A 49,365-nucleotide genomic window follows, 5' to 3' on the forward strand; every position below is an offset into this window, starting at 1 on the left:
TCGATCTCTCCCCACGCCCGGTGACCTACATCGATCACCTTGGCACACGAGGAGAGACCGACACGAGATAGATCAAAAAACACCAGCTACCTAGAGGTGTCGGGCGGTACCGCTGGTGGGAATGAGGGAAGGATCTTGTATGTGACAGGGAATGGTCACTTCCCTGTCACATCGGCCTGGCGTGCGACGGACGCTCAGTCGTCCTCTGTCCTCTGACATCGAATCTTGGGCCTGTGCCATCGAAGCTTGAGTGGCTCACGGCGCCGATGTGTTCGTGCATCGCAAATTCGACAAATGTCCAGAAACGCGATTAAAGATCACTAGGCTGCGACGATGGACCGCGTAACCAACGTGCCCGAGAGCTTCGCCCAGTCCGCAGATCGGGACCAGGTGAATAACTACGACAGCTTCGCCGAGGCGTACTCGACGGAGAACGAGAACAGCCTTGCGAACGCGTACTACGAGCGGCCCGCGATGTTGGCCCTCGCCGGCGACGTGGCTGGCCGTCGGATCCTGGACGCCGGCTGCGGCTCGGGCCCCCTGTCGGCTGCACTACGCGACTGCGGTGCGGTCGTCACCGGCATCGACTCCAGCGCCGCGATGCTGGCGTTGGCCAGGCGGCGGCTGGGTGGCGACGCGGACCTGCACGTGGTCGACCTGAGCGACCCTCTGCCGTTCCCCGACGGTGCGTTCGACGACGTGGTCGCATCCCTGGTGCTGCACTACCTGGAGGACTGGGGGCCGACGCTGGCCGAGTTGCGGCGAGTGCTCAGACCCGGCGGCCGGCTGATCGCGTCGGTGGACCACCCTTTCGTGGCCTACACGTTCCAGGATCCTCGGCCCGACTACTTTGCGACCACCAGCTATACCTTCGATTGGAGGCTCAACGGGCAGTCCACCCCGATGAGGCTCTGGCGCAAGCCGTTGCACGCGATGACCGATGCCTTCACCACCGCCGGTTTCCGCCTGGCCATCATCAGCGAGCCGCAGCCCGACCCGGCCGCCCGTGAGCTGTTCCCTGAGGGCTTCCATAACCTTTCGAGCAACCCCACCTTCCTGTTTTTCGTCCTCGAGGTACCGCCGTCAGATGCCAGCTCGGACGGCTGAGCCCCACTACACCAACGAGCGAGCATCTCACTCAGACATCGCTGTCACACGCCCAAGGTTCGGAGGACCATCGCGGCGAGTGAGTCTCACCCGAGCAGAGCTTCCCGATCGGCGTGCGCCTCGCTCAAGCGGTGGGTGACCTTTACTCGAGCGGCAGGGCGTGCCGTCCGGCGACCTGGCGGATCTCCTCCAGCGGGTACGGCGTCTTCCTGCTCTCACTCTGCAGATCGTGGTAGAAGTCGTTCAGCACGGTGGCCAGCGGGCTGTGCCGCGACAGCAGGGCCGCGACCCCGCCGGGCACACCGGCTGGCCGCTCTCCCGCCGCCCATTCCCGCACCAGCTTGCGACGTCCCGGCCAGTCGGCGCCGTGAAAGGCGCCGGCCAGCCAGTTCACCAGGTACGTCAGCGTGTAGGTGCGGTCATAGGTGAGGTGCTGGCGATAGAAGGCCCGTTCCTCCTCTGACAGGTCGAACCGGGTCGACACGGCCAGCCCGAAGTCGGTCAGGTAGAAGCGGCGCCCGTCGGTGAGGATGTTTTCGAAATGCGCGTCGAAGTGCAGGAGGCCGCCCGCGTTCATGAAGGACACGGCCTCACGCAGCCCCTGGTCCGCCAGGGCGCAGGCGCGGTCGGCGTCGCCCGCGCGCACCCGCTCGTCCAGCCACTGGTGCAGGTTGTAGGGAAAGTACTCCAGGAAGAGCGTCAGGCTCGCTGGAGCTTCTGCCAGCGCTTCGATGCGGCGGCGCACGCCGGGCGCGCCCTCCCAGAAGGTGACCGCCCGATCGATGTCGGCCAGCTCTCCGTACAGCGGGGCGGGCTCGGCGTTGGGTAGCACCCGCCAGTGATACAGCAGCGGGAAGCCGGGGAACCGGCCGGTCAGCACCCACTCGGTGGTCATCGTGTGCGCGGCCAGCTCGCGCCAGGCGCCGAAGCAGGGCGAGCCGATGCCGTACTGGCAGAAGGGCGGCAGCCCGAACAGGTCGGCCGTCGAGTGCGGGTGGCGCAGTTCGGGCTCGGTGAGGGGCACGCGTTTGACGAAGACCGAGGTGCCGCCGACCTCGAGCCGCGCGGACGCCCCGCCGATGCCGGTGCCGAGGGGCACGGCCTCGCGCTCCAGCAGCTCGGCCAGGTCCCGGTCGTCGTAGCGGGCCATGGCCGTGGAAACATCGCAGTGGGTGGTCAGCCTCGTGTCCAACATCGTGATCACTTTACTGGCCGATGATGGATGCGCTGCGGCCTGGAAGATCTCTGGCTCTCGCAAATGTGCCGCAGAAAGCGGTGGCGATGGTGATCACGCGGCGACTACAGTGCCTCGGTGCGAGCGGTGATGTTGGGCGGCGCTCCTGGCGTCGGCAAGACGACTGTGGCCAGGAGACTCCTGGACCTGGTACAGGCCGGGCAGCAACTGGTCCTGTGGCTCGACGTCGACAGCCTGTGGCAGCACCAGCCCTGGCGCGTCGATGAGCGGATGACGACCATGGTGCGGGCGAATCTGCGTGCCGTGGCCGAGCACGCCGCCACGGCCGAAGTGGACATCCTCGTGATCACCTGGGTGTTCCAGTCCGCAGAGATGCACCGACTGGTCGCCGGACTGCTTCCATCCGGTACGCCGGCCATTTCCGTTCAACTGCACGCCAGCCGTGAGACGTGGCACCAACGCTTCGAGTCGGACCCTGAGCGTCCGGGCCTGACCGACTTCTACAGGAGCAGGTACACACAGGCTCAAACAACCGTGGTTGATCACGTAGTTGACACCGACGGCCTCACCCCCTTCGAGGTGGCTCGGCGCGTGGCCGAAGTGACCGGAGTCCTCCAACCCGGACCTTCTTAGCTCAGGCCGCAGCCGGATCGGCATGACGAGAGGATTCGACACTCCCGCGCGGACAAACACCCTCGACAGATCAGGCGGACTCTCCACCAAGCGCAGGTCCAGACGTCGTCACCTGACACTGAACCGCGGACCCTACGCCTCGGCCGCCGGATCGGCCATCGTGCCCAGGCCCTCGCGGCACGCCCATCGGCCTCACTCCTCCTCATCAGGGCCACCGTTCGGATCACGCAGCTCGCGCAACCCACCGCCCAACTCCGGGCGATTGAAGGGGTAGAACCCGTGGAAGTTGATGTGCTCGAACAGCAGAGGTGAGAGCCGGCCACGGATCTCCGGGCCGACGCCCAGCCCGCCGGCCTCCAGGCGCTTCACCGCCGCGTCGATATACAGTGAATTCCACCAGGTGATGGCATTGAGACCCAAGCCGAGCGCGCCCACCTGGTCCTCCATACCGCGTTCATAACCGCGCACCAACCGGCCCAGGTTGCCGAAGAACACCCGCCTGGCCAGCGTGTGCCGGGACTCGCCGACGTTCAGCTGCGCCCCGATCATCCTGCGGTAGTCCTCCACATGCAGAACCTGCAGCAGATGGAGCGACTTGAAGATGCGGCCGTAGTGGGCGAAGGCGTTACCCAGCCCGGTCAGACGGCCGTCGGCGGTCATCATCTTGATCAGGTCGTAGGCGCGGACCTGGTTGGTCGACAGGGATCCGGCGACCCGGGCCATATCGTCCCAGTGCTGGACGATCGCGGGAATCGACACCCGGCGCAGCCCCAGGCTGTTGAAGGCGCCCCACCCGTTGGTGGCGCGCGACCCGGTGGTCAGGCCGCCCTCCAGCATGGCCGTGTCGATCCACCACAGCTGGGTGTCGGAGATGTCGGCGTGCCGGGGCGCGAACTGGTAGCCGCACATGGCGAACATGCCATAGACCAGGTCGCTGTAGCTGCCCGTGTCGGTCACGACCACCTCGGGCTGCTCGGCGGCGTCCAGGCGGTGGATGGCGTCCAGGATGTACAGCGAGTCGCGCAGCGTTCCGGGCACCACCAGCCCGCCTAAGCCCATCACCTTGTCCGAGACGACGTTCAACCAGGTAGCACCCCTTGGCCTTTTTCCGACACCAAAGTAAAGAGGTGACGGACGGGCATATAACGACCGAACGGGGACGACGAACCGCATCCCGTCCACCGACGCCACCAGTCCGCCGCCCCAGTCGGCGGTGATGTCGATCTCGGCCTGTTTGTCCACCAGCCGCCCGGACGCCGCGGCGATGCCCTCGCCGTGGAAATAGCCCTTCTCCGCGCCGATCAGCCGGGCCGCGGTCAGGGCGGGAACCCCGGCCTTGATCACCGGGATCAGGCCGACGTTGCACGAGCGGGCCACCGTCAGCGCGGCCAGGGTGATGTCGAGATCGTCGCGGCGCACGTGCGAGCCGGTGATGTGGGTGAAGTAGTCGAACATGCCGGTGCGGGCGTGCACCTCCAGCAGCAGCTCGGGGTAGTCGATGCGGGGCAGCATCGCGGCCACCGCGTCGTGCACCGCCGTGAACCCTTCCGGCTCCGGCGCCGCCTGTAGCCGGGACAGGTGCAGCTTGCCGCCCTTGATGGACACCGCCGCGTTCGCCGACAGCCCGGCGGCGACCTGCCGGTAGGCGCCGTCCAGCAGCTCGGCCAGCTCACGCAGGTGCACGGCCGGATCGGCGTCCAGCCCGAGCGCGGTCAGCACCGCCGCCCGCTCGCGCACCCACAGCCGTTCCTCGATCAGCCGGGCCCGCGGGTTGCCCCACTTGTCGGCTCCGACCGCGTAGACGTCGCGCCGCCGCAGGGCCGCGTGTAGGGCCTCCAGAATGCAGAAGGTGTAAGCGGGCCTATCGATCAAAGGCGGGTCCAGCTTCGGGTTGCCGAACACCAGGCGCCGCCAGGAGCCGGTCACCAGATTCTCGAATCCCTTGATGTGCTCGCGGCCGGGCTTGCGCGCGGCCATCAGGCGAGGCAGCGCATGCAGCGCGGCCAGGATCGGCGAGCCCGCCGCGGTGCACCCCCACGGGATCACCGAGGCCAGCATGTCGACGAACGGCCGGACCGTGCCGAAGCGGTCGAGGAGTTCCACCCGCCATTCCAGGTCGCCGTCGTCCTCGGTGCTGGGCAGCGGCAGCAGCTCCAGCACCGTCTCCACCGCGGCCGCCAGCTGCTGCCGGGAGACCACCTGCTCGATGTGGTCGAGCACCTCCGGCACAGTGAGCACGTGCTGCTCGCCGTCTGGGCTGTCGCCTTCGGGGCCGTCGCCTTCCTCGGCTGGGCCGCAGGGCGGCGCCTGGAGCAGGATCGTCCACGCCCGGGCCAGCCGGGAGGCGGCCACCCGCAGCCGGGGCAGGTTGCGCAGCTTCTCCTTGTCGGCCGCCCGGCCGGCCCGGGCCAGCAGCACCGTCGACATCAGCAGGTCGAACAGCAGCAGCGCGTCATCGACCGCAGTGCCCTCCAACTGCCGCACCGTGGCCAGCAGGGTGGCCAGGCGGCGGTCAGCCTCCAGCTGTTCGATCCGGAACGCCTTGGCCGTCATCCCGAAGCGGGCCAGCTCGGCCAGCTTCACCGGCGCCACCACGGTGCAGTCCACCGCCCCGGTGCCCAGCCCGAGCACGTACGCGGCGCGATCCAGCGCCTGCTCCATCCCGGTGCCTGACAGCTTGGTCACCGCCGTGCGCATCCACTCCAGGGTGGAGACCTTCTTGCCGTCCGGCACCTGCAGGGTCGCCACCAGCTCGACCCGCATCGGCGGAGGCGCGGCCTCGGCCAGGCTGCGGTTGATGGCCTCCAGCTCAGCCCGGCGCACCTCGGTGACCAGCCGGGACAAGGTGGTGATGCCCGGCAGTAGCACCCGGTTGTTGATCAGCCACAGCACCGCCCGGTCGAACAGCTCCCGGCGCGAGTCCCGGCTCTTGCGCACCCGGGAGGCAATGAACGTCGCCACTTCCTCCTCGGCGGACGAGAACTCGCGATAACCCAGCATGGTCCGGATCTTCGAGGCATGCTCGTACGGCGTCTGCGGGCGGTCGCCGTACAACTTCGCCACCGAGACGTCGGCGATCCCCAGCTGCTCGGCCACGTACTCCACCACCACCTGCGGCACGTCGGCCGGCCCAGAGTCGGTCAGGAACGTGCCGAGCATGCGCACCGTACCCCACTGGATGGACCAGCCCAGGCGATTGTGCAAGCGCCGTTTGTCCCGCGCTTCCTCCAACGCGGCGGCGTCCAGGAAGAAGAACTTCTCCAGCTCTTCCGGCGTCGGGTCCACCACGAACCGGCCATACCGGTCAACTTGCGCGGTGGACAAATACTCCTGTGCCACGCTCCGTCACACTACGCGCGCCCTAGATCACTAACAGTCGGTACGCCCAAATCGAGGCCGGCACTCGGAGGCTTAGCGGGAATTTCCGGCCGGATATGACCAGGACCCCGGTCCATCCAGGCGATGCGCAGGCCGCTGCCCGCGGTCAGCCGTTCCAGCCACTCCAGCCGCTCGTGGGTGGGATTCCACGGCATGACCAGCGTCCACGAGCGGACCGGCAGGACCGGCAGTGTCTCGGCGACGAAACGCCGCCAGGACTCCTCGACGTCGGCCACCTGCCGCGCGGTGAGCGGCCGGCAAAAGCGTTTGACCTGGTAGATGTCGAAGCCATCCGGACCGGCGATGCGGATGTCCACGCCGCGGTCCCCGCGCGAGGGGGTGATCCGGTTGCCGTGCGGGTTCCTCAGCAGCAGCATCGCCGCGACAAACTCCTCCACCGTCTCGCCCGGTAAGCGCTCCCAATTCACCGGTGTCATAGACCCCAGCCAACCATCCGCTACCGACAGTCACGCGGCGGTCTTCTGGCGCGGGTGGCGTCCATATGGCCGTCTTGACGCGGCCGGAAGGGGGGTGGTGCAAAGGGGCAGCTTGACGCCGGGCAGTCGCCTCAATAATTATTGACTCAATTATGACTGAGATGTTTGATGTGGAGCGGCGGGCCGCCGCTCACGCCGCGCTCGGAGACCCGATCCGGCTCGCGATGGTCGACGACCTGCTCCTGGGAGACCGCTCACCCGGCGAGCTCGGCGAGGCGTTCGGCCTGTCGTCCAACCTGCTGGCCCACCACCTCAAGGTGCTGCAGGAGGCCGGGCTGATCGTGCGGGCCCGCTCGGAGGCCGATCGGCGGCGCAGCTACGTCCACCTGGTACCCGCCGCGCTGGCCGGCCTCGTCCCCGCACCGGCGCTGCCGGCGATGGCACCGGCGCAGCGGGTGGTGTTCGTGTGCACCCACAACTCCGCCCGCTCCCAGCTGGCCGCCGCGCTGTGGCAGCGGCGCAGCCACCTGCCCGCCACCTCGGCCGGCACCACGCCCGCCCCCCGCGTGCACCCCCGCGCCCTGTCCGCCGCCCGCCGCCACCACCTGCACCTGAACCCGGCCGCCACCGCGCACATCACCGACACCATCCGCGCCGGCGACCTGGTGGTGGCGGTCTGCGACAACGCCTACGAAGACCTGCCCGCCCGGCCACCGTTGCACTGGTCGGTGCCCGACCCCGTGCCCGCCGACACCGACGATGCCTTCGAACGCGCCTACACCGACCTGTCGGGCCGCGTCGACCGGCTCGCCACCGCCCTGGCCCCCGCCACCACGCCCGCCGCCAGCGGCGACACCGCCACCGCCACCGGCAGCGACTGCGCCGCCAGCACCGCCGAGCACCACCGTCTGCCCGAGGACACGCCATGACGCAGCCCGCCTATCACCGCTCCGACCTGACCATCGACCAGCAGCACGCCCTGCTGACCGCCGCCCGTACGCTGGCGGGCGAGTTCGACGGCACCTTCGGTACCGAGACCATCGACCGGTTCCTGCACACCAGCTACGACCAGTTCGCCGGCCGCGCCACAGTCGCGAACTACCTGCCCCTGATCGCCGAGCGCTTCGCCCGCCAGCGCCTGCACGCCCTGGCCCGCGTCGAAGGCAAAGATCACTCCGGCACCCCGATCGTGCTGTTCTTGTGCGTGCACAACGCCGGACGCTCCCAGATGGCGCTCGGCTTCTTCACCCACCTCGCCGCAGGCCGGGCGATCGGCTGGTCCGGCGGCTCGGAGCCGGGCGAGCAGATCAATCCCTCCGCGATCGAGGCGATGCGCGAACGCGGCATCGACATCACCAGCGAATACCCCAAACCGTGGACGCACGAGATCGCCCAGGCCGCCGACGTCATCATCACCATGGGCTGCGGCGACGCCTGCCCCGTCTTCCCCGGCAAACGCTACGAGGACTGGGCCCTGGACGACCCGGCCGGCCAGTCGGTAGAAGCCGTCCGGCCCATCCGCGACGAGATCGAACGCCGGGTACGCGCCCTGCTGGCCGAACTCGGCGTCCCCGCGGGGAGTGGCGCGTGACCGCTCTGGCCCGGCGGGCGCTGGCCGAAGCCGTCGGCACCGGCCTGCTGGTCACCTCGGTCATCGGCTCCGGCATCATGGCCCAGCGCCTGTCCCCCGGCGACGTCGGCCTGCAACTGCTGGAGAACTCCACCGCGACCGCGTTCGCGCTGACCACGCTCATCCTCATCATGGGCCCGGTCTCCGGCGCCCACTTCAACCCCGTCGTCTCGCTGGCCGACTGGCTGCTGTCCCGCCGCACCGGCGACGGCCTGGACGGCCGCGCCCTGCTGGCCTACCTGCCCGCCCAGATCGCCGGAGCGCTCGGCGGCGCGGTGCTGGCCCACCTGATGTTCGAGCTGCCCGCCATCACCGCCTCCACCCACCAGCGCACCGGCACCGGGCTGTGGCTGGGCGAGATCGTCGCCACCGCCGGCCTCATCGCCCTGATCTTCGCCCTGGCCCGCACCGGCCGCGCCGCGCTGGCCCCGCCCGCCGTCGGCGCCTACATCGGCGCCGCCTACTGGTTCACCTCCAGCACCAGCTTCGCCAACCCTGCCGTCACCCTCGGCCGTACCGTCACCGACACCTTCGCCGGCATCGCCCCCGCCTCCGCGCCCGCCTTCATCGCCGCCCAGCTGGCTGGCGCCGCGCTCGGCCTGGCCCTGATCCGGCTGCTGTATCCGCAACCGATCCCGCAACCGGCGGCCGGGCCCGAGCACCTGTCCGCCGACCCCGCAACGCCAACCCGGGCATGACACCTGGGCATGACATCTGGACATGATGAAGGCCCCGTCGTCCGCGAGGACGGCTGGGGCCTTCAACGTGGGCGTACCGGTGTGTGTGTCGCCTCTCGGCGAAAGGCGCAACGCGGCTCCAGCCGAACGGTAGTCCGCGAGGGCGATAGGTGAGGCCCGGGGACACTGGGCACACCGGCCACGAGGCATGTAACCACCGGCCGGCCGCCGATGTTCCCAGGGGGAGAGTCTGAACGGCGGCTCAGGTTCCGGCGACGGTGCTGCGGCGTTCGATCATCAGCACGTTCCGCCAGACGCCGTGGTGGCACCCGATGCGTTCGCGGGTGCCGACCACGCGGAAGCCGAGTGCCTGATGCAGCGCCAGGCTGGCGGCGTTCTCGCCGAAGACGCCGGACTGGATCGTCCAGACGCCGGCGTCCTCGCTGGCGACGATGAACGCGCTCAGCAAGGCCCGGCCGATGCCATGGGCCTGGCAGCCGGGGTGGACGTAGATGCTGTGCTCGACCACCCCGGCATAGACGCACCGGGACGAGACGGGGGAGGCGGCCACCCAGCCCACGACCTGCCCGGTGCCGGTGTCGGCGGCCACGTAGCGCAGGTGCGGCAGCCTGGCCGCGGTGAAGCCCTCCCAGCTCGGCGCGACGGTCTCGAAGCTGGCCTGCCCGGTGTCCAGTCCCGCCTGATAGATGGCCAGCACCTGGGCCGCATCCGACTCGCGCATCGGCCGGATCTCCAGACCTGGGCCAACGGCGGGCTTGACGGCCTGGACGATCGCCGAGTGCACCCCGTCACCGTGATCGGCCGTCAGCGTGATCTTCGCGCCGACGAACCCGGCCGCCAGCAGCAGCGCGCGGTAGTCCGCCATCGACAGCGCGCCGGCCACGCAGCCGATGCGCTGCTCGGCTGACCGCCGCCGCTCCTCGCCCGCCTCGCCGCCTGCACCGCCGTCGGTTACGCCGTCGGTCACGCCGTCGGTCACGCCGTCGGTCACGACGTCGGTCACGACGTCGCTGACGCCGAACCGGCCGCCCGGCCGCAGCACCCGGAACGCCTCGGCCAGCACCGCCGCCTTGTCATCGGACAGGTTGATCACGCAGTTGGAGATGACCGCGTCCACCGACTGATCCAGCAAGGGAATCCGCTCGATGCCGCCCTGCAGGAACTCGGCGTTGGTGATGCCCGCCTGCGCGGCGTTGCGGCGGGCCAGCGCCAGCATGTCGGGGCTGGCATCCAACCCGTACGCCTTGCCGTACGGGCCGACCCGGCGCGCCGACAGCAGCACGTCGATCCCGCCGCCCGACCCCAGATCCAGCACCGTCTCCCCGCGGCGCAGCTCCGCCACCGCGACCGGATTGCCGCAGCCCAGGCTGGCCCGCACCGCGGCCTCCGGCAGCCCGTCAGTGTCGTCGTAGCCCGCCGCGCCGAAGCAGCCCTGCTCGAAGGCGTCCTGCCCGCAGTCCGCGGCCCGGGCCAGAGCGGAGTAGTGATCGATGATCTCTTCGTGCGCCATGACGACGCTCCTTCACTCGCAGGTGGGCGCGGCCGGCGCCGGGTTGCCCATGACGACGTCGGCGGCGGTCGGGAAACAGCCCACACAGTTCTCGTTGATCCGATACAGGCTCGAGGTGCCCTGCTTCTCGACCAGCACGAACCGCACCTCGGCCAGGATCTTCAAGTGGTGCGAGACGGTCGACTGGCCCACCCCGGACGCGGACACGATCTCGCCCACGCTCATCGGCGCGCGCCGCCTCGCCAGCAGCGACACGATCTGGATGCGGGTGGCATCGGCCAGCGCCTTGAACCAGCTCGCGTACTCTTCGGCCTCCGCACGCGGCAGCGGCCCCTTCTCCTCATTCATCGTTAATCGACGATAGTCGATACAGATCGAGAGCGGAAGTCCGCGCCATCAGGACGATCTTCATCTGTGAGTACCTCGCGGACGAGGAACTTCGCCGGGAGATCAACGAGGGTCTGAACGTGGTGGAGAACTTCAATTCCGCCAGCAAGGACCTGTTCTACGGCAAGGCCGGCGACCTGACCGGCGACGACCGCGAGCACGCCGAGGTCTCGGCGCTGGCGCTGCACCTGCTGGCCGCCGCGATCACCTACCTCAATACGCACCTGATCCAGATGGTGTTGCGCGATCCTGTCTGGAAGAAGCGGCTGAGCCCGGCCGACCGGCGGGGGCTGACCGCGCTGTTCTGGTCGCATCTGAACCTGTACGGCCGCTTCGAGCTCGACATGACGCGGCACCTGGACCTGGACGCAGTTCCCGCCGTTCTGCGTGGGTCACCCGCCTGACGCGCTCGCATGCTGCCGCCCGAGGTTGGGGTAGAGGTCGGCGATGGCCGCCAGCACGCGTGCCCGGGCCGTGGCTGCAGGGGTGACGCCGGTGAGCACATAGGCGGCGAGCCCTTCGGCCAGCGCCACCAGCGCCAGTGCCGTGTCGCGGGGGTCGAGGGCGGCGGGGATGCGGCCAGCCTGCTGTTCGCGGGTAATGAGGTCGGCCATCTGGCGATGGAAGTCGGCGTACAGGACGCGTAGCCGGGCGGCGATGGCCTCTTCGGCGAAGGCGAAGGCGTGAAAGGACTGCCGCACCCGCATGTGCGCCTCGGTGGCGGCGTCGTAGGGGATGAGCTCGCCCAGCACCGTGGTGAGCACCAGGCGCGGCTCGGCGGCCTCCAGGTCGGGGCCGACCCGCTGGCGGATGCGGGCGCTGGACAGCTCATTGCCGCGCTCGAAGGCGGCTTCCAGGAGTTCCCGCTTGGCCGGGAAGTAGTGCTGTACGCGACCGGGTGAGATGCCGGCCTGGGCGCCCACCTCGGTCAGCGAGACGGCGGCCAGGCCGCGATCGGCGACGATGGCCAGCACCGCATCAGCAATCTCCGCACGCCGCTGCGCATGGTGCGCTCCCGGTCCCCGGCCCATGGCCCCTCCCAAGCTTTCCGATGTGTCCACATCGGATTATATGCTGCAGTAGGGCTAAGGCAATGTGATCACATCGCGATGTGAGAAGGGAGGGCGGGACGGGTGCCGGTCGTGTTGGCGCTGTTGTGTGCCGCGCAATTCATGGTGGTGCTGGACGTGTCGGTGGTGAACGTCGCGCTGCCGTCCATCCAGGCCGCACTCGGCTTCGACGCCCGTCACCTGGCGTGGGTGGGCAATGCGTATGCGCTGGCCTTCGGTGGGCTGCTGCTGCTCGGCGGGCGGCTGGCCGACCTGTACGGGCACCGGCGCGTCCTCGCCGCCGGCCTGGCCCTGTTCACTGTCGCGAGTCTGGCTGGCGGGCTGGCGGCCGCGCCCGGCGCTTTGATCGCCGCCCGGGCCGGCCAGGGGTGGGGGCGGCGGTGCTGGCGCCGGCCACGCTCACGATTTTGACGTCTTCCTTTCCCGAGGGGCCGCGCCGCACCCGCGCGATCGCCGTGTGGACGGCCGTCAGCCTGGCCGGCGGAACGGCGGGCAACCTGATCGGCGGGGCGCTGACCGAGCACCTGTCGTGGCGGGCGATCCTGCTGATCAACGTGCCGATCGGGCTGGCCTGCCTGGCCGCCAGCCGTCTGCTGACCACCGGTCCTGATCTGGGCGGCGAGCGGCGGCTGGACGTGCTCGGCGCGGTACTGGCCACCGCAGGGCTGGCCGCGTTGGCCTACGGTCTGTCCGGTACGCCCGTCGTGGCGCTCGCCGGGCTCGTGTTGCTGGGGTTGTTCGCGCTGGTGGAGGTGCATCTGGCGCGAGCGCCGCTGATCCCGCCGCGCCTGGTGCGGCCGCGGCCGATCTGGCTGGGCAATATCGCGATGCTGCTGGCCGGGGCGTGCCTGAACCCGATGTGGTACTTCCTGACCCTGTCCCTGCAGCACGTGCTCGGCTACGGGCCGCTGCAGACGGGGCTGGCGTTCCTGCCCCACACCCTGCTGACCATGCTGGTCGGCCTGCAGGTCACGCCGTGGCTGATGCGGCGCGCCGACCATCGCGTGCTCATCGGCGTCGGGGCACTGACCGGCGCCGCCGGCTTCGCCTGGCAGGCCACGCTAGGGCCAGGCCAGTCCTATGCGACGGCCATCCTCGGCCCGGCCGTGCTGATCTCGCTCGGCGCGGGCCTGCTGAACACGCCGCTGACCGTCACGGTCACCTCCGGCGTGGCCGCCGCCGATGCGGGAGCGGCCTCCGGGCTGATGAACACCGCCAAGCAGATCGGCGGCGTCCTCGGCCTGGCCGCCCTGGTCACGCTGACGGCGACGCAGAGCGGCGAACCCGCCGGCCCGGCACCGGCGCACGTTCTGGCGGCCGGCTACGGGCAGGCGTTCGCCGCCATCGCCGTGGTGCTGGCCGCCGTCGCCCTCCTGGCGGCCGCGCTACCGAAACGGCGCGACGCCGCCCCAGCCGCACCCGGCGCCCCCGGCGAGCCCGCGGATCGGCAACCCGCCGACTGAACGGGCCGCCCCTCTCCGCCGGCGGGTCAGGCAGCAGTCAGCCGCAGCAGCGGCCGGAATCGCTGGAAGGTGGTGGAGGTCAAGCCCAGCCAGGCGTGCGCCTGTCGCCAGCGCGGGTTGTCCTCCAGTTGCGGTGGCCGATTCCCGATCGCCTCCTCGTGTGCGTCCGCCGACGTCCACAGGGCGTAGTTGAACACCTGGGAGCCGTCCAGGCTGACATAGAAACTGGCGCGGATCAGCCCGCGGGCGGGCGGCGTGTGGGCGCTGCCCTCGAACACCGCCTCCACCAGCGCGTGGGCCCGCTCGACGTCCGGGTCGTCGAAGTCGCGAGTGACCAGCACGACGCATCCGGCCTGCTCGGTCGGGCCGTAGGCGGGCGTGCTGCGTTGCAGCCGGGCGGCGGTGATGCCGGACCGCTCGATGCCGGGCACGGCCTCATCCACCTCCTGCTTCCAGCTCAGGTCCTGCCCTCGGGCTCCGCCGGGATCGGTGACCTGGGCAACGTGCAGCAGGGTGTCGCCGTCGTCGCCGGCCAGCACGGCGTATGAACGCAACCCCGCCCCTGGCCACGGCCGCGCCTGCCACGCCGCAGCGGTGACCTGTGCCGCGGCCTCTTGCCGGTGCGGCGAGCCCACCCGCCACGTCCCGAACAACGCCATGCCGTCGGCGTCCGGAACCGCGGCGATGCCGGCCTGTACCTCGATCACACCTGACCTCCTTCGCATCTGCCTGCAGGCAAATCCCTCAGGCCCATCCTCAAATCTCAACCGCGGTAGAGGTCAAGGTGGCCAGGTGAGCTCGGGGCTGCTCAGGCGGTGCCACTGTCAGGCGGTGCCACTGTCAGGCGGTGCCGCCGGTCAGCTGGCCGGCGCGGCGCTGCAGGTCGGCGGCGAACTCCTCGGCCCGGCTCAGCTGGGTGCGCAGCGCCTCGCAGCGTTCACGGGTGGCCTGCTCGAACCGGCCCAGCCGCGCCAGCAGGTGCTCACGCTCGGCCGCCTCTAGTGCTGGCGTGCCGCTGTCGTCGAGCCGGTCGGTGATGGCCAGCAACTCGCCCATCTCCTCCAGCGTGAAGCCGAGCGGCTTCATCCGGCGGATCACCATCAGCCGGGCCACGTCCGTCTCGGTGTAGAGGCGGAAGCCGCCCTGGCTGCGCGCCGACGGCCGTACCAGGCCAACCTCGTCGTAGTGCCGGATGGTCCGCAGCGACAGCTCAGTGCGCGCCGCCACCTGCCCGATGTGCATGTGATCCCCGCTGTGACCTTTGCCACTGCTCGCCGGAGCCGGGACTTCGCCCTGGGTGGCGGATAGCGCCGATCCGTCCATGTCTCGCACGACCTCACTGCTCAGCTTGGTAGGGCGGTGCGGGCAGCTCACCGACCCCACCGAATCTCTACTCTAACGTTAAGGTAGAGTTGCCGATGGCTGGACCGCATCAGGGTGTCCCGGCATCGATCGGACATTCCGCCACCCTGGCGTATCCGGCCCATGACACGTACCGGCGCCGGCCGAGCGCCACTCCACACGAGGTAAGGAACATCGACGCGCGCATGCCTTTGATCACCATCGCCTGCTGCCCGCCGTGACTTGCCCGCGGCAGCGCCCCTGACATCATCGTCCAGCCTGCCGCCTTCTTCGACCCCGGATCCGCCCGCGAGCGTGCCCCTGCGGCCGCCCCTCGGCCGGCTCCTCTCCCTGCTGCCGCCTGCCCCGGCCGACGGCATGCTGCCCGCTGCCCCCGTTGAGGCTGTTCCACCCGTGAAGGACGCTTGTTGCCTAACTCATCTGTGCCTGCCCGTCCGTCCGCGACCCTGGCCGCCCGGCTGCGGCCCGGTCGCCCCGCCTGGCTGACTCCCTCGGTGGCCCGCACCGAGATCCTGTCAGGCCTGGTCGTCGCGCTCGCCCTGATCCCCGAGGCGATCTCGTTCTCCATCATCGCCGGGGTCGATCCCAGCGTGGGGTTGTTCGCCTCCTTCACCATGGCCGTGGTCATCGCGATCGCCGGCGGCCGTCCCGCGATGATCTCCGCCGCCACCGGCGCCATCGCTTTGGTGGTCGCCCCGCTGGCCCGCGAGTACGGCCTGGGATATCTGGTGGCCACCGTCATCCTCGGCGGCCTCATCCAGATCGCGCTCGGCGCGCTCGGCGTGGCCAAGCTGATGCGCTTCGTCCCGCGCAGCGTCATGGTCGGCTTCGTCAACGCTCTCGCCATCCTCATCTTCATGGCCCAGGTGCCCGAACTCATCGACGTGCCCTGGGTCGTCTACCCGCTGGTGGTCGGCGCGCTCGCGCTGATGGTGTTCCTGCCCCGGCTGACCAAAGCGGTCCCAGCCCCGCTGATCTCCATCATCGCGCTCACCGCGCTCACCATCGGCGCCCACCTGGCCGTGCCTACCGTCGGCGACCGCGGCGCGCTGCCGTCCACGCTCCCCGTACCCGGCCTGCCCGACGTGCCCTTCACGCTCGACACGCTCACCCTGATCGCGCCGTACGCGGTCGGCTTCGCCCTGGTCGGGCTGATGGAGTCGCTGATGACCGCCAAACTGGTCGACGACATCACCGACACCCACTCCTCCAAGACCCGCGAGTCCATCGGCCAGGGCATCGCCAACATCGTCACCGGCTTCTTCGGCGGCATGGGCGGCTGCGCCATGATCGGCCAGACCATGATCAACGTCAAGAACGGCGCCCGAACCCGCCTGTCCACCTTCACCGCCGGCGTCATGCTCATGGTCCTGTGCATCGTCTTCGGCCCCTGGGTGTCGCAGATCCCGATGGCCGCCCTGGTCGCCGTCATGATCCTGGTCTCCTTCGGCACCTTCGACTGGCACTCCATCGCCCCCGCCACGCTTAAGCGCATGCCTGCCGGCGAGGTTGGCGTCATGGTCGTCACCGTCGGCGTCGTGATCGCCACCCACAATCTGGCCATCGGCGTCGTCGTCGGCTCGCTGACCGGCCTGGTCATCTTCGCCCGCCGGGTGGCGCACCTGGCCAACGTGACCGCCTGCCTCGACCCCGACGGCGGCCAGGTCGTCTACGCCGTCACCGGCGAACTTGTTCTTCGCCTCCAGCAACGACCTGGTCTCCCAGTTCGACTACACCGGCGACCCCGACGACGTGGTCATCGACCTGACCGACGCCCACATTTGGGACGCCTCCTCCGTCGCCGCCCTGGACGCTGTGGAGACCAAGTACGCCGCTCGCGGCAAGACCGTCCGGATCATCGGGCTGAACCAGTCCAGCGCCCGCATGCACGGCGCCCTGTCCGGGGAACTGTCCGGCAGCCACTGACGCCGTCACACAGCCTGCCGTCCGTCCTTACGCTGGCGCGCCCCCGCAGGGGGTGCGCCAGCACTGTTCAGCACGCCGCCTCGCCCCCAACCGTGAGGATCCGATAGACGCTGGCCACCGAGGGATGGCCGCCCTTGTTCTTGCCCGAGGGAATGACCAGCTTGGCCGCGATCTCCGGGACGGGCACCCCGCGCTCGCGCAGGCTGCGCGCGTAAGCGATCATGTCGTCGTCGAACACCTTCGGCCGCCCGCCGTGCCGGCCGCGCTCGCGTGCCGAGGCCTGGCCTTCGAGGGACTTCTCCCGGATGTACTCCCGCTCGGACTCGGCCATCCCGGCGAAGAACGCGAACAGCGCCGCCCCGTGCCCGGAGGGGTTGTAGATGCCCTGCAGCGGGCCGCTCAGCAGTTCCAGCTCGATTTCGTGGCGGCGTAGTTCCTCGGCGATGGCGAGCAGTTCGGCGGCACCCCGGCCCAGGCGCTTCGTCTCATGCACCGTAAAAATCACGCGCTGATGCGGGACGGCCTGCTTGATCGTTCGGGCGTAGTCCATCGCCTTGGCGAACTCCGGCCGCAGCTTGATACGCGTGCTGATCTTCTCGGCGAAGACCGGTTCGCAGCCCGCCTGCGTCAGCGCGTCGAGCTGACTGTCCAGTTCCTGCTGCGCCGTACTGCACCGCGCATAGCCCACCCGGGTTGGCCTGGCCGCCGCCGGGACCACCACGTCCAGGGCCGGGCCCGTCTGCCAGATGCGGCCGGGCCCGCGCTCGGCGGGAGTACGCACCTCCAGCTCGGCACGCAACTGCGGCACCAGCATGAAACGCGGCGTGTGGTACTTGGGCGCGACCTTGCCGCCCCGCGTCCGACAGGCGCTGCCCGCCGGAGCCTCACACATCGGGCAATCGAACTGTTCGACGACGGCCGGATCCGCGAGCTCGGTCATGTCGCAAAACCTATCGCGGATGGCATTCTGAGAAGATGGTTTTGCGAGAGGTTCTGAGAACGAAGATCGAGGACAAACCGGACACCGCCGTTGCGATTGATCACCTTCGCAGAACTGGTCATTTATGGGAACACGAACAGTAGCGATGATTACACAGAGCTACTTTGGGGCTGATGGCGCGAACCCGAGCGGTGTCATGGCCACCGCCGCAGCTCCGCCCCGCCGAGGCACTCAGGAAGCCGGCACGACAGGGACAAGCCTGACGCGGGCGAGCCCGAACGACGTGTCCATCAAGGCCGCACCCGACGGACCGGTTCAGGCCGTCGGTAGGAGTCGATGAGCCGTGCGAGATGCCTGCCGGCGATCTCCAGCGGCGCCTCGTTCTGGGACACCTGTGCCGCCAGCTCCGCGCCCTCCAGCATGTTGATCACGCTGTGGGCGAGGTCGTGCGCCACGTCGTCGGCGAAGCCGGCACGGCTGAGTTTGTCGCGGACCAGCGTGCGCCACTGCTCGTAGACGTCCTCTGCTGCCTGCTGGATCTCGGGCTCCCGGCCGGCGCTCTCCAGCGCGGTGGTGGTGACGGGACAGCCGTCCAGCCAGCCGGACTCGCGCAGCCCCTCGGCCAGTTCGCGGGTGCAGGCGACGATCGCCGCGGCCGGATCGTCCTCCTGGTCGAACGCCGCGCGCAGCAATTCTGCGAACTCTCTGCCCCCGTGACGGACCGCCTCGACCGCCAGTTCCCGCTTGCCGCCAGGGAAGAAGTGGTAGACCGAGCCGAGTGTGGCCTGGGCCTCCTGGGAGATCTGCTTGAGGCCCGTCGCCTCGTACCCCTGCCGCTGCATCAGGCGAGAGGTGGTCAGGACGATCCGTTCCCGGGTGCCGATCTCGTGCTTGGTCCGCATGGCTCCCATCATACTGGATAGAGCGTTCATTCCAGTCGTGTGCTACTGTGCCGCCTAGATAGAGCGTTCGTTCTAGTGATGAGGAGAGTCGGATGAACTCCGTGACGGTGATCGGTTTGGGCCCCATGGGGCAGGCCATGGCCAGTGCCTACCTCGACAGCGGCTACGAGGTGACCGTGTGGAACCGCACGCCTGCCAGGGCAGACGAGCTGGTGGCGCGGGGCGCGAGGAGAGCGGAATCCGTCGAGGCGGCACTCACCGCCAACGAGCTGGTCGTGCTGAGCCTGACCGACTACGACGCGATGGATGCCATCCTGGCGCAGGCCCCGCCCACCGCCCTGGCGGGACGCACCCTGGCCAACCTCACCTCCGACACCCCGGACCGGGCACGTCGGGCGGCAGCGTGGCTGGCCGAGCGCGGGGCCGTGCAGATCACCGGGGGTGTGCAGGTGCCGCCTCCAGGCATCGGCACGCCGGACGCCATGACGTACTACAGCGGCCCCAAAGACGCCATCGAGGCGCACCGGCCCGCCCTCGAGGTGCTGACCGGGATCGAATACCTCGGTGAGGACCAGGGGCTGGCCGCGCTGTACTACCAGATCGGGATCGACATGTTCTGGACGGCGCTGGCAGGCTACCTGCACGGTCAGGCGGTGGCGGAGGCCAACGGCATCTCGGCGGAGGAGTTCCTGCCGCGCGCGGTGAAGACCATGGACCTCCGCTATTTCCTGGAGTTCTACGCGCCACGCATCACCGCGGGCAACCACGAAGGGGACGTCGAGCGAATCTCCATGGGCGTGGCCAGCATGGAGCACGTGCTGCACACCACGCAGGCATCCGGCGTGGACGGCTCACTTCCGGCTGCCGTCCTGGAGCTCTTCCGCCAAGCCGTCACCGCCGGCCATGGCGAGAACAGCCTCACGAGCTTGATCGGCGTGCTGAAGCGGCGCTGATCTCGTCGCCGGCATTCCTGTGTGTGGTGCCTGGGAGTGCCGGCTCACAACAGCTGTGCGGCAAGCTCCTCCCATTGACGCAGTGGCGGCTGATCCGGTGTGGCCGTGAGCACGTGCAGGCTGATGTGATCCGCACCGGCGTCGAGGTGGTCACCGACCCGCCGGGCGATGTCCTCGGGGCCGCCGGTGGCCACCAGCGCTTCGACCAGCCGGTCGTCAAGGGCCGCGGCGTTGTGAAATCCCAGCCCGCGCAGCAGCGTCAGCCGGTTGGGCAGGGCTGCGGCCGCGTGGGTGCGGGCCAGCTCGGCCGCGCGGGAACGGGACGGGTCCACGACCACGAGCTGGGTGACCGCCAGCAGCGGCCGCGGTCCGAGCAGGCTTCTTGCGTGGCGGGTGTGCTCGACCGGCATGCCCAGAGGGTGGGCGCCGCGGGCTCGTTCGGCGGCGAGCCTGAGCATCCCCGGGCCCAGCGCGGCCAGGACCCGAGGCGGTGCGGGGATCGGCGGGCCGAACGGGGCGGCGTCCATCGCGTCCAGATAGCGGCGCATCGTCGCCAGCGGCGGGCCGAAGCGGTGGCCGCGCACGCCGGTGACCAGGGCGGGATGGCTGATCCCGAGGCCGAGCAGGAACCGGCCGGGAAATGCCTCCGCAAGAGTGCGCTGCGCGGCTGCGGTGGTGACGGCGTCCCGGGCGTAGACGCTGGCGGTGCCGGTGGCGATGACGGTCTGCCGGGTGGCCGACAGCAGCAGGGCGGCCTGGGCCATGGCCTCGCGGCCGGTCGTCTCGGGGAACCACAGGGCCGGGTAGCCGAGGTCCTCGATCAGCGCGGCTGCCCGGCGCAGGACGGGGGCGGGATGGCGGTCCATCTCGCCCGCCCAGATGCCGACCCGTCCGAGGTCGGGGGCGCTCATCGGTCCTGGTCGGCCAGGAAGCCGGCGATCTGGGCCGCTCCAGTCCGGGCCAGCCAGGTATGCAGGTCCATCAAGCCGGGGTACAGCGCGCGGGCGAAGGAGACGTCGGCGCGCCAGCCGCGTTCGTTGAGCCAGGTGTAGGCGAAGGCGAACTCCTCGCCGGCCTGGGCGATCACCTGGAGCGGGAGCTGCACGTACGGCAGCGGCCGGTCGATGGCCTCGGAGATGGCCGCGGCGATCTGCACCGGAGTCAGCTCGTCCCCTGCCAGATCCACCGCCCGGCCGATCCACTCGCCCGGCCGGGCGAAGGCGAGGGCGGCGAAGACGCCGACGTCGTCGACGGCCATGATCTGCTGCGGCACGTCGGCGGCGAACGCGGTGGCCACGGCGCCGTCGTGCAGATGGTACGAGCCGGTGTAGTTCTCCATGAACGAGACCGGCCGCAGGAAGGTCGCGGGCAGGCCCAGCCGGGTGATGTGCTGTTCGATCCGCCACTTGCTCACCACGTTCTGCGGCAGTTGCTCGGTGTTGTGGCGGCCCGCGCCGGCGACCGAGGCGTAGACCAGATGCCGCACACCGGCGGCCTGTGCCGCCTCGGCGACGTTGCAGCCCCAGCGGACCTCGTCCTCGGCGGAGAAGCCCGCCGGCGTGCCCGGGGAGCCGACGGTGGGCTGCACGCTGAACAGGCCATGGGCGCCTTCGGCCACGGCGATGAGCGAGGCGACGTCGTCCATCTCGGCGCGGACGAGCTCGGCACCCGCCCGTGCCAGCGCACGGGCCCCAGTGGCGTCCGGATCGCGCGTCACCGCTCGCACCCGCCAGCCGTCGGCGAGCAGACGCGCCGCCACGGTCCGCCCCTGCAGGCCGGTCGCCCCCACCACCACGATGGTCTTCACGAAATGTCTCCAGAAAGTAGGCATGCGGAGGCCACCCACTTAAGTGGGGGACCCCTCCGGTTCTGGTTCAGTACGATATGGAGGGATACCCCGTTTTCGCAAGCTCGCCGGAGATCACATGAGGCAGGACAGCCGTACGACGTCGCCCGCCCGGCCGATGCGTGCGGACGCGCGCCGCAACTACGACCGCATCCTGGCCACGGCCGCCGAGGCCATCGCCGAGCACGGAGCCGAGGCGTCCCTGGAGGAGATCGCCCGGCGCGCGGGCGTCGGCTCGGCCACGCTGCACCGGCACTTCCCCTCCCGGCAACGGCTGCTCGAGGCCGTCTTCTGGGGCAAGGTCGAGGCGCTGTGCGCCACAGCCGGCGACCTGGCCGCCGGGCCGGATCCGGAACAGGCGCTGGTGACCTGGCTTCGCGCCGTCGCCACACACGCCGCGTCCAACCGCGGCCTGGCCGCCTCACTGATGCGGGGCGCCCAAGACGGCGACCCCACCCTGGGCGCCACCTGCCACACCATGATCGTGAACGCCGGAGAGGGCCTCCTGGTTCGCGCCCGCCAGGTGGGCGCCGTACGGGACGACGTATCGATCACAGACCTGCTCACGCTCGCCAACGCCATCTCCCTGGCCGTCGAGCAGGAACCCGACGGCGTGGCACAGGCCGGCCGGCTGCTCAACCTCGCCCTCACCGGAGTGCACCCTGCCGGGCCGAGATGACACCACCGTTCCTAGGACTGAGCATGAGTTGCGCATGCTCGGCCGAATGCTCCGAACGGTGTTGAGTGTTCTGGTTGCCCGCGTTCGTGCCGCGTCCGGCGCCAGCGGATCGTGTCCGTGGCCCCGGGGATGCGGGGGCGGGGTCCCTCACGCCCGTGGGTTTTCGTTCCGGCCCGGATGGTCCGATGCCTCTGCTCATCGCTCCGGTGAGCAGGGGGCGGTGCCGTCCGACGACGACGACCTCCAGGCTCCGGTGCGTAAGGTTCGCCACTCGTTGGACCTGCTGGGTCACTCCATGGAGCAGTTCCTGCGGGCCGTCAGCGCCGGTAACCGGATCACGGCCGCCTACTACCTGGAGAGCTTGAGGCGCGACGTGGCCAGGGGCGCGCTCAGTCTGGCTGACATGCACACCACACCGACCCCAGCCATCCCCTGCGCCGTTCTCCAGCTCCCGCGCCCTTCCGGGGTTGCGTCCACGGAAGTGGTGTACGAGTTTGACCTGGTCACAGGCGTGGCGTCGTGCAATAGCGACGGCCATCGCGTGATCTTTCGAGTAGCAAGATCAAGATTCGAAGGGAACCAGGCGATGGCCGCGGACAACAGTGTGACGCCCGAGCAGTGGCTGGCGAAGCAGATCGAGACCGGCGACCCGGATCGGCCGTTTTCTCCCGGATGTGCCCCCAGCCGCCAAGTAGCTCTCCGGTAGATCACGGTCGCAGTTCGTGATCGTCACGAGTCGGGCATACCAGCCGGTAGCGGTGCTCGGAGGTTCGACGGTGTTCCCGATCTCGGGGACCGGTCGAACGAGGGAGCGCGCAGGTGCGTCGGGAATGGGAACCGGAAGAGCTGATTGCGGCGTGGACGCTACGTCGGGAGATCCACGAAGGGCTGCAGGTGGTGGAGAACTGGAACTCGGCCAATGCCGACCTGTTCTACGGCAAGGCGGGCACCATCGGTGGCATCGACCGGGAGAACCAGGAGGTGTCCATGCTGGCGCTTCACCTGCTGCAGCCGGCGCTGGTGTTCGTGAACACGCACCTGGTCCAAGCGGTCCTCAAAGACCCCAACTGGGCCGAGCGTCTCAGCGACGCCGACCGGCGCGCCCTGTCCCCGCTGTTCTGGTCGCACGCCAACCTGTACGGCACCATCCAGATCGACATGGACAGTCACCTGGATCTGGGCTTGGCCGCCTGATGGCGGGTGCCGTGAACCGCTGGCCACGATGAAGGCGCCGCCTCGCGCTATGCGCGAGGCGGCGCGGTGCTGTTGCGGATCACGAGCTGGGTCGGCACGACGACGGCCCGGTCGGTCTCTTGGCCGCGCAGGATGTCCAGGAGCATGCGTCCGGCGAGTTCGCCTTGCTGGCGGACGGGTTGGCGCACGGTTGTCAGGTCGGCCAGTTCGGCGAGGGGGTGGTCATCTATGCCGATGACGGACACGTCCTCGGGGATGCGCAGGCCCGCGCGGCGCAGGGTGCGGATTGCGCCCAGGGCGACCTCGTCGGAGTGGGCGTAGACGGCGGTGGGCGGCTCGGGCTGGCTCAGGAGCCTGGCCATGGCGTCGGCGCCTTCGCTGCCGCCCCAGTCGACGGTGACGACGAGCCGGTCGTCGACGGGGATGCCCGCGTCGCGCAGGGCGGCGTAGTAGGCGTTGGAGCGGCCTGATGGCGCGAGCTCTCCCGGCTGGTCGGGGTCAACGGCGGCGATCATGGCGATGCGGCGGTGCCCGAGGAAGATCAGATGGTTCATCGCCTGTCGCCCGGCTGCCTCGTCGTCGATGCACACGCTCGGGTAGGGGGCGTGCTGGCCGCCTGCGGCGATGATGGTGACGCCCATGAGCTCCAGTCGCCGCTGCTCTTCTTTGCCGACAGGGAAGGCCAGGACGACCACGGCATCGACCTTGCGTCTGGCCGGCAACCGGTAGAAGAAGTCCTGCCGGTCCTCGATGCCGCCGACGTGGTAGAGCAGCACATCGAGGTCGGCGCCTCGAAGGACTGATTCCAGCCCTTCGAGGAGGGCTGCGAAGAACCAGCGGGAGATGTGCGGCACGACGACCGCGACCCGGCCCGTGGCGCCACCGGCAAGACGGGACGCTTCCGGGGAGACGACGTAGGAGAGCCGCTCGGCGACGGCCAGTACGCGTTGCCGGGTGGCTTCGGCGACTCCCGCTCCGTTGTTCAGCGCACGTGAGGCGGTGGCCATCGAGACGCCGGCCGCTCGGGCCACGTCCTCCATGTTGATCTTCCGGGGGCTCTGGGGCATGGCAGAAGCCTAACCCACTTTCGGAAACGCTTCCATAGTATCGAAAGACCCCTTCTGGAGATGCGGCATGTAAACGCGCGGCTGCGGGGCTCCTTCAATCAAGTGCACCTCTACTGACCTTGTGTTACTTATTCGTTACTTGACATGCCAGTCCGGCAACTCCCAGGCTTGCGGCAACGGAAACGCTTCCGAAACAAGCCTGCGGATTCCTGCAGCCCCGCCGAGAAGCGCACCAACCCCCCTGCCTGCCGACCGTGAACGGCAGCCGCATGGATGCAAGGGAGGCATCATGCTTCAGCGCCACACCTCCAGAGCAGGCGCCCTCAGCCGACGTCTACGTGCCCCGCTGGCGGGCATCGCCGTCGGGTCCGCGCTCGTCACGCTGGCGGCGTGCGGTGCACCGGGGTCGGGCGGCTCCGGCTCGCCGGCCGAAGCGTCACCGACCGCGGTGAGCACCGCCGTGGCGGACACCCCGGCGACCCTGACGTTGTTCTCCGCCGCGGGGCTCCAGGCGTATGAGCAGGGCTTGGCCGATGCCTTCCAGGCCAAGTACCCGAAGATCACGGTGAAGCTGCGGGTGGAGCCGGACAACAACTACAACACCGTGCTGCCCCGGCTGCTCGCCTCCGACTCCCCGCCCGACCTCGTCCAGCCCGCCGACCTCCTCGGCGGCGTCAAGGACGGCCTGCTCACCGACCTGGACGCCTATGACAAGGCCTACGGCTGGAGTTCCAAGGTCCCGGCGTCGGCTCTGGCTCCCGGGCGGGTGTCGGACGGCGTGATCGGTTCGGGGACGCTGTATCAGGCGGGCGGCTCGGCCGGACCCCTGGTCGGCGTCTTCTACAACAAGGAGCTGGCGGCCAAGATCGGCATGACGACGCCGCCCGCGAGCATCGCCGAACTCGAAGCCCACCTGGCCAAGGCCAAGCAGGCCGGCATCACCCCGATCGTGGCCTCCAACCAGGACGGGCTGATCGGGCACCTGTACAACCTGCTGCTCGGCGACTACATGGGCGCCCAGGCGCTCAGCGACATCGTCTACCACAAGCCGGGCGCGACCTTGGACACCCCGGCAGCGGTCCAGGCGACCGAAGTCCTGCAAAAGTGGATCAAAGCGGGCTACTTCGCCTCCGACGTCAACGCGCTCAACCAGGAGGCGTCCTACGGGCAGTTCGCCGGTGGCAAGGGTCTGTTCTTCTTCCAGGGCAGCTGGATCGTGCAGACCCTGGACAATACCTTCGCCGGCAAGTACGGCGTCTTCCCGATGCCGCCGGCCGACAAGGGCGGCAAGTACGCCGGGATGACCAGCAACACCTTGGCCTTCTCGATCGCCGCCCGCTCCAAGAACAAGGACGCCGCCGCGCTGTTCCTGGACTTCCTCACGACGCCCGCCGCTGCGGAGGTCGCGGTCAAGAACGGCTACGCCGCCCTGACGCCCGGGGCCGGTAGCGCGGGCGAGCCGTCCCTGTCCGGCACACTGTCCGAGCAGATCCAGAGCGGCTATGCGGCGATCGCCGCGGACAACGGCTTCGACAGCTGGCTGCAGAACGCCGCCCCCGCCGTCAACACCAAGCTCACGCAGCAGCTGCAGCTCCTGGTGGCCGGCAAGGTCGCCCCGGCCGCGATGGTCAAGACCCTGCAGGACACCTACGCCAACGCCCTCAAGGGCAGCTGAGCCCGGCAGAGGCCACACCATGCATCTGATCAACCCGACACGCAGCCGCCCTGGAGATCACACCGCCGCGTCCCGGAGCCGTCGCACGCTCCGGGCGCGGCGCTGGGCCGGATGGCTGTTCGCCCTGCCCGCGCTGGCGTTCTACGCCGTCTTCGACTTCCGGCCCATCCTGCTGTCGATCCAGTACTCCTTCTACGACTGGGACGGCATCGGCGCGTCCACCTGGGCCGGGCTGGAGAACTACCGCGAGGTGTTCACCGATCCCGAACAGCTGTCCTCGCTGCTGCACGCCTTCTACCTGATCCTGTTCTTCACCGTCCTGCCGGTGACCCTGGCCCTGATCAGCGCCTCGGTGATGCGGCAGATCCAAGGCAAGTTCACCGGGACGCTGGCCCGCACCATGCTGTTCCTGCCGCAGATCATTCCCGGCGCCGCCGCCGGAGTCGCCTGGACCTGGATGTACTCCGACAACGGCGTGGTCAACCAGCTGCTGCGAGCCGTCGGCCTGGAATCGGCCGCACGGCCCTGGCTCGGCGACTTCACCTGGGCCCTGACCGCGGTCGGATTCATCGGCACCTGGCTGTCGACCGGACTGTGCACGATGCTGCTGCTGGCAGGCATCGGCAAAATCGACGGCAGCCTCTACGAAGCGGCCCGCATCGACGGAGCCGGCGCGATCAGGCAGTTCCGGTCCGTCACCCTGCCCGGACTCCGCAACGAGATCGGCGTCTGCGTGACCATCACCGTCATCGCCGCGCTCGCCAGCTTCGACGTGGTCTACCTCGCCACCCAGGGCGGCCCGGGCACCCAGACGATGGTGCCCGGTGTCATGGTCTACAACCTGGCGTTCAACGAGAGCCGCCTCGGCGCGGCCTCCGCCCTCGCGGTCGTCCTCGCCCTGATCGTGATCGCCGTCATCGTCCCGCTCCAGCGGCTGTTCCGGGAGAGATAGCCATGCCCACCTCGACGCCCGTACGGACACTGCGCCGACGCGCGCCCGGTCTGCTGCTCATTGCGGCGGCGTCGCTGTACTCGATCGTGCCACTGCTGAGCATGATGAGCGCGGCGCTGGCACCCCAAGGGTCCTTCCCGAGCGGCCTGAGCTGGCCCAGCGACCCGCACTGGCACAACTTCATCGACGCCTGGAACGTCGCCAACATCACGACGCTCCTGCAGTCCAGCACCATGATCGTGCTGGGCGTCGTGCCGATCGCGGTCCTGATCTCCACCATGGCCGCCTACGCGATCGCCATCCTGGCCATCCCGCTCGGCCGCATCTTCTACACGGTGCTCGTGCTCACCCTGACCCTGCCGTACGAGATCGTGATCGTCCCGCTGTACGAGCAGAACAAGGACATGGGCCTGCTCGGCAGCCAGTGGGCCCTGATCCTGCCGCTGATCGGACTCAACATGCCGTTCGCGGTCTTCTGGATGCGAGCGCACTTCGTCAACGTTCCCCGCGAGTTGTCCGAGGCCGCCGGCCTCGACGGCGCCGGCCCCTGGCAGGCGCTGCGGCACATCCACCTGCCACTCGCCCGCCCCGCGATCGCGTCCCTCACCTTGCTGATGTTCCTGTCCACCTGGAACCAGTTCCTGCTCGCCCTGGTGCTCATCGACGACCCCACCAAGCGCACCATGGCCGGCGCCCTGCAGGCCTTCACCACGAAATACAGCACCGACCAGGTGCTCCTGAACGCCGGCGCCCTGCTCATCATGGCCCCCACGATCATCGTGTTCCTGTTCCTGCAACGCCACTTCGTCAAGGCGCTGCTGCAGGGCGCCGTCAAGGGCTAGGACGCCGCCGCACCCACCCCCCGCCGAGAAGACACGTACACGCACCGAACAGTCAGGAAACCGAGGAACGTGAGCAACGCAACCGACAACTGGTGGCGCTCGGCCGTGATCTACCAGGTCTACATCCGCAGCTTCGCCGACGGCGACGGTGACGGAACGGGCGACATCGCCGGGCTCCGCTCCCGCCTGCCCTACCTGGCCGAGCTCGGCGTCGACGCGATCTGGATCAACCCGTGGTACCCCTCCCCGCTGGCCGACGGCGGCTACGACGTCTCCGACTACCGCGACATCCACCCCACCTACGGCACCCTCGCCGACGCCGAGAAGATGATCGCCGAAGCCCACGCACTCGGCCTGCGCGTGATCCTGGACATCGTCCCCAACCACACCTCCGACCAGCACCCCTGGTTCCAGCAGGCCCTCGCCGCGGGACCCGGATCCCCCGAACGCCGGCGCTACCTGTTCCGCGACGGCAGGGGCGAGGACGGTTCCCTGCCGCCCAACGACTGGCACGCCGCCTTCGGCGGTCCCGCCTGGACCCGCGTCCCCGACGGCCAGTGGTACCTGCACCTGTTCGCACCCGAGCAGCCCGACCTCAACTGGGACCACCCAGCCGTCCACGCCGAGCTCGACGACGTTCTCCGCTTCTGGTTCGACCTGGGCGTCGACGGTTTCCGCATCGACGTCGCCCACGGCATGGCCAAGGATCCCGCTCTGCCCGATCTCGGCCTGACCGAGTTCTCCGTCCTCACAGCAGAAGGCCAGAACGACCATCCGCACTGGGACCGCGACAGCGTCCACGACATCTTCCGCCGCTGGCGTGCCATCGCCGACGGCTACCCCGACCGGCGCGTCTTCGTCGCCGAGGCCCACGTCCGCCCCGGCCGCCTCGCCCACTACCTGCGCGACGACGAGCTGCACACCGCCTTCAACTTCGACTTCCTCAAATGCCCGCTGGAAGCGGGCCCCCTGCGCGAGGTCATCGACCGCAGCATCACCGGCCTGGCCGCCGTCGGCGCGCCGCCCACCTGGGTCCTGTCCAACCACGACGAGACCCGGCACGTCACCCGCTACGGCCGCGCCTACACCGGCGTACGAAGCGCACTCCTCGACCAGGGCGCCCCCTCCGACCATGCCCTCGGCACCCGCCGCGCCCGCGCGGCGGCGCTGCTCATGCTGGCCCTGCCCGGCGGCGCCTACATCTACCAGGGCGAGGAACTCGGCCTATACGAAGTCGAAGACCTACCCGAAACAGCCCTCCAAGACCCCACCTGGGAACGCTCCGGCCACACCATCCGAGGCCGCGACGGCTGCCGCGTCCCCATCCCCTGGTTGGGCACCACACCGCCGTTCGGCTTCGGCCCGCCCCGATCCGTACCCTGGCTTCCCCAGCCGCAAGACTGGACGGCCTACACCGCCGAAGCCGCCTCCGCCGACCCTGCCTCCATGCTGCAGCTCTACCGTGCCGCCCTACGTCTGCGCCGAGCGGTTCCGGCTTTCACCGGGGAAGCGTTCAGCTGGCTGGACAGCCCGCAGGGCACACTCGTCTTCGAACGCGGAGCCGGACTGCTGTGCGTGGTCAACCTCTCTGACCTGCCTCTCCCGCTTCCGGACGCCTGCCAGGTCCTCCTCGCGTCAGGCCCTGTGGACGACCGCATCCTGCCCACGGACACGGCAGTCTGGCTCCAACGGGACTGAGCGCTGTAACCGGCCGCGGCCATCCATCGCACCCGACGACCGCGGTCCTGGTTACGGCCTCAAGCGGGAGAGCGGTACGTGGTCATGCGCCTCCAACACCGTGGCCGCAGCCGCCTGCTCGGCATGCTCGCGCAGCATGTTGCGATCCATGGTGAAGACCATGGCCGAAGCGTTGATGTCGGCCGAGGCCGACAGCCTGTGCGGCGCCGGCTACGGCGAGCGCAGCGACGAGCGGACCAACCGGCGCAACGGCTACCGCACCCGCGAGTGGGACACCCGCGCAGGATCGATCGAGCTGGCCATTCCGAAGCCGCGGTCGGGCTCGTACTTCCCGGACTGGCTGCTGGAGCGGCGGCGCCGGGCCGAGCAAGCGCTCATCAGCGTCGTGGCCACCAGCTACCTGCTGGGCGTCTCGACCCGGCGCGTCGACAAGCTCATCGAGCAACTCGGCATCAAGCACATCTCCAAGAGCCAGGTCTCGCAGATGGCCAATCGGGCTGGAGGTCACCAGCGCCGAAGACGGCGCGGGCTGGCTGGCCTTCCTGCGCGGCCTGGTCGCCCGCGGCCTGTCCGGCGTGCAACTGGTCATCTCCGACTGCCACGCCGGTCTCGTGGCGGCGATCGGAGCCACTATGGCGGGCGCGTCCTGGCAAAGGTGTCGCAGCCACTACCTGCGCAACCTTCTGAACTGCGTCAACAAGTCCGCGCAGCCGTTCGTGGCCACCTTGGTGCGCACCATCTTCGATCAGCCCGACAGTGCCTCGGTGCGCGCTCAGCACGCCTGGGTGGTGCAAACGCTCGAGGCCAAGCATCCGGCCGCGGCCGAGCACCTGGACGCCGCCCGGGAAGACCTGATCGCCTTCGCCGCCTTCCCCCGCGAGATCTGGCCGCAGCTCTGGTCGGACAACCCGCAGGAGCGGCTGAACAAGGAGATCCGCCGCCGCACCGACGTGGTCGGGATCTTCCCCGACCGGGCCTCGATCATCCGGCTGGTCGGTGCGGTGCTGGCCGAGCAGACCGATGAGTGGGGCGAGGCCCGCCGCTACATGGGGCTGGACATCCTTGCCAAAGCCCGCGTCCGGCTCGTCGCCAGCGACACACCGACCCAGAATCCGCTCCCGCAGACACTTACCGCTTGACCTGCAGAAACAGGATCACGCGAAGATCGATTCATACACCGCGTCCGTGGACGTGACCGCCCAGACCACCAAGACCCGCTATCAGATTCGTCGGCAGTGCTCCGGTGTTCACGCTGGGGGTGAAGCCGACCAGCCCGCGTAGCGGGGCAGGAATAGCCGATTCGCCGCCAGGCGAACCGGGGTCTGCTTGGCTCAGTCCGGACGATTCTGCTGTTCGATGTACTGGCGCAGGACGCTGATCGGGGCGCCGCCCCACTGAGCCGGCGAAGTAAGAGCCTGACCACAGCTTGTTCGCCCGGTAGTAGTGGCGGGTGAGTTCGGGGAACTCCTGACGCATCCGCCGTGATGACACTCCTTTGAGGCTGTTGACCAGCTTGGAGAGGGCGATCTTGGGTGGGAAGTTGACCAGCAGGTGGACGTGGTTGTTCTCGCCGTTGAACTCGGTCAGCTCGGTTTCGAAGTCGGCGCACACGGATCTCATGATCTCTTCCATGCGGGTCAGGTGGGTGCCGGTGAAGACGCGGTGCCGGAACTTTGTCACGAAAACCAAATGGGCGTGGAGGAGGAAAACGCAGTGTCTGCCGGTCCTGATTCCGCTGTATTCGTCCATAGGCCAACTGTAGGATGAGGTCGTGCAGCTTCGTTACTCCTTCCGGCTGGACCCGACCCCGATGCAGCGGATCGCGCTGGCGCGGGCGTTCGGGTGCGCGCGGGTGGTGTTCAACGACGCGCTCGCGGCCCGTCGTCAAGCGCACGCGGACGGCCTGCCGTTCATCAGTGACGGGGACCTGTCCAAGCACGTCATCACCGAGGCCAAGCAGCGCCCGGACCGGATGTGGCTGTGCCAGGTGTCGGCGGTCGTGCTCCAGCAGGCCCTGGCCGACGCCTGCATGGCCTACCGCAACTTCTTCGCCAGTCTCAGCGGGAAGCGGAAGGGGCCGAAGATCGCCGCGCCTCGGTTCCGGTCCCGCCGAGACCAGCGGCAGGCGATTCGCTTCACCAGGAACGCCCGGTTCAAGGTGGGGGAGAAACTGACCTTGCCGAAGATCGGCGATATCGCGGTGCGCTGGTCGCGCCGCCTGCCGTCGGTCCCGTCCAGCGTGACGGTGATCAAGGACGCGGCGGGCCGGTACTTCGCCTCGTTCGTCGTCGAGGTCAACCAGCACCCCCTGCCTCAAAAGCAGGCCGAGACCGGCATTGACCTTGGGCTTGAGCACTTCGCGGTGCTGGCGGACGGCCGGAAGATCGACTCCCCGCGGTTCCTGCGCCGGGCGGAGAAGAAACTGCGCAAGCTGCAGAAGGCGTTGAGTCGTAAGCAGAAGGGATCATCCAACCGGGCCAAGGCCCGGATCAAGGTCGCCTGCCAGCACGTGAAGGTCGCCGACGCGCGGCGCGAGTTCCACCACCAGGAATCCACCCGGATAGTTCGCGAGAACCAAGCGATCTTCGTGGAAGACCTGGCGGTCAACGGACTGGCCCGCACCCGGCTGGCCAAGAGCGTCCACGACGCGGACTGGTCGGCGTTCACCGCCATGCTGGAGTACAAAGCGAAACTGTACGGGCGGACGTTCGCCAGGACCGACCGGTTCTTCCCCTCCTCCAAGCTCTGCTCGGTCTGCGGGACACTCGCCGAACAGATGCCACTGGCGGTTCGGGAGTGGGAGTGCTCGTGTAGGGCACACCACGACCGGGACGTCAACGCCGCGATCAACATCCTCGCCGCTGGACGGGCGGAGAGACGAAACGCCTGTGGAGGCCAGGCAAGACCATCGCTCACGGTGGCACAGGCCAATGAAGCAGGAAGCCGTGGAAGTGCCGCCGCATGAACGGCGCGGCACAGGCCAGAACCCTCGACGTTCACGCCGGGGAGCGCGTCAAATCAACGGCACTGTCCCCCTTCCGGCACCGTTTGGAGTCCGGGGTATGCCGGCGTGTGGTCCCAGAGCACAGTGGGTTCGTGCGGCGGCCGAGGGCAGGGACGGACGGCCTGAACGAAGGTAGGCCGGAGCCGACGTTGGCCGTGCCCGGTGAGGCGCGGCCAACGCTCATCGCTTACGAGCCAGGGAGCCGATCGGCGAGCTGCGCCAGGTAGAGGGAGCCAGGTGCCAGCCCCGACCGGTTGGTCCCCTCCACATAGCCGGTCTGGTGGTTGGTGTACCAGTTCTGCCCGGTGACGATGCCGGTAGTGCCGATGGCGAAGTTCTGGGCGGTCGGTGGAGTCTGCACGCACAGCTTCTTGCCGTTGTCCACGGTGCAGTTCCACGCCACGCTGTTCACCGAGGACCAGCCATGCCCATCCCCCCTGTCTCCGCGATTGTGCAGGGCCAGGACCCAATCGTTCTCGCTCTGGTTGGACAGTTCCTGGATGTTGTCGTACAGGAGCCCCTGACTCCACCGGTGATGGCCGCCGGTCTCGTTGTAGCCGAACTTGCTGTACCCGTTCAGCCACACATTGCCAGAGCAGGTGCTCGTCCCCGTGCCGATGAAGGCGTGCCGCGCATGGAACGCAATCAGGTCGTTGAAGAGCACCTGCTGGGCCATGCCACCGGCGCAGAAGCTGTACCGCCTCCCTCCGATGATCTCGGAACGAGGTTGGACGGCCCGAACCCGCTGCACGGTAACCCGCGTGCTGCGCTGCACCCAGACGCCGGAGACCGAGAAGTGCAGGAGCGCGGCGTTCATGACCCACGCGTCCTCGACCCTGCTGACGAAGATGCAGCTCTGCGGGTGGTCCTCGCTAGTGCTCGACGGATCGCCCATGTCGATGCGGAGGTCCTCCACACCCACATTACGGACGAGCCCGGCCCGGTCCCAGACGTATACGTAGGACTGGGACAGGGACCGTCGCAGATCGTTGAAGACGGGGGCGCAGATGATGATGTCGTTGCCCACGATCTCCCGGATGTATCTGTTGTACATGATAAGCAGCTCGCCGGGGGCCCAGGGAGCTTCGTTCACCACGCCCCCGCCGTTGATCGCCTCGGTCCACTCCTGGGTGTGCGGGTGATAGATGATGATGTTGTCGCCGACCTTGAGGTTGGCCGTCGATGCCAGGGTGATCCTGCGCTGTCCGGTCGTGACCAGGCTGGAGGTGATGCCGGTCTTGGTGCCGGGCACCTGCGATTCCCAGCCGCCGGACGCACCACCGACGAAGAGGACCGCGCTCCTGCTCCCGTCGCCCTTACCGGTGATGACCGTGTTGACCGACGGGTCGGCTTCCTTGCCGACCCCGCGCAACACGACACCGTCGCGCTTCATCCGGAGCGTGCCTTCGACGATGTAGTGACCGGCCTTGAGGAGCAGCGCCCCTCTGAACCCGTTGGCGCCGAGCGGCATCGCGCCCACCTCGTCGAGCGCGGCCTGAATGTGCGCGGTGTTGTCACCATCGACAGGGCCGATCTCCTTGACGACTGGGACGGACGGGATCGGCGTCTGACCATTGCGGTACCCGGCCCAGCTGAAGTCCGGGATCACCTTCCCTCGCGAATCCGGCTTGTAGACAAGCCGGCCGTCGGCGCCCGGGTAGACGAGCTGGGAATGCCATGTATCCGCATGCGCCGCGTCGGGGGCCAGCACGTCACGGGTCAGAGACGCGGCCGCCCCCGCGACCACGGCCCCGCCACCGATCCTGAGCAGGCTGCGGCGCGATAGAGATCCGGGCATAGTGTGTTACTCCTCCAAAGGGGCCCCGGACCCAACTCTCCGACCACCGAGGCGGGGTCTGAGCTTGTCCGTTGAGTCAGTGAAAGACATACGGAGGGTAGAGGAGGCCGGTATGTTTCCCGTATATCGCCGGGTGCATCCCGAAGCTGCACACCTCGCCGGCCGCGTGCGGGGGCACAGCCGGGTGAACGAGGAAGCCGCCGAGCGTCATGAGATGCTGCGCTCAGGCCGGTAAGGGCTCTTTCTTTTTGTAACGCGGCAGCGGGACATGGTGGGCATTTGAGCCCAAGAAGAGACGTATCACCCAATATGCGACTCTGTCTTTTGTCGCACTTGCGTGGTTTCTGTGGATAAGGACATGAGGGCGGGCAGCGCGCCGTAGTAGCCGGCGTTCAGCGCAGAAGGTCTTGGACGTGGTACAGGTGTTTTCACCTCGACGAAGCGCTGCAGCCCTTTCGTCCCCGATGAGACCTCGGCAGACGCCAGGGCGGGGGTCGTTCCGCCCATGAGCGCAGCCGCTGCGAAGATTCCCCTGCCAAGGTGCCGATCTTACGTCCTAGCAATTTATGTTCTCCCTTTCCGAGGCGCCCAGTGGGTCGTCGCTGGGATGGATAATGAACTTCGGCCTAGGGATCGGCGGTATATCGCCGGTATGTCACCCACGCCACCGGCACTGGCCTCGCCGGCCTGCTGTTCTGGTGGATCGCCCACCACTAAGCCGCACATCGCCACGGATGGTTTGGTACGCCCGCTGAGGCGTACAGACCATAAGAGCACACGCTCACCCGAGGCGAGGGCGAGTCGATGACTTTCCGCCTGTACGAGCACCGGCCCGACGTACACGATCGAAGAGCGGTGCCAGACCCACGACGGCTCCGGCGTCGAGATCTCCGAGTCCGGCCAGGACGACGAACGCGCCCACGTGGCGCTGACCTCGCCCCCCAGCGCCGCCGCCGGGGCCCAGGCGTCGGCGGCGGCCTCGAACGCCATCCGCATCGGCTACGCCCGCGTCTCCACCCGGGGCCAGGAGCAACGCCGCTCAGCTGGAACTGCTGAACGCGGCCGACTGTCGCGAGATCGTTGAGGAGACCATCTCGACCCGCCACAAGGGCCGCCCCGAGCTCCAGGCCACCGTGGCGGCCTGGAGGTGACCGTGGTGGCGTCGATCATCCTGCGTGCGAGCGGGGGCGGCGTCGAGGGTTGCGGCCCAGCTCGCGAGCAGGCGCAGGGCGTCGTGGGAGGGGCTGTCGGGAGCGGCGGTGTAGACGGTCAGGTTCAGGCCGGGGTCGGCGTGCAGGTCCATGGACTCGTAGTCGAGGGTGAGGTCGCCGATCGCGGGGTGGTGGAAGGTCTTGGTGCCGGTGTGGTGCAGGCGCACGTTGTGCTGGGCCCAGCGGCTGCGGAAGTCGGCGCTGCGGGTGGACAGTTCGCCGATCAGCTGGGTGAGTTCCTTGTTGTAGGGGTCGCGGCCGGCTTCGGTGCGCAGGAGGGCGACGGTGACGTCGGCGGCGCTGTCCCAGTCGGGGAAGAAGTCGGGTCCGGCCGGGTCGAGGAACTGGAAGCGCGCGATGTTGGCCGGCTGGCCGCGTGTGGCGCCCGGGTGCGGGCTCCGGCCGGGGGCGGAGTGCTGGGCCTGGAAGACCGGCCAGTACATGGCGCGGCCGAGGCGGTTTGCGGCCACGATGTCCATGCGGCCGTTGCGGATGATGGCCGGGGCGTCGGTCATGGCGTCCAGCATCCGCTGCAGCCCGGGACGGACCCTGTGGGCGAGGCGGCGGGGGCGGGGGCCGGTGCCCGCGGCGCGGGCCAGGTCGAACAGGTGAGCGCGTTCGGCGTCATCGAGCTGGAGGGCTCGGGCCACGGCGTTCAGGACGTCCTCGGAGACACCGCTGATATGACCTTTCTCGAGACGGGTGTACCAGTCGGTGCTCACGCCGGCCAGCACGGCGACTTCCTGTCCCCCCGATAAACGCGACCTCCCGCCCGTGCGATGGAACCGGTTTTCTGGGTGTTGTCATATGGCGTGACGGCCTGTCGTCAACGAAAGCTGTCACCGGGTACACGCAAGGAGCATCAACGATGAACATGAAGTCTGATAACGCGGGGCGGAACCTCCCACGCCGTGGCCTGATCAAGCGGGCCGGCGCCGGTGCCGCCGTACTCGGTGTGCTTTTCGCAACAGGGTTCACTTCGACCGCCCAGGCAGCCACGTCCTCGGCACCGGTGGCCCATTCAACGCCGGACCTGCCGCCTGGGGACACGTCCAACGGCGCGGACAACTTCTACACCAGCGACAGGGTAACGGTCCAGAAGGTTTCCTTTAAGAACCAGTACCGGATGAACGTCGCCGGGAACCTGTTCGTCCCCAAGAACATGAATCGCCGCGCGAAGAACCCGGCGATGGTGGTCGGACATCCCATGGGTGCGGTCAAAGAGCAGAGCGCAAACCTGTATGCCACGAAGATGGCCGAGCGGGGATTCGTCACCATGTCCCTTGACCTGTCGTTCTGGGGCAAGAGTGACGGCCGGCCTCGCAACGCTGTCTCGCCGGACATCTATGCCGAGGACTTCAGCGCCGCGGTGGATTTCCTGCGCACCCGTACCTTCGTCGACAAGGAGCGGATCGGCGCGATCGGGATCTGCGGCAGCGGGAGCTTCGTCATCAGCGCAGCCAAGATCGATCCGCGCATCAAAGCCATCGCGACGGTCAGCATGTACGACATGGGCGCCGCCAACCGCAACGGGCTCAGGAAGTCCGTCACCCTCGAGCAGCGGAAGGACATCCTCGAGCAGGCAGCGCAACAGCGCGATGTGGAGTTCGCGGGTGGCCAAACTGAATACGCTGTCGGAACACCTGAACAGCTAAACGAGAACTCGACTCCGGTCGAGCGCGAATTCTATGACTTCTACCGCACCGCCAGGGGGTACAGCCCGAACACCACGACGCATCGCACGCTCACGAGCAACGTCAAGTTCATGAACTTCTACCCGTTCGCCGACATCGAGACGATCTCTCCTCGCCCGATGCTCTTCATCACGGGCGAGAAGGCTCATTCCCGGGAGTTCAGCGAAGAGGCCTACCGGCTTGCCGGTAAAGGCAAGGAGCTGTTGGTTGTTCCCGGCGCCGGTCACGTGGATCTCTACGATCGCGTCAACCTCATCCCCTTCGACAAGTTGACGACGTTCTTCCGGAACAATCTGAAGTGACCCGGAACGGGCGCTCCTACGGGCTGATCAGCATCCGAATGAGAAACTCACATCCGCCAGGAGGGGACACGATATGAATCCCACCTACGACTTCACCGGCCAGGTCGCCTTCGTCACCGGAGCCGGCTCCGGGATGGGACTGGCCACCGCCCGCGCCTTCGCTGAGTCCGGGGCCGCCGTCGCCCTCACCGACATCAACGAAACCGCCCTGAACTCCGCCGCGAAGGACCTCGCCGACGCGGGCCACCACGTGCTCGCCCTCACGTGCGACGTCAGCGACGAGGACCAGGTCGCCGCCGCCGTCGACCGCACCGTCGAGACTTTCGGCCGCCTCGACATGGCCTACAACAACGCGGGCATCCAGATCCCGCCCAGCGACGCCGCCGACGAACCCGCCGACAGGTTCGACCGCGTCAACGCCGTCAACCTGCGCGGTGTCTGGGCCAGCATGAAGCACGAACTGCGGCACATGCGCACACAAGGCAGCGGAGCCATCGTCAACTGCTCCTCCCTCGGCGGCCTCGTCGGCCTCCCCGGCCGTGCCTCCTACCACGCCACCAAACACGGCGTCATCGGCCTGACCACCAGCGCCGCCCTCGAATACGCCCCGCGCGGCATCCGCATCAACGCCGTCTGCCCCGGCACCATCGACACCCCCATGGTCAGCGACATGATCGCCAAGGGAGAGCTCGACCGCGCCGAGGCCGAAGCCAACCAGCCCATCAACCGGCTCGGGACCGCAGAGGAGATCGCCCAAGCCGTCCTGTGGCTGTGCAGCCCGGGAGCCGGCTTCGTCATCGGCGTCGCCCTTCCCGTCGATGGCGGCTACGTCGCCCGCTGATCAGCCGCCCACCCGGCATGTCCTGCGGCATCCCCGTCAACCAGCCAGGCGCGCCTATCCCTGCTTGCCGCCGGTGAAGGGGGCCTCGCCGTCCTTTAGCGCGCGAAAGCGCAGCGCCGACCACACCTCGTCCACCGCCACCTGCCCGTTGGGACGCAGCCCGTACTCGCCCACGATCGGCCACAGCGTGTCCCGGTTGATGTCCGCCTTGTTGCCCTTGGGGTAGGCGACCCACACGACCGGCGGCGCGGTGACCTGGTCGCGGTGCCGGTCCAGGAGCTGCCGGGCCGAGGCCGCGTCGGCGGCGAAGACGAGCGCCACGTCCGCCTCCTCGAGGTCCTCGACGTGACGCGCGCCCTCGGGCAGCGGCCCGACGAGCGGCAGGTGGGCGGCGTCGGAGATCCACACCTTGGACTCCGGCTTGATGAGCAGCTTGGCCGCGACGGTCTTGCTCATGACGGGTTCAGCTCCCTTCGTCGGTGGAATGCCCCAACCATTCCACCGACAAATAAGATTGTCAAGACGACTTCGATTGTCAGGACTTCAGGAAGTGCAGCACGGCCAGCACGCGTCGGCTGTAACCGGTCGTGTGCGACAGGCGCAGCTTGTCGAACAGGGAGTTCACGTGCTTCTCCACCGCGCTCTGCGACACGTGCAGCGCCTGGGCGATCGAGGCGTTGGTCAGCCCCTGCGCCATCAGCTCCAGCACCTCCCGCTCCCGCGCCGTCAGCCGCGCCAGGGGGTCCACCTGCGTGGTGCGGGCCAGCAACTGGCGCACCACCTCCGGATCGAACGCCGCCCCGCCGGCGCCCACCCGCTCCAGCGCGTCCAGGAAGTCGCCCACCTGCGCCACCCGGTCCTTCAACAGGTAGCCGACGCCTTCGACGTCCGCGCTCATCAGCTCGGTGGCGTACCTCTTCTCCACGTACTGCGAGAGCACCAGCACCTTGACCTCGCTCCAGCGCCGCCTGATCTCCAGCGCCGCCCGCAGGCCCTCGTCGGTGTGGGTCGGCGGCATGCGTACGTCCACCACCACGATGTCCGGCCGGTGCTCGGCCACCGCCGCCACCAGCGCGTCGCCGTCGCTGACCGCGGCCGGCACCTCGTGGCCCTCCTCCAGCAGCAGCCGTACCAGGCCCTCGCGCAGCAACGTGGAGTCCTCGGCCAGGATCACCCGCACGGCAGCACCGCCGTGATCGTCGTCGGCCCGCCCGCCGGGCTGCGCACCTCGAACGAGCCGTCCAGCGCCGCCACCCGCCTGGCCAGCCCGGACAGGCCGCCGCCCGACGCCTGCGCGCCGCCCGCACCGTCGTCTCGCACCCGTACGACCACCGCGGTGTCCTCCTCGTGCACCTCGACCGTGATGAGCGTGGCGCCGGCGTGCTTGGCGGCGTTGGTAACGGCCTCGCACACCACGAAGTACGCCGCCGTCTCCACCGCCATGGGCGGCCGACGCCGCAGGTCGCAGGCTACCCGCACCGGAACACTCGAGCGCTCGGCCACCCCCGCCAGGGCCTCGCCCAGGCCGAGGGAGTCCAGGCCGCTCGGGTAGACCCGCCAGGCCACCTCGCGCAGCTCGGCCAGCGCGTGCTGGGCCTCCTGGTGCGCTTGCCCCAGCAGCTCGGAACGGCCCCGCCGGGCGCGCCCGATCAGCATCGACAGCGCCACCAGGCGCTGCTGCAGCCCGTCGTGCAGGTCACGCTCGATGCGGCGGCGCTCGGAGTCGACCGCGGCCACGATCCCGGCCCGGCTCTCGGCCAGCTCGGCGATCCTGCGCTCCAGCGCCTGCGTCGGGTCAGGACCCAGCATCCGCAGCGCCAGCCGCCGCTCCAGCGCGTGCACCCCCACCACGCCCGACAGGGCCAGGAACAGCAGCACGACCCCGGCCACCCCGAAGTAGGCGACCAGCGGGACCGACGGCCGCATCCCGTCGAACGGCTCGCCGCGCCCCCACGCCGCGAGGACGAGGACCACCACGCCGGCCCCGAACACGAGCAACGTGATCACCAGCCCGCCCAGCACGCCCACCGGGACGCGGGCGGCCAGGTAACGCACCGGGCTGCCCTCCTGCAGGGCGTCGGGGTCCAGGCGCAGGCGGCGCGCCTCGAGGCGGGCCAGCCGCCGGGCCGCCGCGCCGACGTTCGGATTGCTCAGGAACGGCAGCGCCAGCAGCAGGAACACCAGCTCGGCCGGCGCGGTGAGGCCGCCCAGCGTCACCGCGCCCAGCAGCCGCAGCCCCTCAGCGGCGAGTCGCATGCCTGCCCTTACGCCGCTCGGCCAGCCGCACGCCGACGAACACCAGGACCGCCAGCACCACCACCGCGATCACCACCTTGGAGCCGATGCCCACATAGGTCTCCACCACCGACCAGTTGTCGCCCAGCAGGTAGCCGGCCATCACGAAGATCGTGTTCCAGATGAGGCTGCCGGCGCCCGTCAGCAGCGTGAACGTCACCAGCGGCATCCGCTCCACGCCCGCCGGGATCGAGATGAGGCTGCGGAAGAGGGGGATCATCCGGCCGAAGAACACCGTCTTGCGGCCGTGCTTGAGGAACCACGCCTCGGTCTTCTCGATGTCGGACGGCTTGACCAGGGGGAGCTTGGCGGCGATGGCCAGCGTGCGCTCGCGGCCCAGCAGCGCCCCCACCCAGTACAGCGCCAGCGCCCCGACGACCGAGCCGAGCGTCGTGCACACCAGCACGTCCAGCAGGTCCATCTGGCCCCTGCCTGCGGTGAAGCCCGACAGGGGCAGGATCACCTCGCTGGGGATGGGCGGGAACAGATTTTCCAGCGCGATCGCAAGCCCCGCACCAGGCGCTCCAAGGCTCTCCATTAATCCAACCAGCCAATCAGTCATGGACTCAAGGCTATGGATCACGGGATATGCCGGGAATGAGGCAGGCTTCTGATCGGAAGGTGTGGGAAACCCCACCCCGTCGTACCGTACTCTGTACGGCCGTGAGCTCGATGACGGATCTCGTACGGCACTCCGCAGTCTTCCAACCCGGCGACCCACCCAGGTCCGGGCACATGGTCTTCCTCGACCCGGACGGGCCGTCCGCGGTGAGGGTGGCCGAGCCGCACGGGGGCACCAGGCAGGTCGCGGCCAGGCTCGTCCCGGTGGGCGAGGCGGTGGCGGCGCTGGCCAGGGCGCGCGTGGACCCGCAGGCCCACCCGGCGGCCCGCTTCTGGGGCGCGGTCGCGCTGGTGGCACTCCAGCTCGTCACCCGGGGCCGCATCCTGCCGGGGGTGACGGCGGGCGATCACGACTCCTGGCGCGCCGGCCCGCTGGACGCCGCCGACGCCCAGCGCATCCGCGAACTGGCCGCCGCCATGCCCGCCTCCGCCCGCGCCCTCCCCCTCGACGGGCCACCCGGTCCTGCCGCCGCCGCGCACGGCCACGCGGGACCGGTGGCACAGGCCGCCCGCGTGGCTGAGACGGGCAGCCGCGCCGGGGCCGGGCAGCCGGGTGAGGTGTGGCTGCCCGAGGCGGAGCCGCTCGTGCGGGCGTTCCTCGACGCGGTCGCCGACGCCATGCCCCGCTCCCCCGGCGCCGTGCGCGCCACCGGACTGACCGCCTACGCCGCCGCCAAGCCCGTCAAGGTGCCGCACCTGCGCCCCTGGGCCGAGGAGGTGGCGGCCGGGCTCGACTCCGGCGTACGGCTGTCGCTGCGGCTGGAGGCCGACGACCTGGCGGCCGCCGAGTTCCGCGCCGTCCTCCAGTTGCACAGCCTGGCCGACCCCGCACTCGTCGTGGACGCCGCCGACCTGTGGCGCGGCCACGACCAGGGCTTCGGCCCCCGTGCCAGGATCGAGACCACCCTGGCCGTGCGCCGCGCCGCCCGTACCTGGCCCCGCCTGGAGCGCCTGCTCGACAGCGCCGTGCCCGACGAGCTCACGCTCACCGACGGCGACGTCGAAGACCTGCTGGCCGGAGCCGCCGAGCGCCTGGCCGCCGCCGGGGTCGAGGTGCACTGGCCCAAGGCCCTGGTGCGCGGCCTGAGCGCCCGCGCCGTCATCGGCGAACGCGACAGCAAGCCGTCCGATCTGCCGTCGTTCCTCGGCGGACACCACCTGACCAGCTTCGACTGGCAGCTCGCCCTCGGCGGCCGGCGCCTGACCGCCGCGGAGATGGACCGCCTGGCCGAGGCGCACCGCCCCGTCGTACGGCTGCGCGACCAGTGGGTCCTCATCGACCCCGACCTGGCCCGCAAGGCCCGCCAGCGCGATCTCAAGCCCCTGACCGGCATCGAGGCCCTCGGGGCCGCCCTGACCGGCACGGTCGAGGTCGACGGCGAGCAGGTCGCCGTCGAGCCCACCGCCTGGCTGCGCGAGCTGCGTGAACGCCTGTCCGAGCCCGCCGACGCCGACCCGCCCGATGGGCTGGCCGCCACGTTGCGCGACTACCAGCTGGCCGGGCTGCGCTGGCTGGCCCGGGTCACCTCGCTCGGCCTGGGCGGCTGCCTGGCCGACGACATGGGCCTGGGCAAGACGATCACGCTCATCGCCCTGCATCTGCACCGCTCAGGCACCGGCCCCACGCTCGTGGTGTGCCCGGCCTCGCTGCTGGGCAACTGGGAGCGGGAGATCGCCAGGTTCGCGCCCGGCGTGCCCGTGCGCCGCTTCCACGGCTCGAGCCGCGCGCTGGCCGAGGAGGGGTTCGTGCTGACCACATACGGCACCATGCGCATGGACGCGGCCCGCCTGGCCGCGCACCCGTGGGGCCTGCTGGTGGCCGACGAGGCCCAGCACGTCAAGAACCCCACCTCCGGCACCGCCAAGGCGCTGCGGGAGATCCCCGCCGCCGCCCGCGTCGCGCTGACCGGCACCCCCGTGGAGAACAACCTGTCGGAGCTGTGGGCCATCCTCGACTGGACCACGCCCGGTCTGCTGGGGCCGCTGGCCAGGTTCAGGGCGCGCTGGGCCAAACCCGTCGAATCCGGCGACAGCGAGGCGGCCGAACGCCTGTCACGGCTGGTCGGGCCGTTCCTGCTGCGCCGCCGCAAGAGCGACCCCGGCATCGCGCCCGAGCTGCCGCCCAAGACCGAGACCGACCGTCCCGTCGCGCTCACCACCGAGCAGGCCGGTCTGTACGAGGCCGTCGTACGCGAGATCATGGCCCAGATCGCCGACGCCCGCGGCATGGCCAGGCGCGGCCTCATCGTCAAGCTCCTGACCGGGCTCAAGCAGATCTGCAACCACCCCGCCCAGTACCTGCACGAGAGCGAGCCGCGCCTGACGGGCCGCTCGGGCAAGCTGGAGCTGCTGGACGAGCTCGTCGACACCATCGTCGCCGAGGACGGCGCGGTGCTGGTCTTCACCCAGTACGTCACCATGGCCCGTCTCCTGGAACGGCACCTGACCTCCAGGGGCGTGAGCACCCAGCTCCTGCACGGCGGCACCCCGGTCGCCCGCCGCGAGGAGATGGTCGCGCGCTTCCAGGACGGCCGGGCACCGGTGTTCCTGCTGTCGCTCAAGGCCGCCGGCACGGGCCTGAACCTCACCCGCGCCGACCACGTCATCCACTACGACCGCTGGTGGAACCCGGCCGTCGAGGACCAGGCCACCGACCGCGCCTACCGCATCGGCCAGACCCGGCCGGTCCAGGTGCACCGCCTGATCACCGAGGGCACGATCGAGGACCGCATCGCCGAGATGCTCGCCGCCAAACGAGCGCTCGCCGAGGCCGTGCTCGCCTCAGGAGAGGCCGCCCTCACCGAGCTGACCGACGCCGAACTCGCCGCTCTCGTGGAGCTGAGATGACCGCCGCACGTGGATTCCCCGCCTTCCCCCCGCAGCGCGCCGGGGCCCGCTTCGCCACCTCCTGGTGGGGGCGCGCCTGGCTCAAGGCCATGGAGGACACCTCGCTCGACCACGTCCTGCTGCGCAAGGGCCGCGCGTACGCCAAGACCGGCCAGATCGGGCCCATCACCGTAAGCCCCGGACGCATCGCCGCCGTCACCGAGAGCGAGTACGACACCGTCGTACGCGTCGAGCAGCTCACCGACGCCGCCTGGGAACGCTTCCTCGACCAGGTCGCCGCCAAGAGCGGCCACATCGCCGCCCTGCTCGACCGGGACATGCCGCACGACCTGGTCGAAGCGGCCGAGGACGCCGCCGTGCCGCTGCTGCCCGCCGTCGGCGACCTGGAGCCGGAGTGCTCCTGCCCCGACTGGGGTCACCCCTGCAAGCACGCCGCCGCGCTGTGCTACCAGGCGTCGTGGCTGCTGGACGCGGACCCGTTCGTGCTGCTGCTGATGCGCGGGCGCGGCGAGCGGGAGCTGGTCGAGGCGCTGCAGCGCCGCGGCACTTCCGGCGACGAGACACCGGCCGCGCAGGAGACCGGCGGCGTGGCGGCGGCCGAGGCGTTCGCGGCAGGCGTGCCACCGCTGCCCGAGCCCCCGCCGCTCGAGGTCGCCTTCGCCCCGCCCGTCCTGGAGGCGCCCGCGGACCGGACGCCGGGCGTGGACGTGGCCGCCCTGCGGGTGCTGGCCGCCTCGGCCGCCTCCCGGGCACGCGAGCTGCTGCTGCACGGGCGTCTGCCGGAGCTCACCGAGTACCAGGACCGGGTACGCCTGGCCGCCGACCACGACCTCGACCTCGGACTCGAGGCGGCCGTGCAGGCATGGAGGTACGGCGGCACGCACGGCCTGGACGTGCTCGAGCGCCCCTGGACGCCGCCCCGCCCGGACCTGGCCAGAGCGCAGACCCGGCTGGAGGCCGGATGGGAGGGCGAGCGCCCGCCGCAGGTGGAGGCGTGGCGCAACCGCTGGACCCTCGGCCCCCTGCAACTGCGCTACGGCCGGGACGGCCGCTGGTACCCCTTCACCCTGCGCGACGGCGCGTGGTGGCCCGCCGGCCCGCCCGAGCGCGACCCTTCGGCGCTCGTCACCGGATAGACCGGGCTAGGACGCCACCGAGACGACGTGGCGGATCGAGGTGTCGTCGCCGATCAGGCCGAGCATGCAGTGGGCCAGGTCGGCGCGGGTGGTGCTCATGCCGCCCCTGATGTTGAGGTCGCGGGCCGTGCGGTAGCGGGCGCTGCGTCCGCCGTCGGTCAGGCGCGAGGGCCGGACGATCGTCCAGTCCAGGTCGCTGGCGCGCAGCAGCCGCTCGGCCTCGGCCAGGTCGGCGTAGTTGTGGCGGAATATGCGCTGCACGATGAGCGGCTTGAGTACGTACCGCGTGAACGGGCCGTCGCCCGCGTCGGCGGCCAGGCCGCTGGCGCTGACCAGGAGCAGCCGCCGGGTCCCCGCCTGGGTCACGGCCTTGGTGATGGCGGCGGTGCTGTCGAACAGCACAGTGGTGGGGCCGCGGTGGCGCGCGCCCATCGCCGTCAGCACCGCGTCGCGGCCCTTGACCGCCGAGACGATGGCATCGGGGTTCATCACGTCGGCCTCGGCGACATCCAGGTGGCCGCGCAGCTCGGCGGGCAGCCTGGACGCGTCCCGCACGACGGCGGTGACCTCGTGGCCGAGGTCGAGTGCTTGGCGCAGGAGCTGCTGTCCCGTGCCACCGGTCGCTCCGAAGATCGCGAGTCTCATCGGTGTCGCCCTCCTCGGTTCGTGAGTACTCACTCACCATAACGCGCCGGACCTCGGCCCGTGCAGGCGGGTGACGCTCACCTCTGACCTGCGGCAATACGCGGCGGGCACATCGCGCCCGCCGTAAAGATCTTCTTCCTCCTGCCCAAACGTGGCGCGGCATGCGTGAAGCAGCGCCGTACGCTCAGGACTGAGCCGGGCACCCCAGTACGGTGAGTCTCGGGGTGCTCGGCGCCTGCTCACGAGGAGACCGGCGCCGGCGAGGCCGAGGGGTCGCGGCCGGCACCGGCGTGAAAGCGAGCAGTCCTATCTATCTCACCCGATAGGTATCGATGTGCAGACGTTTCCCGACTTCTGCGTGAAACTGCCATCGCTGTTGCGCTGAAAGAATCGGAGACAGATCAGTTCGCCTTGCGCGAAGTTCCGGCCAACGTTAATGAAGCGGACCGGATCCGACGTAGTAATGTCGGTCTTCTTCCAGTTGTTCCGGGCGAACACCTCGAAGAACCCGGTCTTCCCGAGGAGCCCGCCACCCCTCTGCGCTTCGACGAAATCGACGTAGGCGCCGTTTCCCCACGTGAGATTGCATAGATCGCCGTCGCCGCTGCAGGCCCGTTCGTACACGTTGGCCGACGAAGCGCTTGTGGCTGCCGACGATGCTCCTGCAGGCACAACTGCCATGGCGATCAACAATGCGCACAGGATGCCCACACGGGCGGCTGACCTGGCGGTTGTCGACTTCATGTCTCCCTTTCCCCTGCATTGCAGCTCTACTGGGCGTTCATAGTCACTCGTCCTGCGCAAACTATTCCGCCACGCGGCGAGCAGAAATGGCAACACGCCGCCGTGAGACCTCGCAACTGAACTCAATACCAGGCTTCGCGCTGCAACGCCAGGGGATGCTCAAGCCATGGCGGCTGCGAAGCCGGTGGTGACCTCCGAGCATCTCCTAACCGACGCGTGCGATCTTCCGGGAGACCCCTGTGATCATCGATGATCTTTCCGAGACGGAACGCGTCCTCTGGGAGGCGTTTCCCGCAGCACATCCTGTAGCGCTTCCCGGCGCTCCCGTCCGGGCTGCGATCATCGCAAAGCTGCTGCTCGGCGCCCGCGAATGCCTTCCCGGGCAGACGCCCGGCCTGCATCTGACCGGAGCCCGGATCGCCGGCCGGCTGGACCTGTCCTACGCCGAGGTACAACACCCGCTGATCATGACTGAGTGTGATTTCGAGGAAGCGCCCGTCTTCACCGGCGCCCGCACCGGCCTGATCGACCTCGCGGCTTCCCGGTTGCCCGGACTACAGGCTGCAGATGCTGTGATCGGTGGGGGTCTGCGTCTGGAAGGGTGCCGGATGGACGGCCCGATTCAGCTCGGTGGAGCGCACGTGTCCGGGACGCTGGATCTCAGCGATACGGAGAGCCACGAAGATCTGGCCGTCCATGCCGACGGCCTGACCGTCAACCGGGATCTTCTGTGTGCGAACGCCGTCATCGACGGTGAGATACGCCTCGCGGGCGCCAGGATCGGCGGGACGATGATGCTCGACGGCGCGCGGGTCGGGCGGTCAGGCGGCTACAGCCTCTCCGCCGAAGGGATCGTCATCGACGGCGGGTTGTTGTGTCGTCACGGCTTCCTTTCGCACGGCGGGCTGAGCGTGCAGGATGCCAGGGTGGGACGCCGATGCGTGTTCAGCGGAGCTCGGCTGTCGAACCCCGACGGCATTGCCCTGAACGCGGAGAGGCTCACTGTCGAGGGTGGTCTGCTCATCGATGAGGGCTTCGCCGCCGAAGGCGAAGTCCTTTTGCGCGGAGCCCACGTGGCTGGTGCACTTTCATTCAGTCACGCGACTTTGGTCAATCCGGGAGGACGCGCGCTGAACGCGCCGCTGATGGAACTCGGCAGCGGACTGCGAGCCACACCGGGCTTCGTGGCGACCGGGGAGGTCTTCCTGGACTCGACGCAGGTCCGCGGATCGGTCAACGTCGACGGCGGAAGGCTCTCCAACCCGGGTGCAACAGCGCTTTCACTGCGGCGGCTGGGGGTCACCGGCAGGCTCAGCTGTAGCGAGGGCTTCAGCGCCGATGGCGAGATCGTGCTCATCAACGCCAAGATCGAGGGCAGCTTGGAGTTCCACGGCGCCGCCCTCAACAATCCCGGGGGGCGCGCGCTGACCCTGTGGGAAGTGATCGCGGGCAGTGGCATCGACTGCTGCGAAGGCTTCACGGCTACGGGAGCCGTCTCGATCAGAAATTCCCGGATCGCCGCCACACTGTGCTTTGCCGAGGCCACAATCGACGGTGACCTTCACCTACGTGGCGTCGAAGCGGCTTCGCTGAAGATCGGGCCACAGACCCTCCTGCTCCGCACCGTCGACCTTCGCCACACCCGAGTCGGCGTGCTCGATGACGTTCCTGGCCGGTGGCCCGCTCAACTCCTGATGAATGGCTTCACCTACGACAGTCTCGAGGCCCCTCTGCCTGTCCAGGAGCGTCTTGACTGGCTGGCCAAGGAGGCCTACCAGCCGCAACCATACGAGCAGTTGGCCGCCGTCTACCGCAGGAATGGTCACGATGAGGCCGCTCGGGACGTGCTGCTGGCCAAACAGCGTCGCCGCCGGACGGGGCAACGGCTCGGGACGCGGCTTTGGGGTTACCTGCAGGACTGGACCGTTGGGTACGGTTACCGCCCATTCCGTGCCGCGCTCTGGCTCGCCGCCCTACTCCTCATAGGCACGATCGCTTTCACCATCCACCAGCCACCGGCCTTCAAGCCAGGCGAGGCACCCCCCTTCAACGCCTTCCTCTACACCCTGGACTTGCTCCTCCCCATCATCGGCTTCGGGCAGGAGACCGCCTTCGGCCCGCGTGGCTTACAACAGTGGCTCGCCGCCACGATGATCGCTGTGGGGTGGATCCTTGCAACGACCATCCTGGCAGGCCTCACCCGCGCGCTCTCCCGCCAATAACCCCGACCATCGGCTCCCGAGGCGGTGCACTGGACGTTCGAACTGGTGGCGAAGGACGGCCCGGTCACGCGGATTTGGGTCCGCTGTTCGCCGCGCTGGAGCAGGACGGGCGCTGCGCGGTGGCCCTTCGACGCCCCGCTCCGTCAGTACGTCGTTGGTGGCGTGCAGGAAGTCGAAGACCTTCGCCATGCCCACGTACGGCACCGCCTGATAGACGATCTCCTTCGACTCGACCGGGGTGATGCCTGCCGTCAGGGCCGCCCCCAGCATGACCCGGTACTCGCTCACCGCCTGGCAGGCGATCATGGCGGCGAGCTGGACCATGAGCCTGGTCCGGGCGTCGAGGTTCCCATGGCGCAGGACTTCACAGGGCCACGACGTGCGCACCGCGGTGGCCGGGCGGGCGGTGCGCCGGGCCCCCGCCCAGATCGCCGCGCAGCTGCGGCTGCGTCCCGGCGACA

At 69.2% G+C, this 49,365-nt stretch carries 42 protein-coding genes and 5 pseudogenes; 24 read left to right on the plus strand and 23 right to left on the minus strand.

All coding sequences use genetic code 11. The annotated features are described in order from the left end of the window. Positions 1–333: 333 nt before the first annotated feature. Positions 334–1,107, plus strand: a complete 774-nt coding sequence (locus tag ACIBVN_RS54265) for a class I SAM-dependent methyltransferase (RefSeq protein WP_397149680.1) — start codon at positions 334–336, stop codon at positions 1,105–1,107. Between the two features lie 142 nt (positions 1,108–1,249). Here the strand turns inward: ACIBVN_RS54265 and ACIBVN_RS54270 are convergent, their stop codons facing one another. Then, positions 1,250–2,302, minus strand: coding sequence for a protein kinase family protein (locus tag ACIBVN_RS54270; RefSeq protein WP_397149682.1), 1,053 nt, complete (start codon positions 2,300–2,302; stop codon positions 1,250–1,252). 117 nt (positions 2,303–2,419) lie between these two features. On the opposite strand from ACIBVN_RS54270, the gene ACIBVN_RS54275 reads away from it, so the two are divergent. After that, positions 2,420–2,935, plus strand: coding sequence for an AAA family ATPase (locus ACIBVN_RS54275; protein WP_397149684.1), 516 nt, complete (start codon positions 2,420–2,422; stop codon positions 2,933–2,935). Positions 2,936–3,127: 192 nt separating this feature from the next. On the opposite strand, the gene ACIBVN_RS54280 is transcribed toward ACIBVN_RS54275, so the two are convergent. Both ACIBVN_RS54280 and ACIBVN_RS54285 read right to left on the minus strand, forming a co-directional pair. Then, positions 3,128–6,274, minus strand: a complete 3,147-nt coding sequence (locus tag ACIBVN_RS54280) for a Tn3 family transposase (RefSeq protein ID WP_397149686.1) — start codon at positions 6,272–6,274, stop codon at positions 3,128–3,130. A gap of 11 nt (positions 6,275–6,285) precedes the next feature. Continuing rightward, positions 6,286–6,750, minus strand: a complete 465-nt coding sequence (locus ACIBVN_RS54285) for a hypothetical protein (RefSeq protein ID WP_397149688.1) — start codon at positions 6,748–6,750, stop codon at positions 6,286–6,288. A 152-nt stretch (positions 6,751–6,902) separates the two neighbouring features. Here ACIBVN_RS54285 and ACIBVN_RS54290 point away from each other — a divergent pair, with 152 nt between their 5' ends. From ACIBVN_RS54290 to ACIBVN_RS54300, 3 genes are read left to right on the plus strand one after another with little or no spacing between them, the layout of a single operon-like run. Then, positions 6,903–7,679: a MarR family transcriptional regulator gene (locus tag ACIBVN_RS54290; RefSeq protein WP_397149690.1), complete on the plus strand. Its 777-nt coding sequence runs from the start codon at positions 6,903–6,905 to the stop codon at positions 7,677–7,679. Continuing rightward, positions 7,676–8,341: an arsenate reductase ArsC gene (locus tag ACIBVN_RS54295; RefSeq protein ID WP_397149692.1), complete on the plus strand. Its 666-nt coding sequence runs from the start codon at positions 7,676–7,678 to the stop codon at positions 8,339–8,341. The genes ACIBVN_RS54290 and ACIBVN_RS54295 overlap by 4 nt, the downstream gene beginning before the upstream one ends. Then, a complete protein-coding gene (locus ACIBVN_RS54300; RefSeq protein ID WP_397149694.1) occupies positions 8,338–9,078 on the plus strand; it encodes an aquaporin in 741 nt (246 codons plus the stop codon). Before ACIBVN_RS54295 ends, ACIBVN_RS54300 begins: the two co-directional genes overlap by 4 nt. A gap of 241 nt (positions 9,079–9,319) precedes the next feature. Here ACIBVN_RS54300 and ACIBVN_RS54305 read toward each other — a convergent pair whose 3' ends face one another. Both ACIBVN_RS54305 and ACIBVN_RS54310 read right to left on the minus strand, forming a co-directional pair. Beyond that, positions 9,320–10,588 (minus strand): GNAT family N-acetyltransferase, encoded by a 1,269-nt coding sequence (locus tag ACIBVN_RS54305; protein WP_397149696.1) that lies wholly within the window; start codon positions 10,586–10,588, stop codon positions 9,320–9,322. A gap of 12 nt (positions 10,589–10,600) precedes the next feature. After that, entirely contained in the window at positions 10,601–10,936 is a 336-nt protein-coding gene (locus tag ACIBVN_RS54310; RefSeq protein ID WP_397149698.1) for an ArsR/SmtB family transcription factor, read from the minus strand. A 47-nt stretch (positions 10,937–10,983) separates the two neighbouring features. Here ACIBVN_RS54310 and ACIBVN_RS54315 point away from each other — a divergent pair, with 47 nt between their 5' ends. Then, on the plus strand, positions 10,984–11,379 hold the full coding sequence (locus ACIBVN_RS54315; protein ID WP_397149756.1) for a Tn3 family transposase: 396 nt from the start codon (positions 10,984–10,986) through the stop codon (positions 11,377–11,379). Here the strand turns inward: ACIBVN_RS54315 and ACIBVN_RS54320 are convergent. Beyond that, positions 11,368–12,006 carry a TetR/AcrR family transcriptional regulator gene (locus ACIBVN_RS54320; protein WP_397149700.1) on the minus strand — a complete coding sequence of 213 codons (639 nt, stop codon included), beginning with the start codon at positions 12,004–12,006 and terminating at the stop codon, positions 11,368–11,370. The two genes, ACIBVN_RS54315 and ACIBVN_RS54320, sit on opposite strands and share 12 nt — an antisense overlap. 141 nt (positions 12,007–12,147) lie before the next feature. On the opposite strand from ACIBVN_RS54320, the pseudogene ACIBVN_RS54325 reads away from it, so the two are divergent. Next, positions 12,148–13,508 (plus strand): annotated as a pseudogene (locus ACIBVN_RS54325) (MFS transporter). Positions 13,509–13,534: 26 nt separating this feature from the next. Here the strand turns inward: ACIBVN_RS54325 and ACIBVN_RS54330 are convergent. Both ACIBVN_RS54330 and ACIBVN_RS54335 read right to left on the minus strand, forming a co-directional pair. Next, a complete protein-coding gene (locus ACIBVN_RS54330) occupies positions 13,535–14,215 on the minus strand; it encodes a hypothetical protein (protein ID WP_397149702.1) in 681 nt (226 codons plus the stop codon). A gap of 133 nt (positions 14,216–14,348) precedes the next feature. Further along, a complete protein-coding gene (locus ACIBVN_RS54335; protein ID WP_397149704.1) occupies positions 14,349–14,750 on the minus strand; it encodes a MerR family transcriptional regulator in 402 nt (133 codons plus the stop codon). A gap of 566 nt (positions 14,751–15,316) precedes the next feature. Between ACIBVN_RS54335 and ACIBVN_RS54340 the strand changes: the two are divergent. Beyond that, positions 15,317–16,796 (plus strand): annotated as a pseudogene (locus ACIBVN_RS54340) (SulP family inorganic anion transporter). A 67-nt stretch (positions 16,797–16,863) separates the two neighbouring features. Here ACIBVN_RS54340 and ACIBVN_RS54345 read toward each other — a convergent pair. Both ACIBVN_RS54345 and ACIBVN_RS54350 read right to left on the minus strand, forming a co-directional pair. Beyond that, positions 16,864–17,736 carry a recombinase family protein gene (locus ACIBVN_RS54345; protein ID WP_397149706.1) on the minus strand — a complete coding sequence of 291 codons (873 nt, stop codon included), beginning with the start codon at positions 17,734–17,736 and terminating at the stop codon, positions 16,864–16,866. A gap of 290 nt (positions 17,737–18,026) precedes the next feature. Next, complete coding sequence (locus ACIBVN_RS54350; protein WP_397149708.1) at positions 18,027–18,638, minus strand: TetR/AcrR family transcriptional regulator; 612 nt, start codon at positions 18,636–18,638, stop codon at positions 18,027–18,029. Positions 18,639–18,730: 92 nt separating this feature from the next. Between ACIBVN_RS54350 and ACIBVN_RS54355 the strand changes: the two genes are divergently transcribed. Then, entirely contained in the window at positions 18,731–19,591 is an 861-nt protein-coding gene (locus tag ACIBVN_RS54355) for an NAD(P)-dependent oxidoreductase (protein WP_397149710.1), read from the plus strand. A 44-nt stretch (positions 19,592–19,635) separates the two neighbouring features. Here the strand turns inward: ACIBVN_RS54355 and ACIBVN_RS54360 are convergent, their stop codons facing one another. Then, complete coding sequence (locus tag ACIBVN_RS54360) at positions 19,636–20,502, minus strand: TIGR03620 family F420-dependent LLM class oxidoreductase (protein WP_397149712.1); 867 nt, start codon at positions 20,500–20,502, stop codon at positions 19,636–19,638. Beyond that, positions 20,499–21,398 (minus strand): NmrA/HSCARG family protein, encoded by a 900-nt coding sequence (locus tag ACIBVN_RS54365; RefSeq protein ID WP_397149714.1) that lies wholly within the window; start codon positions 21,396–21,398, stop codon positions 20,499–20,501. Before ACIBVN_RS54365 ends, ACIBVN_RS54360 begins: the two co-directional genes overlap by 4 nt. A gap of 118 nt (positions 21,399–21,516) precedes the next feature. Here ACIBVN_RS54365 and ACIBVN_RS54370 point away from each other — a divergent pair, with 118 nt between their 5' ends. From ACIBVN_RS54370 to ACIBVN_RS54380, 3 genes are all read left to right on the plus strand, one after another. After that, on the plus strand, positions 21,517–22,116 hold the full coding sequence (locus ACIBVN_RS54370; protein WP_397149716.1) for a TetR/AcrR family transcriptional regulator: 600 nt from the start codon (positions 21,517–21,519) through the stop codon (positions 22,114–22,116). 220 nt (positions 22,117–22,336) lie between these two features. Then, positions 22,337–22,822: a hypothetical protein gene (locus ACIBVN_RS54375; protein WP_397149718.1), complete on the plus strand. Its 486-nt coding sequence runs from the start codon at positions 22,337–22,339 to the stop codon at positions 22,820–22,822. 113 nt (positions 22,823–22,935) lie between these two features. Then, entirely contained in the window at positions 22,936–23,310 is a 375-nt protein-coding gene (locus tag ACIBVN_RS54380; RefSeq protein ID WP_397149720.1) for a Tn3 family transposase, read from the plus strand. 47 nt (positions 23,311–23,357) lie between these two features. Here the strand turns inward: ACIBVN_RS54380 and ACIBVN_RS54385 are convergent, their stop codons facing one another. After that, complete coding sequence (locus ACIBVN_RS54385) at positions 23,358–24,377, minus strand: LacI family DNA-binding transcriptional regulator (protein WP_397149722.1); 1,020 nt, start codon at positions 24,375–24,377, stop codon at positions 23,358–23,360. Positions 24,378–24,666: 289 nt separating this feature from the next. Here ACIBVN_RS54385 and ACIBVN_RS54390 point away from each other — a divergent pair, with 289 nt between their 5' ends. The 5 genes and pseudogenes from ACIBVN_RS54390 to ACIBVN_RS54410 all read left to right on the plus strand — a co-directional run bounded on the left by ACIBVN_RS54390 (position 24,667) and on the right by ACIBVN_RS54410 (position 30,683). Then, on the plus strand, positions 24,667–26,052 hold the full coding sequence (locus ACIBVN_RS54390) for an extracellular solute-binding protein (RefSeq protein ID WP_397149724.1): 1,386 nt from the start codon (positions 24,667–24,669) through the stop codon (positions 26,050–26,052). A gap of 19 nt (positions 26,053–26,071) precedes the next feature. After that, positions 26,072–27,004: a carbohydrate ABC transporter permease gene (locus ACIBVN_RS54395; RefSeq protein ID WP_397149726.1), complete on the plus strand. Its 933-nt coding sequence runs from the start codon at positions 26,072–26,074 to the stop codon at positions 27,002–27,004. 2 nt (positions 27,005–27,006) lie between these two features. Further along, positions 27,007–27,846, plus strand: coding sequence for a carbohydrate ABC transporter permease (locus ACIBVN_RS54400; RefSeq protein WP_188189173.1), 840 nt, complete (start codon positions 27,007–27,009; stop codon positions 27,844–27,846). Positions 27,847–27,915: 69 nt separating this feature from the next. Continuing rightward, positions 27,916–29,544: a glycoside hydrolase family 13 protein gene (locus tag ACIBVN_RS54405; protein WP_397149728.1), complete on the plus strand. Its 1,629-nt coding sequence runs from the start codon at positions 27,916–27,918 to the stop codon at positions 29,542–29,544. Between the two features lie 136 nt (positions 29,545–29,680). Continuing rightward, positions 29,681–30,683, plus strand: a pseudogene (locus ACIBVN_RS54410) (transposase). A 192-nt stretch (positions 30,684–30,875) separates the two neighbouring features. On the opposite strand, the pseudogene tnpA reads toward ACIBVN_RS54410, so the two are convergent. After that, a pseudogene (tnpA, locus tag ACIBVN_RS54415) lies at positions 30,876–31,293 on the minus strand (IS200/IS605 family transposase). 22 nt (positions 31,294–31,315) lie between these two features. Here tnpA and ACIBVN_RS54420 point away from each other — a divergent pair. After that, complete coding sequence (locus tag ACIBVN_RS54420) at positions 31,316–32,509, plus strand: RNA-guided endonuclease InsQ/TnpB family protein (RefSeq protein WP_397149730.1); 1,194 nt, start codon at positions 31,316–31,318, stop codon at positions 32,507–32,509. Between the two features lie 226 nt (positions 32,510–32,735). Here ACIBVN_RS54420 and ACIBVN_RS54425 read toward each other — a convergent pair whose 3' ends face one another. Together ACIBVN_RS54425 and ACIBVN_RS54430 are read right to left on the minus strand one after the other, a co-directional pair. Further along, on the minus strand, positions 32,736–34,346 hold the full coding sequence (locus tag ACIBVN_RS54425; protein WP_397149732.1) for a hypothetical protein: 1,611 nt from the start codon (positions 34,344–34,346) through the stop codon (positions 32,736–32,738). A 1,039-nt stretch (positions 34,347–35,385) separates the two neighbouring features. Then, positions 35,386–36,291: a helix-turn-helix transcriptional regulator gene (locus ACIBVN_RS54430; protein ID WP_397149734.1), complete on the minus strand. Its 906-nt coding sequence runs from the start codon at positions 36,289–36,291 to the stop codon at positions 35,386–35,388. A 134-nt stretch (positions 36,292–36,425) separates the two neighbouring features. On the opposite strand from ACIBVN_RS54430, the gene ACIBVN_RS54435 reads away from it, so the two are divergent. Both ACIBVN_RS54435 and ACIBVN_RS54440 read left to right on the plus strand, forming a co-directional pair. Continuing rightward, a complete protein-coding gene (locus tag ACIBVN_RS54435; RefSeq protein WP_397149736.1) occupies positions 36,426–37,553 on the plus strand; it encodes an alpha/beta hydrolase in 1,128 nt (375 codons plus the stop codon). 73 nt (positions 37,554–37,626) lie between these two features. After that, the gene (locus ACIBVN_RS54440) at positions 37,627–38,394 is read left to right on the plus strand and encodes an SDR family NAD(P)-dependent oxidoreductase (RefSeq protein ID WP_397149738.1); all 768 of its coding nucleotides are present in this window, start codon (positions 37,627–37,629) and stop codon (positions 38,392–38,394) included. Positions 38,395–38,448: 54 nt separating this feature from the next. Here the strand turns inward: ACIBVN_RS54440 and ACIBVN_RS54445 are convergent, their stop codons facing one another. From ACIBVN_RS54445 to ACIBVN_RS54460, 4 genes are all read right to left on the minus strand, one after another. Then, positions 38,449–38,850, minus strand: a complete 402-nt coding sequence (locus ACIBVN_RS54445) for a hypothetical protein (RefSeq protein ID WP_397149740.1) — start codon at positions 38,848–38,850, stop codon at positions 38,449–38,451. Between the two features lie 79 nt (positions 38,851–38,929). Then, positions 38,930–39,574 (minus strand): response regulator, encoded by a 645-nt coding sequence (locus tag ACIBVN_RS54450; protein ID WP_397149741.1) that lies wholly within the window; start codon positions 39,572–39,574, stop codon positions 38,930–38,932. After that, positions 39,565–40,650 carry a sensor histidine kinase gene (locus ACIBVN_RS54455; RefSeq protein ID WP_397149743.1) on the minus strand — a complete coding sequence of 362 codons (1,086 nt, stop codon included), beginning with the start codon at positions 40,648–40,650 and terminating at the stop codon, positions 39,565–39,567. Before ACIBVN_RS54455 ends, ACIBVN_RS54450 begins: the two co-directional genes overlap by 10 nt. Further along, positions 40,634–41,251 carry a DedA family protein gene (locus ACIBVN_RS54460; RefSeq protein ID WP_397149746.1) on the minus strand — a complete coding sequence of 206 codons (618 nt, stop codon included), beginning with the start codon at positions 41,249–41,251 and terminating at the stop codon, positions 40,634–40,636. The genes ACIBVN_RS54455 and ACIBVN_RS54460 overlap by 17 nt, the downstream gene beginning before the upstream one ends. A 110-nt stretch (positions 41,252–41,361) precedes the next feature. On the opposite strand from ACIBVN_RS54460, the gene ACIBVN_RS54465 reads away from it, so the two are divergent. Both ACIBVN_RS54465 and ACIBVN_RS54470 read left to right on the plus strand, forming a co-directional pair. Continuing rightward, positions 41,362–44,157: a DEAD/DEAH box helicase gene (locus tag ACIBVN_RS54465; RefSeq protein WP_397149758.1), complete on the plus strand. Its 2,796-nt coding sequence runs from the start codon at positions 41,362–41,364 to the stop codon at positions 44,155–44,157. Then, a complete protein-coding gene (locus ACIBVN_RS54470) occupies positions 44,154–45,293 on the plus strand; it encodes an SWIM zinc finger family protein (protein WP_397149748.1) in 1,140 nt (379 codons plus the stop codon). The genes ACIBVN_RS54465 and ACIBVN_RS54470 overlap by 4 nt, the downstream gene beginning before the upstream one ends. A 6-nt stretch (positions 45,294–45,299) precedes the next feature. On the opposite strand, the gene ACIBVN_RS54475 is transcribed toward ACIBVN_RS54470, so the two are convergent. Together ACIBVN_RS54475 and ACIBVN_RS54480 are read right to left on the minus strand one after the other, a co-directional pair. Beyond that, entirely contained in the window at positions 45,300–45,938 is a 639-nt protein-coding gene (locus ACIBVN_RS54475) for an NAD(P)-dependent oxidoreductase (protein ID WP_397149750.1), read from the minus strand. A 315-nt stretch (positions 45,939–46,253) separates the two neighbouring features. Further along, entirely contained in the window at positions 46,254–46,682 is a 429-nt protein-coding gene (locus ACIBVN_RS54480; protein ID WP_397149752.1) for a hypothetical protein, read from the minus strand. 239 nt (positions 46,683–46,921) lie between these two features. On the opposite strand from ACIBVN_RS54480, the gene ACIBVN_RS54485 reads away from it, so the two are divergent. Then, positions 46,922–48,904, plus strand: a complete 1,983-nt coding sequence (locus ACIBVN_RS54485; RefSeq protein WP_397149754.1) for a hypothetical protein — start codon at positions 46,922–46,924, stop codon at positions 48,902–48,904. Here the strand turns inward: ACIBVN_RS54485 and ACIBVN_RS54490 are convergent. Beyond that, positions 48,809–49,228 carry a carboxymuconolactone decarboxylase family protein gene (locus tag ACIBVN_RS54490; RefSeq protein ID WP_397149760.1) on the minus strand — a complete coding sequence of 140 codons (420 nt, stop codon included), beginning with the start codon at positions 49,226–49,228 and terminating at the stop codon, positions 48,809–48,811. The two genes, ACIBVN_RS54485 and ACIBVN_RS54490, sit on opposite strands and share 96 nt — an antisense overlap. Here ACIBVN_RS54490 and ACIBVN_RS54495 point away from each other — a divergent pair. Then, a pseudogene (locus ACIBVN_RS54495) lies at positions 49,146–49,365 on the plus strand (hypothetical protein); the annotation flags it as partial. The gene ACIBVN_RS54490 and the pseudogene ACIBVN_RS54495 sit on opposite strands and share 83 nt — an antisense overlap.

The sequence above is a fragment of the Nonomuraea sp. NPDC049400 genome, assembly GCF_044466425.1.
In the GTDB taxonomy this organism is placed as follows: domain Bacteria; phylum Actinomycetota; class Actinomycetes; order Streptosporangiales; family Streptosporangiaceae; genus Nonomuraea.

What these genes read in the sequence shown, in the direction of transcription:
- ACIBVN_RS54445 (WP_397149740.1), bottom strand. Translation starts at nt 38,850, where the DNA reads ATGAGCAAGACCGTCGCGGCCAAGCTGCTCATCAAGCCGGAGTCCAAG.
- ACIBVN_RS54395 (WP_397149726.1), top strand. Translation starts at nt 26,072, where the DNA reads ATGCATCTGATCAACCCGACACGCAGCCGCCCTGGAGATCACACCGCC.
- ACIBVN_RS54355 (WP_397149710.1), top strand. Translation starts at nt 18,731, where the DNA reads ATGAACTCCGTGACGGTGATCGGTTTGGGCCCCATGGGGCAGGCCATG.
- ACIBVN_RS54265 (WP_397149680.1), top strand. Translation starts at nt 334, where the DNA reads ATGGACCGCGTAACCAACGTGCCCGAGAGCTTCGCCCAGTCCGCAGAT.
- ACIBVN_RS54270 (WP_397149682.1), bottom strand. Translation starts at nt 2,302, where the DNA reads ATGTTGGACACGAGGCTGACCACCCACTGCGATGTTTCCACGGCCATG.
- ACIBVN_RS54425 (WP_397149732.1), bottom strand. Translation starts at nt 34,346, where the DNA reads ATGCCCGGATCTCTATCGCGCCGCAGCCTGCTCAGGATCGGTGGCGGG.
- ACIBVN_RS54435 (WP_397149736.1), top strand. Translation starts at nt 36,426, where the DNA reads ATGAACATGAAGTCTGATAACGCGGGGCGGAACCTCCCACGCCGTGGC.
- ACIBVN_RS54285 (WP_397149688.1), bottom strand. Translation starts at nt 6,750, where the DNA reads ATGACACCGGTGAATTGGGAGCGCTTACCGGGCGAGACGGTGGAGGAG.
- ACIBVN_RS54385 (WP_397149722.1), bottom strand. Translation starts at nt 24,377, where the DNA reads ATGCCCCAGAGCCCCCGGAAGATCAACATGGAGGACGTGGCCCGAGCG.
- ACIBVN_RS54455 (WP_397149743.1), bottom strand. Translation starts at nt 40,650, where the DNA reads ATGCGACTCGCCGCTGAGGGGCTGCGGCTGCTGGGCGCGGTGACGCTG.
- ACIBVN_RS54320 (WP_397149700.1), bottom strand. Translation starts at nt 12,006, where the DNA reads ATGGGCCGGGGACCGGGAGCGCACCATGCGCAGCGGCGTGCGGAGATT.
- ACIBVN_RS54400 (WP_188189173.1), top strand. Translation starts at nt 27,007, where the DNA reads ATGCCCACCTCGACGCCCGTACGGACACTGCGCCGACGCGCGCCCGGT.
- ACIBVN_RS54345 (WP_397149706.1), bottom strand. Translation starts at nt 17,736, where the DNA reads ATGACCGAGCTCGCGGATCCGGCCGTCGTCGAACAGTTCGATTGCCCG.
- ACIBVN_RS54335 (WP_397149704.1), bottom strand. Translation starts at nt 14,750, where the DNA reads ATGCACATCGGGCAGGTGGCGGCGCGCACTGAGCTGTCGCTGCGGACC.
- ACIBVN_RS54475 (WP_397149750.1), bottom strand. Translation starts at nt 45,938, where the DNA reads ATGAGACTCGCGATCTTCGGAGCGACCGGTGGCACGGGACAGCAGCTC.
- ACIBVN_RS54460 (WP_397149746.1), bottom strand. Translation starts at nt 41,251, where the DNA reads ATGACTGATTGGCTGGTTGGATTAATGGAGAGCCTTGGAGCGCCTGGT.
- ACIBVN_RS54470 (WP_397149748.1), top strand. Translation starts at nt 44,154, where the DNA reads ATGACCGCCGCACGTGGATTCCCCGCCTTCCCCCCGCAGCGCGCCGGG.
- ACIBVN_RS54480 (WP_397149752.1), bottom strand. Translation starts at nt 46,682, where the DNA reads ATGAAGTCGACAACCGCCAGGTCAGCCGCCCGTGTGGGCATCCTGTGC.
- ACIBVN_RS54295 (WP_397149692.1), top strand. Translation starts at nt 7,676, where the DNA reads ATGACGCAGCCCGCCTATCACCGCTCCGACCTGACCATCGACCAGCAG.
- ACIBVN_RS54440 (WP_397149738.1), top strand. Translation starts at nt 37,627, where the DNA reads ATGAATCCCACCTACGACTTCACCGGCCAGGTCGCCTTCGTCACCGGA.
- ACIBVN_RS54490 (WP_397149760.1), bottom strand. Translation starts at nt 49,228, where the DNA reads ATGGTCCAGCTCGCCGCCATGATCGCCTGCCAGGCGGTGAGCGAGTAC.
- ACIBVN_RS54390 (WP_397149724.1), top strand. Translation starts at nt 24,667, where the DNA reads ATGCTTCAGCGCCACACCTCCAGAGCAGGCGCCCTCAGCCGACGTCTA.
- ACIBVN_RS54290 (WP_397149690.1), top strand. Translation starts at nt 6,903, where the DNA reads ATGACTGAGATGTTTGATGTGGAGCGGCGGGCCGCCGCTCACGCCGCG.
- ACIBVN_RS54370 (WP_397149716.1), top strand. Translation starts at nt 21,517, where the DNA reads ATGAGGCAGGACAGCCGTACGACGTCGCCCGCCCGGCCGATGCGTGCG.
- ACIBVN_RS54350 (WP_397149708.1), bottom strand. Translation starts at nt 18,638, where the DNA reads ATGCGGACCAAGCACGAGATCGGCACCCGGGAACGGATCGTCCTGACC.
- ACIBVN_RS54360 (WP_397149712.1), bottom strand. Translation starts at nt 20,502, where the DNA reads ATGAGCGCCCCCGACCTCGGACGGGTCGGCATCTGGGCGGGCGAGATG.
- ACIBVN_RS54305 (WP_397149696.1), bottom strand. Translation starts at nt 10,588, where the DNA reads ATGGCGCACGAAGAGATCATCGATCACTACTCCGCTCTGGCCCGGGCC.
- ACIBVN_RS54465 (WP_397149758.1), top strand. Translation starts at nt 41,362, where the DNA reads ATGACGGATCTCGTACGGCACTCCGCAGTCTTCCAACCCGGCGACCCA.
- ACIBVN_RS54310 (WP_397149698.1), bottom strand. Translation starts at nt 10,936, where the DNA reads ATGAATGAGGAGAAGGGGCCGCTGCCGCGTGCGGAGGCCGAAGAGTAC.